The organism is Caballeronia sp. GAWG2-1 (assembly GCF_023631405.1).
GTDB lineage: Bacteria > Pseudomonadota > Gammaproteobacteria > Burkholderiales > Burkholderiaceae > Caballeronia.
The window spans coordinates 1-55,445 of the sequence record NZ_JALQDD010000034.1 but is presented as its reverse complement, the minus strand read 5'-3'; the positions used below and the strand labels follow the sequence as shown (position 1 = coordinate 55,445).

Annotated in this window: 58 protein-coding genes and 1 pseudogene (1 of these 59 running past the window's edge); 33 read left to right on the top strand and 26 right to left on the bottom strand. The window is 66.1% G+C overall.

What is annotated here, in order from left to right; all coding sequences use genetic code 11:
* Both NCR98_RS23800 and NCR98_RS23795 read left to right on the top strand, forming a co-directional pair.
* Positions 1-27: the final stretch of an acetate/propionate family kinase gene (locus NCR98_RS23800; protein ID WP_047748382.1), read on the top strand. Its footprint begins 1,152 nt before the window's first position; the window shows 27 of its 1,179 coding nt (coding positions 1,153-1,179); its start codon lies beyond the left edge, outside the window; its stop codon occupies positions 25-27.
* Positions 28-235: 208 nt separating this feature from the next.
* Positions 236-1,588, top strand: coding sequence for a phospholipase D family protein (locus NCR98_RS23795; protein WP_186437271.1), 1,353 nt, complete (start codon positions 236-238; stop codon positions 1,586-1,588).
* A gap of 240 nt (positions 1,589-1,828) precedes the next feature.
* Here the strand turns inward: NCR98_RS23795 and NCR98_RS23790 are convergent, their stop codons facing one another.
* On the bottom strand, positions 1,829-3,154 hold the full coding sequence (locus tag NCR98_RS23790) for an NAD(P)/FAD-dependent oxidoreductase (protein WP_250527495.1): 1,326 nt from the start codon (positions 3,152-3,154) through the stop codon (positions 1,829-1,831).
* A gap of 75 nt (positions 3,155-3,229) precedes the next feature.
* The gene (locus NCR98_RS23785; RefSeq protein ID WP_047748384.1) at positions 3,230-5,434 is read right to left on the bottom strand and encodes a putative bifunctional diguanylate cyclase/phosphodiesterase; all 2,205 of its coding nucleotides are present in this window, start codon (positions 5,432-5,434) and stop codon (positions 3,230-3,232) included.
* A gap of 67 nt (positions 5,435-5,501) precedes the next feature.
* On the opposite strand from NCR98_RS23785, the pseudogene NCR98_RS23780 reads away from it, so the two are divergent.
* Positions 5,502-6,173 (top strand): annotated as a pseudogene (locus NCR98_RS23780) (Tn3 family transposase); the annotation flags it as partial.
* Between the two features lie 1,121 nt (positions 6,174-7,294).
* Here the strand turns inward: NCR98_RS23780 and NCR98_RS23775 are convergent.
* Together NCR98_RS23775 and NCR98_RS23770 are read right to left on the bottom strand one after the other, a co-directional pair.
* Positions 7,295-7,576, bottom strand: coding sequence for a type II toxin-antitoxin system YafQ family toxin (locus tag NCR98_RS23775; protein ID WP_011114071.1), 282 nt, complete (start codon positions 7,574-7,576; stop codon positions 7,295-7,297).
* Positions 7,563-7,826 (bottom strand): type II toxin-antitoxin system RelB/DinJ family antitoxin, encoded by a 264-nt coding sequence (locus NCR98_RS23770; protein ID WP_011114070.1) that lies wholly within the window; start codon positions 7,824-7,826, stop codon positions 7,563-7,565. The genes NCR98_RS23775 and NCR98_RS23770 overlap by 14 nt, the downstream gene beginning before the upstream one ends.
* A 172-nt stretch (positions 7,827-7,998) precedes the next feature.
* On the opposite strand from NCR98_RS23770, the gene NCR98_RS23765 reads away from it, so the two are divergent.
* The 13 genes from NCR98_RS23765 to kfrC all read left to right on the top strand — a co-directional run bounded on the left by NCR98_RS23765 (position 7,999) and on the right by kfrC (position 16,076).
* A complete protein-coding gene (locus tag NCR98_RS23765) occupies positions 7,999-8,427 on the top strand; it encodes an antirestriction protein (protein ID WP_011114069.1) in 429 nt (142 codons plus the stop codon).
* A gap of 44 nt (positions 8,428-8,471) precedes the next feature.
* Positions 8,472-8,690, top strand: coding sequence for a hypothetical protein (locus tag NCR98_RS23760; RefSeq protein WP_012478187.1), 219 nt, complete (start codon positions 8,472-8,474; stop codon positions 8,688-8,690).
* A gap of 11 nt (positions 8,691-8,701) precedes the next feature.
* The gene (locus NCR98_RS23755; RefSeq protein WP_011114068.1) at positions 8,702-9,910 is read left to right on the top strand and encodes a hypothetical protein; all 1,209 of its coding nucleotides are present in this window, start codon (positions 8,702-8,704) and stop codon (positions 9,908-9,910) included.
* A 16-nt stretch (positions 9,911-9,926) separates the two neighbouring features.
* Positions 9,927-10,184 (top strand): transcriptional repressor KorC, encoded by a 258-nt coding sequence (gene korC, locus NCR98_RS23750; RefSeq protein ID WP_011114067.1) that lies wholly within the window; start codon positions 9,927-9,929, stop codon positions 10,182-10,184.
* Positions 10,185-10,341: 157 nt separating this feature from the next.
* Positions 10,342-10,578 (top strand): stable inheritance protein KleA, encoded by a 237-nt coding sequence (gene kleA / locus NCR98_RS23745; protein ID WP_011114066.1) that lies wholly within the window; start codon positions 10,342-10,344, stop codon positions 10,576-10,578.
* A 208-nt stretch (positions 10,579-10,786) separates the two neighbouring features.
* Entirely contained in the window at positions 10,787-11,113 is a 327-nt protein-coding gene (gene kleE, locus NCR98_RS23740) for a KleE stable inheritance protein (RefSeq protein WP_011114065.1), read from the top strand.
* Position 11,114: 1 nt separating this feature from the next.
* Positions 11,115-11,444: a DUF2761 domain-containing protein gene (locus tag NCR98_RS23735; protein ID WP_011114064.1), complete on the top strand. Its 330-nt coding sequence runs from the start codon at positions 11,115-11,117 to the stop codon at positions 11,442-11,444.
* 106 nt (positions 11,445-11,550) lie between these two features.
* On the top strand, positions 11,551-11,859 hold the full coding sequence (locus tag NCR98_RS23730) for a transcriptional regulator KorA (RefSeq protein WP_011114062.1): 309 nt from the start codon (positions 11,551-11,553) through the stop codon (positions 11,857-11,859).
* Complete coding sequence (locus tag NCR98_RS23725) at positions 11,856-12,620, top strand: ParA family protein (protein ID WP_011114061.1); 765 nt, start codon at positions 11,856-11,858, stop codon at positions 12,618-12,620. Before NCR98_RS23730 ends, NCR98_RS23725 begins: the two co-directional genes overlap by 4 nt.
* On the top strand, positions 12,617-13,666 hold the full coding sequence (locus tag NCR98_RS23720; protein ID WP_011114060.1) for a transcriptional repressor gene korB: 1,050 nt from the start codon (positions 12,617-12,619) through the stop codon (positions 13,664-13,666). The genes NCR98_RS23725 and NCR98_RS23720 overlap by 4 nt, the downstream gene beginning before the upstream one ends.
* Before the next feature lie 178 nt (positions 13,667-13,844).
* Entirely contained in the window at positions 13,845-14,876 is a 1,032-nt protein-coding gene (locus NCR98_RS23715) for a DNA-binding protein (protein WP_011114059.1), read from the top strand.
* Between the two features lie 170 nt (positions 14,877-15,046).
* Entirely contained in the window at positions 15,047-15,394 is a 348-nt protein-coding gene (gene kfrB, locus NCR98_RS23710) for an IncP plasmid survival protein KfrB (RefSeq protein WP_000664557.1), read from the top strand.
* 28 nt (positions 15,395-15,422) lie between these two features.
* A complete protein-coding gene (gene kfrC / locus NCR98_RS23705; protein WP_000826922.1) occupies positions 15,423-16,076 on the top strand; it encodes an IncP plasmid survival protein KfrC in 654 nt (217 codons plus the stop codon).
* Positions 16,077-16,278: 202 nt separating this feature from the next.
* On the opposite strand, the gene NCR98_RS23700 is transcribed toward kfrC, so the two are convergent.
* The 3 genes from NCR98_RS23700 to NCR98_RS23690 are packed head-to-tail and all read right to left on the bottom strand — an operon-like array spanning position 16,279 to position 17,842.
* Complete coding sequence (locus NCR98_RS23700) at positions 16,279-16,719, bottom strand: conjugal transfer protein TraM (protein WP_000718516.1); 441 nt, start codon at positions 16,717-16,719, stop codon at positions 16,279-16,281.
* Entirely contained in the window at positions 16,719-17,444 is a 726-nt protein-coding gene (locus NCR98_RS23695; protein WP_011114058.1) for a PRK13886 family protein, read from the bottom strand. Before NCR98_RS23695 ends, NCR98_RS23700 begins: the two co-directional genes overlap by 1 nt.
* Positions 17,444-17,842, bottom strand: a complete 399-nt coding sequence (locus NCR98_RS23690) for a TraK family protein (RefSeq protein WP_001127128.1) — start codon at positions 17,840-17,842, stop codon at positions 17,444-17,446. The genes NCR98_RS23695 and NCR98_RS23690 overlap by 1 nt, the downstream gene beginning before the upstream one ends.
* A 373-nt stretch (positions 17,843-18,215) precedes the next feature.
* Here NCR98_RS23690 and traJ point away from each other — a divergent pair, with 373 nt between their 5' ends.
* The 8 genes from traJ to NCR98_RS23650 all read left to right on the top strand — a co-directional run bounded on the left by traJ (position 18,216) and on the right by NCR98_RS23650 (position 31,484).
* The gene (gene traJ / locus NCR98_RS23685) at positions 18,216-18,590 is read left to right on the top strand and encodes a conjugal transfer transcriptional regulator TraJ (protein ID WP_000426567.1); all 375 of its coding nucleotides are present in this window, start codon (positions 18,216-18,218) and stop codon (positions 18,588-18,590) included.
* Positions 18,591-18,624: 34 nt separating this feature from the next.
* Positions 18,625-20,865, top strand: a complete 2,241-nt coding sequence (gene traI / locus NCR98_RS23680) for a TraI/MobA(P) family conjugative relaxase (protein ID WP_011114057.1) — start codon at positions 18,625-18,627, stop codon at positions 20,863-20,865.
* Positions 20,862-22,775 (top strand): type IV secretory system conjugative DNA transfer family protein, encoded by a 1,914-nt coding sequence (locus tag NCR98_RS23675; protein WP_000694765.1) that lies wholly within the window; start codon positions 20,862-20,864, stop codon positions 22,773-22,775. The genes traI and NCR98_RS23675 overlap by 4 nt, the downstream gene beginning before the upstream one ends.
* The gene (gene traF / locus NCR98_RS23670) at positions 22,772-23,308 is read left to right on the top strand and encodes a conjugative transfer signal peptidase TraF (RefSeq protein WP_006122512.1); all 537 of its coding nucleotides are present in this window, start codon (positions 22,772-22,774) and stop codon (positions 23,306-23,308) included. The genes NCR98_RS23675 and traF overlap by 4 nt, the downstream gene beginning before the upstream one ends.
* An 11-nt stretch (positions 23,309-23,319) precedes the next feature.
* Positions 23,320-25,383 carry a DNA topoisomerase III gene (locus NCR98_RS23665; protein WP_011114056.1) on the top strand — a complete coding sequence of 688 codons (2,064 nt, stop codon included), beginning with the start codon at positions 23,320-23,322 and terminating at the stop codon, positions 25,381-25,383.
* Positions 25,384-25,404: 21 nt separating this feature from the next.
* Positions 25,405-25,794, top strand: coding sequence for a protein TraD (locus tag NCR98_RS23660; protein WP_006122510.1), 390 nt, complete (start codon positions 25,405-25,407; stop codon positions 25,792-25,794).
* A gap of 3 nt (positions 25,795-25,797) precedes the next feature.
* Entirely contained in the window at positions 25,798-30,144 is a 4,347-nt protein-coding gene (locus NCR98_RS23655; protein WP_011114055.1) for a zincin-like metallopeptidase domain-containing protein, read from the top strand.
* Positions 30,145-30,632: 488 nt separating this feature from the next.
* Entirely contained in the window at positions 30,633-31,484 is an 852-nt protein-coding gene (locus NCR98_RS23650; protein ID WP_011296189.1) for a recombinase family protein, read from the top strand.
* Position 31,485: 1 nt separating this feature from the next.
* Here NCR98_RS23650 and NCR98_RS23645 read toward each other — a convergent pair whose 3' ends face one another.
* The 18 genes from NCR98_RS23645 to NCR98_RS23560 form a co-directional block, all read right to left on the bottom strand.
* Positions 31,486-32,160: a DNA adenine methylase gene (locus NCR98_RS23645; protein ID WP_011178411.1), complete on the bottom strand. Its 675-nt coding sequence runs from the start codon at positions 32,158-32,160 to the stop codon at positions 31,486-31,488.
* Positions 32,161-32,314: 154 nt separating this feature from the next.
* Complete coding sequence (locus NCR98_RS23640; protein WP_001665065.1) at positions 32,315-32,746, bottom strand: OmpA family protein; 432 nt, start codon at positions 32,744-32,746, stop codon at positions 32,315-32,317.
* A gap of 15 nt (positions 32,747-32,761) precedes the next feature.
* Entirely contained in the window at positions 32,762-33,460 is a 699-nt protein-coding gene (locus NCR98_RS23635) for a TraX family protein (protein ID WP_011114053.1), read from the bottom strand.
* Positions 33,460-33,726, bottom strand: a complete 267-nt coding sequence (locus NCR98_RS23630; protein ID WP_010890140.1) for a hypothetical protein — start codon at positions 33,724-33,726, stop codon at positions 33,460-33,462. Before NCR98_RS23630 ends, NCR98_RS23635 begins: the two co-directional genes overlap by 1 nt.
* Positions 33,727-33,754: 28 nt before the next feature.
* Positions 33,755-34,390: a transglycosylase SLT domain-containing protein gene (locus tag NCR98_RS23625; protein WP_011114052.1), complete on the bottom strand. Its 636-nt coding sequence runs from the start codon at positions 34,388-34,390 to the stop codon at positions 33,755-33,757.
* A gap of 13 nt (positions 34,391-34,403) precedes the next feature.
* The gene (locus NCR98_RS23620) at positions 34,404-34,991 is read right to left on the bottom strand and encodes a TrbM/KikA/MpfK family conjugal transfer protein (protein WP_010890138.1); all 588 of its coding nucleotides are present in this window, start codon (positions 34,989-34,991) and stop codon (positions 34,404-34,406) included.
* A gap of 17 nt (positions 34,992-35,008) precedes the next feature.
* Entirely contained in the window at positions 35,009-36,721 is a 1,713-nt protein-coding gene (gene trbL / locus NCR98_RS23615) for a P-type conjugative transfer protein TrbL (protein WP_015586029.1), read from the bottom strand.
* 16 nt (positions 36,722-36,737) lie between these two features.
* Positions 36,738-36,965 carry an entry exclusion lipoprotein TrbK gene (trbK, locus tag NCR98_RS23610; protein WP_000644148.1) on the bottom strand — a complete coding sequence of 76 codons (228 nt, stop codon included), beginning with the start codon at positions 36,963-36,965 and terminating at the stop codon, positions 36,738-36,740.
* A 9-nt stretch (positions 36,966-36,974) separates the two neighbouring features.
* Positions 36,975-37,739 (bottom strand): P-type conjugative transfer protein TrbJ, encoded by a 765-nt coding sequence (gene trbJ, locus NCR98_RS23605; RefSeq protein WP_010890135.1) that lies wholly within the window; start codon positions 37,737-37,739, stop codon positions 36,975-36,977.
* Positions 37,740-37,759: 20 nt separating this feature from the next.
* A complete protein-coding gene (locus NCR98_RS23600) occupies positions 37,760-39,181 on the bottom strand; it encodes a TrbI/VirB10 family protein (protein ID WP_011114050.1) in 1,422 nt (473 codons plus the stop codon).
* Positions 39,182-39,185: 4 nt separating this feature from the next.
* On the bottom strand, positions 39,186-39,674 hold the full coding sequence (locus NCR98_RS23595; RefSeq protein WP_006122479.1) for a conjugal transfer lipoprotein TrbH: 489 nt from the start codon (positions 39,672-39,674) through the stop codon (positions 39,186-39,188).
* A 2-nt stretch (positions 39,675-39,676) separates the two neighbouring features.
* Complete coding sequence (gene trbG, locus NCR98_RS23590; RefSeq protein WP_006122480.1) at positions 39,677-40,576, bottom strand: P-type conjugative transfer protein TrbG; 900 nt, start codon at positions 40,574-40,576, stop codon at positions 39,677-39,679.
* A gap of 17 nt (positions 40,577-40,593) precedes the next feature.
* The gene (locus NCR98_RS23585) at positions 40,594-41,376 is read right to left on the bottom strand and encodes a conjugal transfer protein TrbF (RefSeq protein WP_011114048.1); all 783 of its coding nucleotides are present in this window, start codon (positions 41,374-41,376) and stop codon (positions 40,594-40,596) included.
* Entirely contained in the window at positions 41,373-43,931 is a 2,559-nt protein-coding gene (locus tag NCR98_RS23580; protein ID WP_011114047.1) for a VirB4 family type IV secretion/conjugal transfer ATPase, read from the bottom strand. The genes NCR98_RS23585 and NCR98_RS23580 overlap by 4 nt, the downstream gene beginning before the upstream one ends.
* On the bottom strand, positions 43,928-44,239 hold the full coding sequence (locus tag NCR98_RS23575; protein WP_001207961.1) for a conjugal transfer protein TrbD: 312 nt from the start codon (positions 44,237-44,239) through the stop codon (positions 43,928-43,930). Before NCR98_RS23575 ends, NCR98_RS23580 begins: the two co-directional genes overlap by 4 nt.
* 3 nt (positions 44,240-44,242) lie before the next feature.
* A complete protein-coding gene (trbC, locus tag NCR98_RS23570) occupies positions 44,243-44,707 on the bottom strand; it encodes a conjugal transfer system pilin TrbC (protein WP_011114046.1) in 465 nt (154 codons plus the stop codon).
* Positions 44,708-44,723: 16 nt separating this feature from the next.
* Positions 44,724-45,686, bottom strand: a complete 963-nt coding sequence (trbB, locus tag NCR98_RS23565) for a P-type conjugative transfer ATPase TrbB (protein WP_000132020.1) — start codon at positions 45,684-45,686, stop codon at positions 44,724-44,726.
* Between the two features lie 309 nt (positions 45,687-45,995).
* The gene (locus NCR98_RS23560) at positions 45,996-46,358 is read right to left on the bottom strand and encodes a transcriptional regulator (protein ID WP_011114045.1); all 363 of its coding nucleotides are present in this window, start codon (positions 46,356-46,358) and stop codon (positions 45,996-45,998) included.
* A 113-nt stretch (positions 46,359-46,471) separates the two neighbouring features.
* Between NCR98_RS23560 and NCR98_RS23555 the strand changes: the two genes are divergently transcribed.
* Both NCR98_RS23555 and trfA read left to right on the top strand, forming a co-directional pair.
* On the top strand, positions 46,472-46,813 hold the full coding sequence (locus tag NCR98_RS23555) for a single-stranded DNA-binding protein (RefSeq protein ID WP_000019167.1): 342 nt from the start codon (positions 46,472-46,474) through the stop codon (positions 46,811-46,813).
* A 46-nt stretch (positions 46,814-46,859) separates the two neighbouring features.
* Positions 46,860-48,080 (top strand): plasmid replication initiator TrfA, encoded by a 1,221-nt coding sequence (gene trfA / locus NCR98_RS23550; RefSeq protein ID WP_011114072.1) that lies wholly within the window; start codon positions 46,860-46,862, stop codon positions 48,078-48,080.
* A 112-nt stretch (positions 48,081-48,192) separates the two neighbouring features.
* On the opposite strand, the gene merR is transcribed toward trfA, so the two are convergent.
* Complete coding sequence (gene merR / locus NCR98_RS23545; protein ID WP_003131969.1) at positions 48,193-48,627, bottom strand: mercury resistance transcriptional regulator MerR; 435 nt, start codon at positions 48,625-48,627, stop codon at positions 48,193-48,195.
* Positions 48,628-48,698: 71 nt separating this feature from the next.
* Here merR and merT point away from each other — a divergent pair, with 71 nt between their 5' ends.
* The 7 genes from merT (at position 48,699) to NCR98_RS23510 (ending at position 55,302) form a co-directional block, all read left to right on the top strand.
* Entirely contained in the window at positions 48,699-49,049 is a 351-nt protein-coding gene (gene merT / locus NCR98_RS23540) for a mercuric ion transporter MerT (protein WP_003131974.1), read from the top strand.
* A 12-nt stretch (positions 49,050-49,061) separates the two neighbouring features.
* Positions 49,062-49,337, top strand: coding sequence for a mercury resistance system periplasmic binding protein MerP (gene merP / locus NCR98_RS23535; protein WP_003131987.1), 276 nt, complete (start codon positions 49,062-49,064; stop codon positions 49,335-49,337).
* A gap of 71 nt (positions 49,338-49,408) precedes the next feature.
* Positions 49,409-51,094, top strand: a complete 1,686-nt coding sequence (gene merA / locus NCR98_RS23530) for a mercury(II) reductase (RefSeq protein WP_003158917.1) — start codon at positions 49,409-49,411, stop codon at positions 51,092-51,094.
* Positions 51,095-51,111: 17 nt separating this feature from the next.
* Positions 51,112-51,477 (top strand): mercury resistance co-regulator MerD, encoded by a 366-nt coding sequence (merD, locus tag NCR98_RS23525; RefSeq protein WP_000995360.1) that lies wholly within the window; start codon positions 51,112-51,114, stop codon positions 51,475-51,477.
* Positions 51,474-51,710: a broad-spectrum mercury transporter MerE gene (gene merE / locus NCR98_RS23520; RefSeq protein ID WP_003132004.1), complete on the top strand. Its 237-nt coding sequence runs from the start codon at positions 51,474-51,476 to the stop codon at positions 51,708-51,710. The genes merD and merE overlap by 4 nt, the downstream gene beginning before the upstream one ends.
* Positions 51,707-52,288: an EAL domain-containing protein gene (locus tag NCR98_RS23515; RefSeq protein WP_441301351.1), complete on the top strand. Its 582-nt coding sequence runs from the start codon at positions 51,707-51,709 to the stop codon at positions 52,286-52,288. The genes merE and NCR98_RS23515 overlap by 4 nt, the downstream gene beginning before the upstream one ends.
* 98 nt (positions 52,289-52,386) lie before the next feature.
* Complete coding sequence (locus tag NCR98_RS23510; protein WP_003049965.1) at positions 52,387-55,302, top strand: Tn3-like element IS1071 family transposase; 2,916 nt, start codon at positions 52,387-52,389, stop codon at positions 55,300-55,302.
* The last annotated feature ends 143 nt before the right edge of the window (positions 55,303-55,445 follow it).

The window sequence follows — 55,445 nt, the reverse complement described above, 5'->3', positions numbered from 1 at the left end:
GCGCAGGAGGTGCTGGCCCTGGGATGAGAACCATCGGGATGTCCATGCCGCTGCGCCGTTGCTGCATCGCCTTGTTCGCCGCAGTGCTGGCGCTGCTGGCCGGCTGCGCGCAACTGCCTTCGCTGGAGGGTCGCAGCGCGAGCCGGCTCGACCCGGACACCGCGGCCACGCGGCTGGGCCGCGCCGTGCGCCAGGCCGCTGCGCTGCAGTCGCCCGGGCACTCGGGCACTCGGGCATGTTCCTGCTCGACCAGGGCCGCGACGCCTTCGCCACGCGCGTCTTGCTGGCCGAAGCGGCCGAACGCACGCTGGACGTGCAGTACTACATCTGGCGCGACGACATGTCGGGCCGGCTGCTGTTCGAGGCGCTGCGCCGCGCAGCCGACCGCGGCGTGCGCGTGCGCCTGTTGCTCGACGACCTGGGCAGCGCGGGCCTGGACGCCACCTTGGCCGACCTCGACGCCCACCCGCGCATCGAGGTGCGGCTGTTCAACCCCTTCGTCCAGCGGCGCTTCAAGCCGCTGGGCTTCGTGACCGACTTCGGGCGCGCCAACCGGCGCATGCACAACAAGTCGTTCACGGCCGACAACCAGGCCACCGTGGTCGGCGGCCGCAACGTGGGCGACGAATACTTCGGCGCCGAGGTCGACACGCTGTTCGTGGACCTGGACGTGCTGGCCATCGGGCCCGTGGTGCAGGCCGTCTCCGAGGATTTCGACCGCTACTGGGCGAGCGGCTCGTCCTATCCGCTGGCCTTGCTGCTGGACGCGGCCGACGCCACGCCGCCGCCGCCCAAGGACCTGCAGAACCTGCCCGACCGCACGCGCCAGTACCTGGACGCCGTGGCGCGCTCGTCCTTCGTGGCCGAGCTGCTGGCAGGGCGGCTGCCGCTGCACTGGGCGCCGGTCGAATTCGTCAGCGACGATCCGGCCAAGGGACTCGGACAGGCGGACGATGCCGACCTGATGTTCGCGCGCACGGCCCGGCTGGTCGACACGCCTGCGCACAGCCTGAAGCTGGTATCGCCCTACTTCGTGCCCACGGCGCGCGGCACGGCGCTGTTCGAGAAGCTGGCGGCCCGCGGCGTGGACGTGGCCATCCTCACCAATGCGCTGGAGGCCACGGACGTGGCCGTGGTGCACGCCGGCTACATGCCTTGGCGCGTGCCGCTGCTGCGCGCCGGTGTGCAGCTGTACGAGATGCGGCGCGAAGCCGACACGCAGGCGCCGGACGCCAAGCTGCGCCTGGGCAGCAGTTCGGCAGAGAGCCTGCACGCCAAGACCTTCGTGGTCGACCAGCGCCAGTTGTTCGTGGGATCGTTCAACTTCGATCCGCGCTCGGCCCGGCTCAACACCGAACTGGGCTTCGTCATCGACAGCCCGGCGCTGGCCGCGCAGCTGGACACCCAGCTGCGCGAGAAGGCCAGCGCGCGCGGCTACCAGCTGCAGTTGAGCCCGCATGGCCGACTGCAATGGCGCGACGGCCGCAGCGAGCCGCCGCAGCTGCTGGAACGCGAACCCGGCGCGCCGCTGTGGCTGCGGCTGGGCCTGCGCCTGCTGTCCTGGTTGCCGATCGACTGGCTGCTGTAACCCTAGATTCGGCAGTTGGATGCGCCCGATGGCGCCGTGATCGGCGTGCCAGGCAAGGCGCGACGACGCGGCGCACTTCTGTGCGCAAGGAGGAGCAACGCGGCATGGCGCGGCGAGCGCGGTGCCGGCGGGTGCATAGCGTCCTCACCTCGAAGGTGAGAGCCATCGAAGACGCTCGCTTCAGTGTCCATGCGGTGTTTCTGAAGGTGGCGAGCGGTCAACTGCCGAATCTAGGGCAACTCAATCCAGCCGGATCGGTGGCCGCACGCGCGCCTGGATGCGGTCGGCCAGCCACAACAGGCCGCCGCGCCAGAAGCCGTGCAGCCGTGCCTGGTGGCTGCGGTACAGCATGGCATGGCTCAGCTGCGCCAGGCGCCCGCGGATGATGCCGCCGTCGAAGAAGCCGAACTGGCCCAGCGATCCGAACGCATCGTAGTCGGCCAGCGACACCAGCGCGCCGAAGTCGCGAAAGCGGAACGGCGGTACCGTGGCCCCGGCCGCCAGCACCTGCGGCAGGTGGCGCACCAGGTGCTGGGCCTGCTGGTGGGCCACCTGGGCCGTGGGCGGCAAGGGCCGCTCGCTGCCGGGCAGCGTCAGGCTGGCGCAGTCGCCGACGGCGTAGATGGAAGCGTCGCGCGTGGTCTGCAGCGAAGGATGCACCAGCAGCTGGTGGTTGCGGTTGGTCTCCAGGCCGTCCAGGTCGGCCAGCACCGCCGGCGCCTTCACGCCGGCGGCCCAGACCTTGAGCGAGGCCCGCAGCAGGCTGCCGTCGGCCAGCTCGAAGCCCTCGGCCAGCGCCGCTTTGACCTGCGTGTCCGTGCGCACGCGCACCCCGAGCGCGCGCAGACGCCGCAGCGCGGCCTCGGAGATGTCCTGCGGGAACGAGGCCAGCAGCCGCGGCCCGGCCTCCACCAGTGTGATCGTGAGCCGCTCGCCGAGACCCGTGGCGCCATAGGCCTCGGCGGTCTCGGTCAGCTGCACGAGTTCGGCCGCCAGCTCCACGCCCGTGGCGCCACCGCCGACGATGGCGATGGACAGCGGCTGCCCCATGGCCACGCACTGCAGCATGCGCAGCCGCACTTCGCGGCTGAAGGCATCGGCCTGCAGCCGCGAATCGATGGCATGGCAGTGCTCCGCCACGCCCGGCGTGCCGAAGTCGTTGGCCTGGCTGCCCAGGGCCAGCACCAGAACGTCGTAGGGCAGCCTGCGCGCAGGCACGAGCAGGCGGCCGTCCTCGGCATGCAGCGGCGCGACCAGGACCACGCGCTGCGGCCGGTCCAGGCCACTCAGCGCACCGGGCTGGTAGACGAAGCCCGCGTCGCGCGCCTGGGCCACGAAGGTGGTCTGCTGCTGGGCGATGTCGCGCGTGCCGGCCGCGATGGTGTGCAACATCGGCTTCCAGACATGGGCGGCATCGCGGTCCAGCAGCGTGACCGTGGGCGCGCCCGGCCGGGCACGCCAGCGCCGGCCCAGCGACGTGGCGATCTCCAGGCCGGCGATGCCGCCGCCCACGACCAGAACGCGGGCGCCGGGTGTGTCGGGTGTGCCGAATGCGGTCGTGTTCATCGGACCATTACAGCACCGGCCACGGCGCCAGGGCCTGCAGGCGCGCACGCCGCAGGGGATTGCTGCGGCGCCGTCCTACGCCGCTACGGCGTGCGCCGCACCCGCTTGCGCCACGGCCTCGCGCAACAACCACGCCTGCAAAGCCTCGCGCTCCATCGGCTGCGCGATGTGGTAGCCCTGGCCCTCGTGGCAACCCATGTCCACCAGGGCCTGCAGCGTGTCCGCATCCTCGATGCCCTCGGCCAGCACCTGCAGGCCCAGCCGGCGGCCCAGCTGGGCCACCGTCTCGGCGATGCGGGCGCTGCGGGCCTGGCGCAGCTGGCGCACGAAGCCACGGTCGATCTTGATGCGGTCCAGCGGCAGCCGCTCCAGGTAGCTCAGCGAGGAGTAGCCGGTGCCGAAGTCGTCGACCGCGATGCTGATGCCCTCGGCACGCAGCGCCGTCAGCGTGGACTCCAGCAGCTGCGTGGGCAGCACGGCGGCCGACTCGGTGATCTCCAGCTCCAGGTGCCGGCCCTGCAGGCCGTGCTCGGCCAGCGCGCCGCGCACGGTCGCGAGGAAGGCCGGGTCGCGCAGCTGGGCCACGGCCACGTTGACCGCCATGCGCCGCGGCGCGCAGCCCTGGTCCAGCATGGCGCGCATGGTGGCGCAGGCCGTGGCCAGCACCCACTGGCCCAGCGGCACGATCAGGCCGGAGTGTTCGGCCACCGGGATGAAACGGTCCGGCGGCACCAGCCGTCCGTCGGCGGTGCGCCAGCGCAGCAGCGCTTCCAGGCCCACGAGCGCCTGCGTGCGCAGGTCGCGCTGCGGCTGGTAGACCAGGTACAGGCGTGCCTGGTCGATGGCCGCGCGCAGCTCGGACAGCAGCAGCGCGCGCTCGCGCGCCTCGGCCCCCATCTGCTCGGCGTAGCGCAGCTCCTGGCCACGGTGCTCGCGCTTGGCGCGCTGCAGCGCGATGGTCGCGTCCTTGAACAGGTCCACACCGGTCTGGCCCGCGTCGGCCAGCAGCACGTAGCCGCAGGTCAGCGAGACCTTGTGCGGCACGCCGTCCAGCAGCAGCGGCTGGCGCACACAGGCCAGCAGGCGCTGGGGCAGCACCTGCGCGCGGCTGCCCAGCACGCCGAAGGTGTCCGACCCCACGCGCGCCAGCAGCACGCCCGGCGGCAGGGCCTGGGCCAGTTGCTGCGCCACCGCGCGCAGCAGCCGGTCGCCGAAGCGGTGGCCCATCACGTCGTTGGTGGCGCTGAAGTCGTCGATGTCCAGCAGGGCCAGGATGTGGTCGCGCGCGCCGCGGCGCGCGCATGCGTCCACCTGCTCGGTGAAGTGCGCGCGGTTGGGCAGGGACACCAGCGCGTCGTGGTAGGCGGACTGGTGCAGGCGCTCGAGCAGGCTGCGGTTGTGCCGCAGCGTGCGCAGGTGGGCGCAGAACACCTCCAGCAGGCGCGGCTCCGGCGCCTCGCGCAGCGCGGGCGCGTGCACGTAGACCGCCATGGCCTGGCCGGCGTGCTGCCCCATGGGCAGGGCCAGACCGCCCGACGCACCACCGTGGGCGGGCAGGCCTTGCACCAGCGCGCGGTGCAGCAGCAAGGCGGCGTTGGAGGTCTGCAGGCGGCGCCGACGCGCGGCGAAGTCGCCGGTCGCGGCCAGAACACGGCAGCCGCTGGCGGCGCCCGTCTCGCGCACGCAGACCAGGCCCTGCGGCGCCACGCCCAGCAGGCCGGCCAGCTGGGTGATCACGGCCGCCGCGAAGCCGCGCAGGTCGGTCTGCTCCATCAGCGCCGCGCCCGATTGCACGATGCGCGCCAGGCTGCGCCGGTTCGCATCGATGCGGCAGTGCTGCACGTAGGCACGCACCGCGCCGGCCAGCACCGCGCGCAGACGCTGCGGCGACAGCTCCGCCTTGCGGCGGTGGTCGCCGATGTCGTGGCGGGCCAGCATCGGCAGCGCGAGCGAGCGGGCCTCGGTGCGCAGCACGATGCGCATGTTCACGCGGCCGGCCTGCTGTCGCGCGAAGCCGGCCAGGCCGCCGGACGCGGCGCCGCCCAGCAAGGCGTCCAGCAGCAGCACCGCGAGATCGTCCTCCTGCAGCAACAGGTGGCGGGCCCGTGCCGCATCCTGTGCATGCAGCACGACCACGGGCCGCCCGAACAGTACCAGTCCCTGCACGGCAGCACGGGCCGCTGCATGCACCTGCAGGTCGTGGTCGGCCACCAGCACGCGCCAGGCCGGCGACTGCTCCGTGCCGCGGTCGGCGCCCGCCCGCTCAGCCTGGCTGCACATGCAGGTCGTTGCCGGCATGTGCCACGCGGTTGCGTCCTCCGCGCTTGGCGGCGTACAGGGCTTCGTCGGCCAGCATCTTTGCCCGCGGTTGAAGGAACTCAAACAGCGCCACCTCTTTGTGCCACGCGGCACCAAAGTGCCCGCAGAAATCGCTGCGGTGTGCGAAGCCAATGTCGACGTCGCTTTGATCGAAAAGCATTGGGATAGTCTGGTGCACCTGGCAGCCTCGGTCATGAGCGGACATGCCAGTGCGGTGGCAGCTCTTGCGCGGTTCGGTTCTGCCGCCCAGGGCGATCCAATCTATGAGGCTGGCGTGCAATTGGGGCGGTTGCTGCGTACGGCGTTTTTGGCTGACTACTTTGTCAAGGACGCTTTCAGGAACGAGTTGCGCCGGGTGCTCAATCGGGGCGAGGCTGTTAACGCCCTCAAGCGCGCCATTTATACCGGCCGGATCAGCCCGGCGCAGGCCAAACGTGTCGATGAAATGCAGGCTGTGGCCGATGCGTTGAGCCTGATGGCCAACATCGTGATGGCGTGGAATACCTCACAGATGCAGGCGGTCCTGGATCGCTGGTCGAACCGCCGCCAGGTCATTCCACCGGAACTGATCGGGAAGATTGCGCCCACCAGGCTGGAGAGCATCAACTTGCGGGGTGTGTTTCGCTTCCCGGTTGACCGCTATGCTGACCAAATCCTGCCTTCGCGGCCAAATGCATCGATAACTGGCACCAATGGATGAAACCGACCACGGTTTGACGCCACGAATCGCAGATTTGAAAGTGAACAGGAAAGTCAATGAAATCAACGATCTACCAACACCACCTCCGCGCCAGTGCTAGCTTTTCGTACCGTCACTTATTGCACTGAAAACGAGGAGACCCCTCACCGGGCCGGTGGCCCTCGCCGCTGGGCTTTGCGGCCCTGACGGGCCTTCCTGGCCCGTTTCCGGGGCCTTCCCTGCCCTGCCCCACCGGCGCGGCCGTTGTGGACAGTTTCGGGACAAGTCGGCCGAGGCCGGCCGGCGCAGCCCTGACGTTGACACTTGAGGGGCAGCGGGGCCGGCGCGATGTTGACACTTGGGGGGCAGCGGCCGATTTCGGCCTGGTCGAGCCGTCCAGGCGGCCGCCGAGGCGGCCTAAGTGCCTGATCGGCATGGAGTTATCCACCGAAGTTGTGGATAACCCTGTTAGGAACCCTGCCCCGGTATTGACACTTGAGGGGCGGCCCTACTGACACTTGAGGGGCGCGGTTCTTGACACTTGAGGGGCAGCGTATTGACACATGGGGGGCTTATCCATTGACACTTGAGGGGCGGCCTCTTCGCGCTTTTCCTTGGCGTGACAACGGTTTACGCGCGTTTTTCGGTCATGCTAACCAGGTTTTTAACCGTCTTTATAACCTTTTTATATAACCAGGTAGTTTTAACCAGAGGCTGGCGAAAAAAACGGCAACACGGCCCAAGCTACCGCGCAGCATGACCGGCCGCCGAAGGGGGGAAACCCCCCTTCTCGATCCCACCCGGCCGCAAGCGGCCTCCCATCCCCCCAGGGGCTACGCCCCTCGGCCGCCTTGCGGCCTCACCCCACAATGGAGCGCCTTCGGCGCTACGGCTTAGGAGAGCCAGGCGCAAGCGCCTGGCGGAAGGCAGTAAGTTCGAGAGCTTGCGAGGGGGCAAAGCCCCCTCACACTCCCCAACCAGGTCGCCGCGGTTCGACCGGCCGCGCGATCCTCAAGCATCGCAGCAGCTCCACCGCCGCAGGTTTTACGCCAAGGAAGGGGGTCGGCCAGCTCGGCCGGTGGCGCGGAAAGCGCCCCTCAAGTGTCAATGAAACGTGAGACGCGGGGCCAGGCCCGCGCCGATCACAAGCCGAGTTCGGAGTGAGAGCCGAGGCGCACCAGGCGCAGCGTGTCGGCGTCGGGCTTCTGGTAGATCAGCACCAGGTCGGGCTTGACGTGGCAATCCCGGTGATCCTTCCAGTCCCCGGTCAGCGCGTGGTCGCGGTGCCGAGGTTCCAGCGGCTGGTCGTCGGCGAGCGCGACCAGGACGGGCACCAGGTCGGCGTCGAGCGTGGCCCGGTGCTGCCCTTTCGCCTCGCGCTTGTAGTCGCGCTTGAACTGGCCGGTGCGCTCAATCTGCCGCATGCAGATCGGCCATCAGATCGTTGACGGTGGCGAAGCGCGGCAGCTTGCCCTTGCGGGCTTCCTTCATCGCCTCGATGGTGGTGGCGTTCGGAATCAGCGGCTCGAAGGGCAGCGCCTTGTCCTGGGCCACCTTCGTGAGCAGCAGCCGCACCGCGTCGGACACGGTAAGGCCCATCGCGGCCAGGACGGCCGCCGCTTCTTCCTTGATCGCGCCGTCGATGCGCGTTTGTACGAGCTGGTTTGCAGCCATGATTGGTTCTCCGGTTGGGTTCGTGAATTACATTGTAATGCACGCCAAGGGAAAGGGCAAGGTTTAGCGGCTAAAACGTTTAGCTAAAGTGCTTGACGATTAGGACATTTTGCCCTAATATAGCACTTGAAGGCCGGGCATTTCGCCCAGGTCAACTACCGGAGAAAGTCCGATGAACACCCAAGAGCAACCCGTTACCGCTTCCCTGGTCGCCGAGGCCCAGCGCCTCGACTTCCTGCCCGCCTACTTCGGCCCGCGTCTGATGATGCGCGGCGAGGCCCTGGTGTATGCCTGGCTTCGCCGGCTCTGCGAACGCTACAGCGGCGCGTATTGGCACTACTACACCTTGTCGGACGGCGGTTTTTACATGGCCCCCGACCTGGCCGACCGCCTGGAGATCGAGGTGGACGGCAACGGCTTCCGAGGCGAGTTGTCGGCCGACGCCGCCGGCATTGTCGCAACCCTGTTCGCGCTGGGTCAGCTCGCGGCCGAGGCCGCCGACACGGACGCCGGCGATGCCCTGATCGACCGCTATCACTTCCTGCGCGGCTTCGCAGCCAGCCACGCCGAGGCGGCCGCGATCTACCGGGCTATTGACTGATGAGGGGCGGCCCCGGCTTCGGCCGGGGCTTCCAGGAGGCGACCATGACCAGGAACAACGCTCCCCAGGCACCGACGAACAGCTACGCGACGGACGGCAAGTGCCACAACGCCGAGCCGGGCACCTACGGCCACGAATGCGGCAAGCCGGCCGCATGGATCGGCACGAACCACAAGGGGTTCAGCTCGGGATTCTGCGACGACTGCAAGCGCCACGGCTACGAAGCCCGCGACGTGATCGCGTGGCGGCGTGCTGACACTTGAGGGGCCGGCCGATGGCGAAGAAACGCAAGACGCCGGCCCAGCCGGGCCAGGACTGGAACGCGCCGGCGGCCGAGCTGCTGGCCGAGCTGCCCACCGACCGCGACGAGCTGCTGGCCGCCGCCGTGGCGGCCGTGGTGGAGATCGACGCGGCGATCATGCGCGGTGACGGTGCGGCCGCCGAGGCGGCCAGCGACCGATACGAGGCCGTCATCTGGAAGATGAACGGCGGAACGCACGTGGGCAGCATGGCCGACCACGACGCGCCCGGCCAGGTCATCGAGCGCCATTGCGCGGCGGTGCCTGGCGACGTGCCCTTGTGGGGCCAGCGCGGCCAGTTCCTGGTCGCGGATGGCGACATGCGCGCCCTGGTGGAGTACGAGGCCGGCTACGGCGGGCCGCTGGGTGCCCACTTCCAGTTCCACGTCATCGACCTGGACAGGCCGTTTATCTCCGAAACGGGCTACCGCTCGCACTTCGACACGGCGCAGGGCTGCATGACGGTGGACGAGGTTGCGCGCGGCATCCTGGCTGCGCAGCGAGCCGAGAAGAAGCGCCCGGTGATGGTCGAGGCCAGCTACCGCGACCGCCTGGCCGATGCTCCCCTGCCCGCTTGGCTGGCCGGCTTGGAGCCGCCGGCGCGGCGCGCACCGGCGACCGTCCTGGTGCCGCCGGGGTTCGTCCTGGTCGATGTGGTGCTGCCCTCGCATCGGGCCTTCATCGCCAGGCGCTGGGCGGCCGAGGCCGCGACCAGGATCAAGGCGGCCAGGGCCGCCGGGTTGGACGCCAAGGGAAAAATCACCGGCGCAGGCCCGGAGCGAGATCCCGCATCGCCAGAAACGACGATGACCTGCAGCATCGTCAAAGCCGACGATGCCGAGCCGGGCGAGGGCGGGCCTGTATCGCCGGAAACAACGATGCCGCGAGCGAGCGCGGCAACCTGCAGCATCGCCAGGAATGGCGATGGAGGCCCGGCCGACCTGGTGGAGTTCAAGCCCGGCCAGCGGTGCGAGATCGTGAGCGTCCATCACCCGGTTTTCGACCGCTACATCGGCAAGCGCATCATCATCGTGAAGGTGCATCCCGACACCCGCCAGGTGTGGGCGCACGACGACAGGCCGGTAACGTACAAGACCAATCGCGCAGGCCGGCGCGTGGTCGATTCAGACCCGAGCTGCATCCAGTCGATCTACGGCTTCGACCAGTTGCGGCTTATCACTTGACCAGGAGAACGAACGAATGACGAACGACGCCAATATCCGGCTGGAGTGCTTGAAGCCGGCCGAACGCTGGGCGCAACCGACCGGCGAGGAAGTCCGAGAGGTGCTGCGCCTGGCCGGGTTCAGCGGCAGCAAGGCCGCGAAGGCGCTGGGGCTGGGCGCGAAGGGCGACCGCACGATCCGCCGCTGGATCGGCGAGGACACCCCGATTCCCTATGCGGCATGGGCGATCCTGTGCGACCAGGCCGGGCTGGGCGTGATCTGGAAAGAGGATTGACGCCAAGGGAAAGGTTTTAGCGGCTAAAGTTTAGCCTTCGGATTCCGGTAAAGCGAAAAAAGTTTAGCTAAAGTGCTTGACAGGTTAGGGCATTTTGCCCTAATATAGCACTTGAAGGCCGGGCACATTGCCCAGGTCAACTACCGGAGAAAGTCCGATGAGCGACAACAAGATTATGCCCTGGATTGACGAGCTGGAGGGCGCGGCAGCGACCGACTTCCCGGCCCGCCGTGACGAGATCGCGGCCATGATGGCCGAGGCGGCCGAGCTGGTGTGCAAAGCCGAGGAACTGCGCGGCAAGGCGTACTTCGCCGGATGCTCCCTGGAGGGGCAGGCCAAGGGCCATTGGTCGATGGAAGCCGTCGAGCAGGCCAAGCGCCGGGCCGGCTGGTAAGAGCACATGGCCCGGTCGGCAACGGCCGGGCCTATCGAGGACGCCAAGAAGGAGTATTGCGTGAGCCGAGGCAAGATCAAGGGCGGCCCCAGGTGGAGGAACGCCCCGGAGTGATCCGGGGCGCTTGGCCTGGTGCTGGCACACCGTAACCATGCTTCCGAGTGGGAGCACCCAGCATTCAACACGTAAGCGCGTGGAGGGTCAAGCTATGTCCAACATCATCAAGTTCCCCAAGGAGATCGAGCAGCCCGCCGCGCCCGCGCCGGTGGAGCCTGCCGCCGCGTCTGCTGCCCCCAACAAGGCCCCCGGTGCTGGCCTGCTGGCCGGCCTGGTCAAGTTCGTATGGGTGGCGACCGTGCTGGTCTGGCCGATCCTCAAGTGGGTGCTGTCGATTGCCACCTTCTTCCAGTTCGTGCGGATGCTCTACCACTGGAACACGCCTGGCGTGTATGCCGGTTGGTCGTTCCTGGCGTACTTCGCGGTGCTGACCGCGATCACCTACTTCGTTTCGATCTACAAGCCGAAGGGGCTTTGACATGAAAAAACAGACCCTACCCTACCCGCCGGGATTCGTGGAGCCGAACACCGGCCGGGTGGCCGTCCTGGTGCGCGAGTACGCGGCCAGCGACTTGAACGGCGATGCGCCGGCCTATTGGTACAGCGCGCAATCCGAGGAATGGGGCCTTGACCCCTGGCGACTGGTGGAAGGCGTCGATCCGCACACCGCCGGCGGTCAGTTCGACGTGTGCTTTGCCAACGGTTCGAGCCGCACGGTCGGCCCGCTGATGACGTTCTTCATGAGTGCCGCTGACGCGGCCAGGTTGAACGCCAAGAAAGAAGATCACGCGCCCATTTTTAGCCGCTAAAACGCTTGACGCGGGCGGCGAGTTTAGCTAAACTTCTGCACATGGTCGGCGGCTGGCACCGCCTTTTGTTCAACAACCGGGTGTGGAGTTTATATGGGTGTTCTCCATGAAGAAACGGCTAACCGAAGCCCAATTCCAGGCGGCGATCAAGGGCCTGGAGATCGGGCAACAGACCATCGACATAGCGCGCGGCGTGCTGGTCGATGGAAGGCCCCAGGCCGAGTTTGTGGCCTCGCTGGGGCTGACCAAGGGGGCGGTATCGCAAGCGGTCAGCCGCGTGTGGGCAGTGGCGGGGGAAGTGCTCCCGCAGGGCTTCGAGCGGGTGACGGCGGTACTGCCGGAGCATCAAGCGTTCATCGTCAAGCGTTGGGAAGCCGACGCCAAGGGAAAGAGGAAACAGGAACCCAACTCATGAAAACACTGGTCACGGCAATTCAGAAAGGCGGTCAAGGCAAGACGTTCGCAACCTGCCACCTGGCGTTCGACTTCCAGGAGCGCGGCCTTCGGGTTGCAGTGATCGACCTGGACACCCAGGGCAATGCGAGCTGGACGCTGGCCGGCCACGACTCGGGCTATCCCGCCAGTCGCATGTTCACCGCCGGCGGCGACGAGCTGCGCGCCTGGTTCGCTGACCGGGAGGATGACGGCCTGGCGCTGATCGCGGCAGACGCCAACCTGGCGAACCTGGACAAGATGGAGCTTTCCCAGGCGGCCGCCGCGCTGCGGGCCAGTGTGGCCGCGCTGGGCGAGTTCTTCGACGTGTGCCTGATCGACACGGCCCCCTCCCTTGGCGTCGCCATGACGGCGGCCGTGCTGACGGCCGACTACATGCTGTCGCCCATCGAAATGGAGGCGTACAGCTTGCAGGGCATGAAGAAGATGGTCGCGGTCATCAGCAACCTGCGCAAGCAGAACCCCAAGCTGCGCTTCCTCGGCATGGTGCCGAACAAGGTGGACGCGCGGAAGCCGCGCCACGTCAACAACCTGGCGACGTTGCAGCAGGCATACCCGCAGCTCATCTTGCCGTTCAGCATCGGCGCGCGTGACAGCATCGCCGAGGCGCTGGGCGAGCAGATGCCGGTGTGGAAGATCAAGAAGACCGCCGCGCGGAAGGCCACCCAGGAGGTGCGTGCGCTGGCGGATTACGTGTTCACGAAGATGGAGATCGCGCAATGAGCGCCAAGACCAACGCCAAGAAGAAGGAGCAGGACAAGCCGCAATCGTCCGGGCTGGGCCTGGACGGGCTGGGCGACCTGGCCGGCCTGCTGAACGAGCAGCCGGCGGCCAACGCCGGCGGCGCAGGCCCGCAGGAGCTGCCGCTTGACCTGATCGACGAAGACCCGCACCAGCCGCGCACGGCCGACAACCCCGGCTTCTCGCCGGAGAGCATCGCGGAGATCGGCGAGACGATCAAAGCGCGCGGCGTGAAGTCGCCCATCAGCGTGCGCGAGAACCCGGACGCACCGGGGCGCTACCTCATCAACCACGGCGCGCGGCGCTATCGCGGCTCGAAGTGGGCGCACAAGACCACGATCCCGGCCTTCATCGACAACGACTACAACGAGGCCGACCAGGTTATCGAGAACCTGCAACGCAACGAGCTGACGGCGCGTGAGATCGCCGACTTCATCGGCCGCGAGCTGGCGAAGGGCAAGAAGAAGGGCGAGATCGCCAAGGAGATCGGCAAGTCGCCGGCCTTCGTCACGCAGCACGTCACGCTGCTGGACTTGCCCGAACCCATTGCCGAGGCGTTCAATAGCGGCCGGGGCAAGGACGTGACTGTCATCAACGAGCTGGTGACGGCCTACAAGAAGAACCCCGACGAGGTGGCCGCCTGGCTGGCCGACGACAGCCAGGAGCTGACGCGCGGCTCGGTGAAGCTGCTGCGCGAGTTCCTGGAGGACAAGCGCAGTCACGAGGACGGCGACCGTGATCCCAACACCGTCGATGCGCTGACCGGCAAGACCGACGCCGAGGCCGGCGACGGCGAGCAGGGGCCGCAGGATGATGACGCCAAGGGGAAGAAGGAGCCGAAGGAGGCCGACCCCGACAAGCTCAAGAAGGCCATCATCCAGGTCAAGCACGACGACCGGCCGGCACGGCTGATCCTCAACCGCCGGCCCCCGGCCGAGGGCTGGGCCTGGCTCAAATACGAGGATGACGGCCAGGAGTTCGAGGCCGACCTTGGCACCGTGCAGCTTGTCGCGCTGCTGGAGGGCTGACACGCCCAGCGCCGGGCATCGCCGACCACCGACCCCCACCCATCGCCCCGCCATCGAGCGGGGCTTTTTTTGCCCGCGTTTTAGCCGCTAAAAAAAGTTCAGCTAAACCGCTTGCGTAGTGTTGTATGTTGTAGTATGCTTCACGCTACAACATACAACCGGCCAAAGGAGGCCCGACATGGCGATCTCGAAGGAGCAGATATTTGCGGTGGCCGACGAACTGGACGCGGCCGGCCAGAACCCCACGCTGGCGAACGTGCGCAAGCAGCTCGGCAGCGGCAGCTTCACCACCATCAGCGAGGCGATGAACGAGTGGCGCGCACGCAAGGCCAGCCAGGCCGCCCCGATCCGCGAGCCGGCACCGCAGGCGATCACTGACAAGCTGGCCGAGCTGGGCGGCGACTTGTGGGCCGTGGCGCTGGAAATGGCGAACAACCGCCTGGCCGCCGAGCGCGAGGCGCTGGAGGCCGTGCGCCAGGAGACGGAAGCAGCGCGCCAGGAAGCCGCAGAGCTGGCCGACCAGCTCACCGGCGAGCTGGACGAGGCCAAGGCCCGCATCGCGGCCCTGGAGGCCGTCGAGGCGGCCGCCAAGGGCGAGGCCGACGAGCTGCGCGGCAAGCTCGCGGCGACCAGCGAGCGCGCGGCCACGGCCGAGGCCAGGGCCGGCGAGCTGCGCACGGAGCTGGATCACGCCCATCAGGAAGCCCGCCAGGCGCGCGCAGAGCGCGACAAGGCCCAGGAGAGGGCCACGGCCAGCGCCGACCAGGTGGAGGCCCTGCGGGCCGACCTCGCGGCCGCGAACAGCCGTACCGCCGAGATCGAGCGCCGCGCCGGCGAGCTGCGTGCCGACCTGGAGCGGGCGAACCAGGCGACCGACCAGGCGCGCGCCGCTCAGGCCGAGCAGCGGAAGGCCACCGAGGCGGCCGCCGCCGAGCGCGACCAGGTGCGCGCGGAGCTGGTGAAGGTGCAGGCCAAGGCCGAGGCGGCCGAGCAGGCCCACCAGGAGCAGCGCAAGGCGATGGCGGCCGAGGCACACCGCCAGGCCGAGCGGCTGACCGCCGCCCAGGGCGAGCGCGACCAGGCGAAGCGCGACGCTGCCCAGGCCCGCGAGGAAGCGGCCGGGCTTCGCGGCCGGCTGGAGGCCCTGGAAACCGTCATGGCGCAAGGCCGGGCGGCCGATCCGACCAGCGGCGGACGCAAAAAGACCTGATAAATCGGTTGGTTTTCCTTAAAATTACCCTGGAACCCTGACAAAACGCACAACCCGGCCGCTGGGAAGAGCCGGCCTCGCTTTGCCGAGGTCGGCTTTTTTGTTGGAGCGCGGCTTGCATGGGGCCACCATCACCCTTTTGAGAACTACGGCAACCATAGGAGTGCCCGATGAAAGAACGCCTCTTGGTCATGAACGGTCAACGCATCGTTCAGGCCGAAAAGGACGGCGCTTGGACGAATCAGAAAGTAGACAAGGCGGGCGCGTTGAAGCCCGGCATCTACAACCTGTACACGGCCCAAGCGGCCGACAAGAAGCAGACCCACGCCGGCGTGATCGTTCATGCCGACGCCACCAACGTGTACCAGCAGATCGGCAAGAACTTTGTCATGCACGCTCGGTCAGATTTCGATAAAGTACCTGAAATTGGGAGCGCAAAGAGCATCAGCTACAACGCCCAGGGCAAGGCGGCAGTCGCCGCAGAGGCCCCGAAACTGACGCGGGGGCGCTCCATGTAGCTTTAGCGGCTAAAAAGGAGGCACGCCCTTGAAACGACTCACCATCCCCGGCAGCGGCACCGAGAGCCGCGCCACCAAGCCGGCCCGCGTCAGCGCGCCGGCCACCCTCGGCGGTGCCGCCTTCGGCGCTTCGCGCGAGGACACCGGAGCCGACTTGCTGGAGGCCGCCCAGGCGGCCGAGATCGAGCAGCAGGCCACCCTAGAGGCGGCCCCGGTCGAGCAGTCCTACCCCGAAACCCTGGCGCTCTACGTGCAGGCCAAGCACGACCAGGTGGAGCACATCGAGGACAGGCTAGAAAACCTGATCGACCGGCAGCAGGCCCGTTTGCAGCAGACCCAGGCGTCCGCGCCTGGCCGGCTTTCCTTGCCCGGCTCTAAGCGAGCCTGGCAGAACCAGCAGGCGCAGCAGCAGGCCCGCTTGCAGACGCTTCACGCGCGCCTGGAGGCCGTCCGCGAGATCAAGGAAGGCATGGGCCTGCACTCGCCGAAGATCGAAGAGCTGGCGACGCGCAAGATGCGCGCCGAGAACCCCGAGCTGGCTTCCGATTGGGATGCCATGCGCGAGGCCGCCCGCCGGCATGAGCTGCTGATGCGCAAGCAGGAGCAGGAGCGCAAGCAATCCCAGGCCCAGGAGCGGCCAGGGAGATCGCAGTCCTTGGGCCTGTCAGCCAGGCCCGCATAAAAACGAAGCCCGGCGGTCGCCGGGCTTTTTTCTCGAGCATCGCCATTTCTGGCGAGGGAGGCCCGCCGAGGGCCTGGTGGAATCATCCTGCAGCATCGTCACAAGCGACGATGCCGGGAGCTGGCCAGCATCGCCGAACCTGGCGATGCCGCCGGCGCGGTCGACCATCGCCAGTTCTGACGATGAGATCCCGCATCGCCATCTACAGCGAGGCCCACAGGGCCAGGCCGGCGGCCACGACCGCCATGCCGGCCGCGACCATGTTCATCATGGCGACGCGCCGCGCCTCGCGGATCGGCGCGACGAGCTGCGCCGTCACCGCCTCAACCTCACGCCGCACGGCCTCGGCGGCCGCCTTCGCGCCCTCCTGCATTCCCCGCGTCATGGCGTCCTTGCTGGCCGCCAACGCCGCGTTGAGCGTCCTTTCCGCCTTTCCCTTGGCGTCATCACCCCATCGGTGGGCGATGGACTCCAGTTCCGACTTGAAGGCGTCCAAGATTTCCTGCTGGGCCGATGCGCTGTCCTGCATCAGCTTCATGTTGATGGTCTGGAGGATCAAGATCGGATCGTCGCGGCCCACGGCGATGCCGTGCTTGGCCGCGATCTCCCGTATCAGCTCCTCGATCTTGTCGTCGGCCGCCATCAGAGCACCGCCGCGTTTTCGAGCTGGGCGAAGAGCTGGGTTTTCACGATCTTGAGCCGCTGCCGCGTCATGATCGTGAGCGCCGAATCGGCCAGGGCCTCATCGAAGGTGCGCCGATCCTGGAGCATTTCGGCGAAGTCGCGGCCGTAGGTTTCCTCTTTCAGCGCCGGAATCTGGATGATGGCGGACACACGGCCCTTGTTGGTCGTGTACGCCTTCAACTGCTCGAACCCCTTGCCCTCGTGCTCGATTGGCCCCCAATACGGGTTCAGCCAGACCACGAACAGGCATTCGGCCGGGAACTGGCTGGCGAGCTGGGCGAAGCCGCTCACCGTGTCCACCAGGGCCTGGCCGCCGGTGACGACCGTATGCACCACGAGTTCGTGGCCCATGTCCTGGAGCAGCGCCGGCACCTGGTTGCTGATGAGGTAGTGCGACAGCGGCACGAACGAGCTGGCCCCGTTGTCGATGATGACGTCGCCCTCGGCCGACGCGATCATCTCGACCAGGGCGTCGAAATTCCGGGTGTTGATCTCGTCGCCGTCCATGATGTTGAGCCGGCGCACGTTGAGGGCTTTGTAGCCCTCGAACGTCGCGTTCACCGGATCGGTGTCGATGCAAAGCGGCTTCTGTCCCTTGCCGGCTTTGTACTGCGCGATGGTGGCCGCGATCATCGACTTGCCGACGCCGCCCTTGCCTTGCAGAACCATGTGAATTTTCGCCATTACAGTAAATCCTCTTTCTTTGGAGTCGCATCAAACGTGAAGCCGCCGATCTTGGGCGGCTCACTCTTGGATTCCGAGGCCGGCGGGGCGGCCTTCGGCTCGGGCTTCGCGCCCTTGGGCTGGCTGTCCGGGGGAGTGGCGGGAGGCGGCGGGGAAGCTACCGGCGCGGCCTTGATGTACCGCTTCACGTGCTGGGTGAAGGTTTCGTACCGACAGCGCAGCCGGCCGGTTTCCTTCATGTGCTCCCAGATCGTTTTCATCGCATAGCCCGCATCGAGCGCCGCTTGAACGTCGCTCTTGACGGCCAGGAACGCGACCACGTGCTTGTCCTGGCGCGGCTTCTTGGCTTCCCGTCCCTTCACCCATTCAGCCAGCTCTTCGGGGTAGGTCTTTGGCATCGTGTTCGTCCATCTAATCCTCTCATCGCAAATGTAACGCTACTAAGCGGCGCTACGGAAACGCAAAAAGTCCGCTATCGGCGTGCATTGGCACGCTTCGATAGCGGCATTATGGGCCATTGTGGCGGTTTTCGCTATATCCGTTGCTGCTTTTGCGGCCTGATAGCGCGATAGTTGCGGATAAATCGTAATGGCTGGTGTAGACTTTCCTTGGTGTTATTAACGCCGTAAGGCGGGCAGGATGTGTGAAGTTAGCTAACCGGCGAGCCGGTTATCTATCTTCACTGTCCCTTATTCGCGCCGGGGGCGCTCAACGGGTCATCCTGCTCTGCGAGGCAGCCGGCTACCGCCGGCATGAGAGACGAGGCGAGGCATGGAGAACGACGAAAAGGAACACGGCCGCCGGCGGCGGCAGCACCTGCGGGTGCCGGTGTTCCCCGAAGAGAAAGACGAGATCGAGGCGAACGCCAAGAGGGCGGGCGTCAGCGTGGCGCGCTATCTGCGCGACGTGGGCCAGGGCTACCAGATCAAGGGCGTCATGGACTACCAGCACGTGCGCGAGCTGGTGCGCGTCAACGGCGACCTTGGCCGCCTTGGCGGCCTGCTCAAGCTCTGGCTGACCGATGACGTGCGAACGCTCCAGTTCGGCGAGGCGACCATCCTGGCCCTGCTGGGCCGGATCGAGGCCACCCAGGACGAAATGAGCCGGATCATGAAGGCCGTGGTTCAGCCGAGGGCCGAGCCTTGACTTCTTTAGCGGCTAAAAAGCCGGAGGGGCGGCCATGATCGCCAAGCACGTGCCGATGCGCTCGCTTGGCAAGAGCGACTTCGCGGGCCTGGCGAACTACATCACCGACGCCCAAAGCAAAGACCACCGGCTGGGCCACGTGCAGGCGACGAACTGCGAAGCCGGTTCCATCCAGGACGCCATCACGGAGGTGCTGGCGACCCAGCACACGAACACCCGCGCGAAGGGCGACAAGACCTACCACCTGATCGTCAGCTTCCGGGCCGGCGAGCAGCCCAGCGCCGACACCTTGCGCGCGATTGAGGAACGCATCTGCGTCGGGCTGGGTTATGGCGAGCATCAGCGAATCAGTGCCGTCCACAACGACACCGACAACCTGCACATCCACATCGCCATCAACAAGATTCACCCGACGCGGCACACGATGCACGAGCCGTACTACCCGCACCGGGCGCTGGCGGAACTCTGCACGGCCCTGGAGCGCGACTACGGCCTGGAGCGCGACAACCACGAGCCGCGCAAGCGCGGCGCGGAGGGCCGGGCCGCCGACATGGAGCGGCATGCCGGCGTTGAAAGCCTGGTCGGCTGGATCAAGCGCGAGTGCCTGGACGAGATCAAGGGCGCGCAGTCCTGGCAGGAACTGCACCAGGTCATGCGGGACAACGGAATGGAGCTGCGCGTCCGCGCCAATGGCCTCGTGTTCGAGGCCGGCGACGGAACGATGGTGAAGGCGAGCACAGTAGCCCGCGACCTTTCCAAGCCGAGCCTGGAGGCGCGGCTTGGCCCGTTCGAGGCTTCGCCCGAACGGCAGGCGCAAACCACCGCGAAGCGGCAGTACCGCAAAGACCCCATCCGCCTTCGCGTCAACACCGTGGAGCTGTACGCGAAGTACAAGGCCGAGCAGCAGAGCTTGACCACGGCGCGCGCCCAGGCCCTGGAGCGCGCCCGGCATCGCAAGGATCGGCTGATCGAGGCGGCCAAGAGGTCGAACCGCCTGCGCCGCGCCACGATTAAGGTGGTCGGCGAGGGCCGCGCGAACAAGAAGCTGCTGTACGCCCAGGCGAGCAAGGCCCTGCGCAGCGAACTCCAGGCGATCAACAAGCAGTTCCAGCAGGAGCGCACGGCCCTCTACGCCGAGCACAGCCGGCGCACGTGGGCCGACTGGCTCAAGAAGGAGGCGCAGCACGGCGGCGCCGACGCCCTGGCCGCCCTGCGCGCCCGCGAGGCGGCCCAGGGCCTCAAGGGCAACACCATCCGGGGCGAGGGCCAGGCGAAGCCCGGCCACGCGCCGGCGGTGGACAACATCACGAAGAAGGGGACGATCATCTTCCGCGCCGGCATGAGCGCCGTGCGCGATGACGGTGACCGCCTGCAAGTCTCCCGCGAGGCCACGCGCGAAGGGCTGCAAGAAGCCCTGCGCCTGGCGATGCAACGCTACGGCAACCGCATCACCGTCAACGGCACGGTGGAGTTCAAGGCGCAGATGATCCGCGCCGCCGTCGATTCCCAGCTACCCATCACCTTCACCGATCCGGCTCTTGAGAGCCGGCGGCAGGCGCTTTTGAACAAGGAGAACACCCATGAGCGAACCGAAAGACCAGAGCATCGAGGACGAACTGGACGCGGCGCTGGCGGCCCTGGACAGCGGCCCGCTGCCGACCAGCACGCTACCGGAGCCGCAGCCGTCGCCCGAGCAGGCGACGGCCGGCCAGCCGCCGGCCGAGGCGACCGCGCCGACGCCGGCCTTCACGCCGCCACCGTCCACCGGAAGCCCGACGTTGGACGCCTTGGAAGAAAACCGCCGCCCCAAAGCCAGCACCGTTTGCGAGCACTGTCCGAACTCGGTGTGGTTCGCATCGCCGGCGGAAGTGAAGTGCTATTGCCGCGTGATGTTCCTCGTCACGTGGAGCAGCAAGGAACCCAACCAGATCACGCACTGCGACGGGGAATTTCTCGGCCAGGAACAGGAGTAGGCCAGACGCCGCCGGGCGTCGCCGCCGCCGACAAGTACATCGCCGAACGCGAGGCAAAGCGCCTAAAAGGTTTCGATATACCGAAGCATTCCCGATATACTGCCGGTGATGGTGCGCTCACGTTCCAGGGCACCAGGACTATCGAGGGCCAGGCGCTGGCCCTCTTGAAACGAGGTGATGAGGTCATGGTTATGCCCATCGACCAGGCCACGGCCCGGCGCTTGACGCGCATCGCGGTCGGCGATGCCGTCTCGATCACCGCGAAAGGCTCCATCAAAACGTCGAAAGGAAGGAGTAGATGAAGATCAAGATGAACAACGCGGTAGGGCCGCAAGTCCGAACCGCCAAACCGAAGCCGAGCAAGCTGCTGCCGGTGCTGGGCGCGGCCTCGATGGTCGGCGGCCTCCAGGCCGCGACGCAGTTCTTCGCCCACACGTTCGCCTATCACGCGACCCTCGGCCCCAACGTGGGCCACGTGTACGCGCCCTGGTCGATCCTGCACTGGACGTACAAGTGGTACAGCCAGTACCCGGACGAGATCATGAAGGCCGGCAGCATGGGGATGCTGGTTTCGACCGTGGGCCTGCTGGGCGTGGCCGTGGCGAAGGTCGTCACGTCCAACAGCTCGAAGGCGAACGAGTACCTGCACGGCTCGGCCCGCTGGGCCGAGAAGAAGGACATTCAGGCGGCCGGCCTGCTGCCACGCGAGCGCAACGTCCTGGAGATCGTCACCGGCAAGGCCGCACCCACGGCTACCGGCGTGTACGTGGGCGGCTGGCAGGACAAGGACGGCAATTTCTTCTACCTGCGGCACAGCGGCCCCGAGCACGTGCTGACCTACGCGCCCACGCGCTCGGGCAAGGGCGTCGGCCTGGTGGTGCCCACGCTGCTGTCGTGGGGCGCGAGCAGCGTCATCACCGACTTGAAGGGCGAGTTGTGGGCCTTGACCGCCGGCTGGCGGCAGAAGCACGCCAAGAACAAGGTGCTGCGCTTCGAGCCGGCCAGCACCTCGGGCGGCGTCTGCTGGAATCCGCTGGACGAAATCCGCCTCGGCACCGAATACGAGGTGGGTGACGTGCAGAACCTTGCCACGCTGATCGTTGACCCGGACGGCAAGGGCCTGGACTCGCACTGGCAGAAGACCGCCTTCGCGCTCCTGGTCGGCGTGATCCTGCACGCGCTGTACAAGGCCAAGGACGATGGCGGCACCGCCACGCTGCCGTCCGTCGATGCGATGCTGGCCGACCCGAACCGGGACATTGGCGAGCTTTGGATGGAAATGGCGACCTACGGGCACGTAGACGGCCAGAACCATCACGCCATCGGCTCGGCGGCCCGCGACATGATGGATCGGCCCGAGGAAGAAGCCGGATCGGTGCTGTCCACGGCCAAGTCGTACCTGGCCCTGTACCGCGACCCCGTGGTGGCCCGCAACGTCAGCCGGTCGGACTTCCGCATCAAGCAGTTGATGCACGAGGACGACCCGGTAAGCCTCTACATTGTCACCCAGCCCAACGATAAGGCCCGCCTGCGGCCGCTGGTGCGCGTCATGGTGAACATGATCGTGCGCCTGCTGGCCGACAAGATGGACTTCGAGGGCGGCCGGCCGGTGGCGCACTACAAGCACCGGCTCTTGATGATGCTGGACGAGTTCCCGAGCCTCGGGAAGCTGGAGATCATGCAAGAGTCGCTGGCCTTCGTGGCCGGCTACGGCATCAAGTGCTACCTCATCTGCCAGGACATTAACCAGCTCAAGAGCCGCGAGACGGGCTACGGCCACGACGAAAGCATCACGTCGAACTGCCACGTGCAGAACGCCTACCCGCCCAACCGCGTCGAGACGGCCGAACACCTGTCCCGCCTCACCGGGCAGACCACCGTGGTGAAGGAGCAGATCACGACCAGCGGCCGCCGCACGGCGGCGATGCTGGGCCAGGTGTCGCGCACTTACCAGGAAGTGCAGCGGCCCTTGCTGACGCCCGACGAATGCCTGCGCATGCCGGGGCCAAAGAAGAACGCCCAGGGCGAGATCGAAGAAGCCGGCGACATGGTGATCTACGTCGCGGGCTACCCGGCGATCTACGGCAAGCAACCCCTGTACTTCAAAGACCCAGTGTTCTCGGCACGCGCCGCGATCCCTGCGCCCAAGGTCAGCGACCGCCTGCGCGCCGTCGCACAGGCCGAGACGGAAGGGGAGGGCATCACGATATGAGCCGCATCCTGAAACGCATCGCGGCAGGCGTCGTCATCGCGGGCGTGGCCGCCCTGCTGCTGGCCGCCGGCGGCTATGCCGCCGGTGCCCGCGTGAACACCACCAAGAGCATTCCGGTCGGCCTGTACTGGACGAGCAGCGCGCCGGTGGAGAAGGGGGCCTACGTCCTCTTCTGCCCGCCGCAGCTCGGCGTGTTCGATGACGCCAAGGAGAGGGGCTACATCGGGGCCGGCTTCTGCCAGGGCGGCTACGGCTACATGATGAAGCGCGTTTTAGCCGCTAAAGACGATGCCGTCGCCGTCGCCGATGACGGCGTGCGCGTCAACGGCGAGCTGCTGCCCCTCAGCGCGCCGATCAAGGCCGACAAGGCCGGTCGGCCGCTGCCGCGCTATCAGTCCAACAGCTACACGCTCGGCAATTCCGAGGTGCTGCTTATGTCGGACGTGAGCGCCACATCCTTCGACGGCCGCTACTTCGGCCCGATCAATCGTTCGCAAATCAAGACCGTGATCCGTCCGGTCATCACCTGGTAGGGAGACACACCATGCGCCTTTTCATCGCAGAAAAGCCGTCCGTCGCCAAGGCCATCGCCGGCGAGCTGGGCGCGACCGGCAAGGGCGACGGCTTCATCGAGTGCGGCACCGACAAAGTGACCTGGTGCTTCGGGCACATGCTCGAACAGGCCGACCCCGACGAGTACACGCCCGATGACGTGCCGCGCGGCCAGTCCGGCAAGAAGGTCTGGCGCGTCGATGAGCTGCCCATCATCCCCGAGAGCTGGATTCTCAAGCCCAAGGACGACGCGAAGAAGCAGCTCGCCGTGATCGGCAAGCTGCTCAAGGAGGCCAAGGAGATCGTCAACGCCGGCGACCCCGACCGCGAAGGCCAGTTGCTGGTTGACGAAGTGCTGGAGCACTTCCGCAACAGCAAGCCGGTGCGCCGCTTTTGGGTGAGCGCGCAGGACTCCGTTTCCGTCAAGCGCGGCCTGGCCGCGTTGAAGGAGAACACCACCTATGCAGGCTGGGCCGACGCTGCACGCGGGCGGCAGCGCGCCGACTGGCTGATCGGCATGAACCTCAGCCGCGCGTACACGCTGCGCGCGCAGCGCGGCGGCTCGCGCGCCCTGCTGACCGTGGGCCGCGTGCAGACGCCGACGCTGGCCCTCGTGGTCGCCCGCGACCGCGAGATCGAGGCATTCAAGGCCGTGCCGTACCACACCATCCGGGCGGTGGTGCAGCACGCCGGCGGCAGCTTCGCCGCCGCATGGAAGGCGAAGGAGGATCAAGCCGGTCTGGACAGCGAAGGCCGCCTTGTCGATACCGCCGTCGCCGACGCCCTGGTGGCCGCCGTCAAGGGCCAGCCGGGCACCATCGCCGCGTACAAACAGGAGGCCAAGAAGCAGAACCAGCCGCTGGCCTTCGCCCTGTCCGACATTACGGCACTGGCCTCGGCCAAGTTCGGCTACAGCGCCGAGGACGTGCTGAACACCTGCCAGGCGCTCTACGAGACGCACAAGCTGACCTCGTACCCGCGCACCGACTGCGCCTACCTGCCGGAGTCGCAGCACGCCGACGCGCCGCGCGTGCTGGAGGCGATCAAGCACGTCAACCCCGAACTGGCCGGCCTGGTCGATGGTGCCGATCCGCGTATCAAGTCCAAGACGTGGGACGACTCGAAGATCACCGCGCACCACGGCATCGTGCCGACCATGCAGAAGGGCAGCAAGGCCGCCCTCAGCGAGCGCGAGCGCAACATCTACGACCTGATCGTGCGCGCCTACCTGGCGCAGTTCTACCCGCTGCACGAGTACATGCAGACCACCGTGGGCGTCGAGATCGCGGGCGAGAACTTCGCCGCGAGCGGCAAGGTAGTCACGCGCAACGGCTGGCGTGACGTGTACAGCCAGGCCGACGAGGAAGGCGAGAAGGACGAGGACGACGACAGCGGCACGCAGGCCCTGCCGTCGATGGCCCAGGGCGACGCCGTGACCTGCACGGACGCCACCCGCAAGGACGCCAAGACGAAGCCGCCAGCGCGCTTTACCGAGGGCACGCTGATCCGCGCGATGGAGAACATCCACAAGTTCGTCAGCGATGCCGAGCACAAGAAGATGCTGCGCGAGGGCGACGGCATCGGCACGTCGGCCACCCGTGCGTCGATCATTTCCGAGTTGAAGCGGCGCGAGTTCCTGGCCGTCAAAGGCAAGCAGATCATCAGCACGACCCTCGGCCGCAGCGTCATCGACGCGCTGCCCGAGGTTGTGAAAAGCCCGGTGCTGACCGCGCTCTACGAGCGGATGCTGAAAGGCGTCGAGCAGGGCACGGCCGCCCTGGACGCCTTCATCACGAAGCAAGAGACGTTCATCCGCGACCAGGTGGCGAAGGCCAACAGCGGAGCCGTGACCATCGCCGGCGGCAAGGAAGCCGCGCCGGTGTCATCCCTTCACAAGTGCATGGCCTGCGGCAGCGGCTTGTCGCGCCGGCCGAGCAAGAAGAAGGGGCAATTCTGGTGGGGTTGCAGCAACTTCCCCACATGCAAGCAGACCTACCCCGACCTCAAGGGTCGGCCCGACTACAGCAAGGGCCGCAACGGCCCGGCATCCGAATGACCACAGCGAAGGAGATCGACCATGAACGAGCAAACCACCACCAACACCGCCGCCCACGACGAGCCGCTGGCCGTCCTGCCGCCGGTTGACGACGACGCCGCCGGCCGCGAGGCCGTGCGCGAGAAGATGGCCGACGCGCTGACGCCCGGCTTCCAGGTCGAGTTCGACCCCGACGAAGCCGAGCGCGTGGGCGCGTTCGTGGAGGACGCGCTGTCCGAGCAGGACGCCGCCGCGAGCGGCGACGACCTGGTGGAAGTCGATGGCGCGCTGGAGCCGGCATTCCTGGACGACGAAGGCCCGAGCGCCGACATCCCGCCGTTCATCACCACCACGAACGCCCGCGAGCTGTACGACCTGCGGCCCGGCGAGACGGTTGCCCAGGCCGCCGCGCGCAAGGCGTCGGAGGGCTGACCCATGCCGATCACGAAAGCCGAGGCGCAAGGGGTGACGCGGGCTTTCGTCCGCGACTACCCCGGCGCGCTGGAGCTGGCCTACAAGTTCCGCGAGGACGCGGCCGAGCTGTACGGGCCGCGAGCGGCCGAGGTGCCGGCCGACATGAAGGGCGGCTACGTGCCCAAGGAGACGCTGCACGCCGGCCGCGCCTACCGTGGCCGCGTGGACGTGCCCTTGCAGAACGTCGAGAGCGCCGGCGACCTACTGATGACGCTGCGGCACGAGGTGCTAGGCCACTACGGGGCCAACACCTTCGCGCCGGGCGAGAAGCGCGCCTTGCTGGACGGCCTGGCGGCCGCCCGCAACGAACCCACCCTCAAGCCGCTATGGGATGACGTGAACCGGCGCTATGCCGGCCAGTCCCTGGACGTGCGCGCCGAGGAAGTGTTTGCCCTGCACTGCGAGGGCATCGAGCCGAGCCAGCACCAGGTCGCCGACCAGGTGCAGCAGCGCGGCCAACAGTCATTCACGGAAACCTGCATCGCCCGCGTGCGGCCCATGCAGGCCGACGACCTGCACAACATCGTGTGCATGGTCGCCCAGGGCCTGCGCGACCGTTCCCGGACACAGCAGAACTTCCCTCAGTTCAACGAGCTATTCCGAAGGGACGAGAACATGGAGCCGAAGAAGCCGTTTCACGAAGTCGTGGCCGAAAAGCTGATCGAGCAGCTCAAGGCCGGCACCGCACCGTGGCAAAAGCCGTGGGAGCCGGGCGAACCCAACGCCTACCTGCCGATGAACCCGACCACCGGCAAGCGGTACAAAGGGATCAACGCCATCCACCTGATGGCCCAGGGCCGCAGCGATGCGCGCTGGATGACCTACAAGCAGGCCGCCGCCGTGGGCGCGCAGGTTCGCAAGGGCGAGAAAGGCACGCCGGTTCAATACTGGAAGTTCAGCGAAGAGCAAGACAAGCTGGACGACAGCGGCCGGCCCGTCCTCGATGCGAAGGGCCAGCCGGTCAAGGAAACCGTCATGCTGGAGCGGCCGCGCGTGTTCTTTGCGACCGTGTTCAACGGCGAGCAGATCGACGGCCTGCCGCCGCTCCAGCCGAAGAAGGAACAGACTTGGAACGCCGTCGAGCGCGCCGAGCACATCCTGAAAGCCTCGGGCGCGACGATCACCCACGCCGCCGGTGATCGGGCGTTCTACCGCCCTTCGACCGACAGCATCACCCTGCCGGAGCGCGGCCAGTTCCCCAGCTCCGACCGCTACTACGCGACCGCGCTGCACGAGCTGGGCCACTGGACGGGCCACGCTTCGCGCCTTGACCGCGACCTGGCGCACCCGTTCGGGAGCGAGGGGTACGCCAAGGAAGAGCTGCGCGCCGAAATCGCTTCCATGATCGTCGGCGACGAGCTGGGCATCGGCCACGATCCGGGCCAGCACGCCGCCTATGTGGGTTCGTGGATCAAGGCGCTGCAAGACGAGCCGCTGGAGGTGTTCCGCGCGGCCGCCGATGCCGAGAAGATTCACGACTACGTGCTGGCCTTCGAGCAGAAGCAGGTTCAGGAGCAAGACCAGCAGCAGAGCCAGGCCCAGGACGAAGCCGTGGCCCAGGCCCTGGCCGTGGACATTGCCGAAGTCCTGGACAACCCGGACGTGTCTTTCAGCCACTACCAGGCATTCCAGGGCGACACCCTGGAAGACGCCTTGCGCAGCCGTGGCCTCGAAACCGTGGGCAGCATCACCGGCACCGATCCCGAGCAGTTCTACGCGGTCGCGCATGACCGGCTGTCGCCGGTGTTCGGCATCGACCCGAGCCACACCGACACCGACAACGCCTACCTGGAGCGCAAGGGCTTGGCGCAAGAGTTCGCCAACATGGCCGAACAGCTCCACCTCGCGCAGCAGCTCCAGCAGCACGGCGAACAGATCGTGTCGAGCATCGACGCCGAAGCCAGGTGGAGCGACGGCCAGCGCATCTTTGCGTTCCACGACCAGGACGGTGAACCCCACCAGGTTCGCAGCCTGGACGAGCTGAACAACTACGCGCCCGACCAGTTGATGGCCCTGCCGGCGCTGACCCAGCAGCAAGCGGCCGTCGCAGACCAGGAGGCGAACATGACCCCACCGACCAACGACCAGGCGGCCGCCCTGCTGGCCGCCCATCCTGCCGACGCGGTGCAGGGCATCGAGCAGGCCGCCGCCGCGCGCCGGCAGCTCGCCGCCGGCGAGATCGACGGCCAGGCGTTCGCCGACGCGACCCGTCAACACCTTGGCGTTGAGCTGCCGCCCGACTGGAGCGGAGAGCTGCGCATCGTCGGCGTGGCCGAGCAGGACGGCCAGACCGTCGATGCCGCCCAGGCCGGCATCGAGCCGCAGGCGTTCCAGGTCTACGCGCGCAAGGCCGATGCGCAGTTCGGCGAGGACGCCTTTGCCTTCGTCGCCGGCACCCGCACCGAGGGCCAGGCCGAGGCTCTGACCGAGCGCCTGCACCTGGTCGATGCGCTGGGCACCGACAACCAGCACGAGCGCGCCGCCAAGCTGGCCCGCGTGCAGGAAGAGCGTGTACGGCGCGACCCCAACGCGACCGAAGAGGACATTTCAGCCGCTAAAGAGGCACGCAAGACCGCCGAGGCGTCGGCCATGCTCAACGACAGCGACGCGCAGCGCCGCGCGGCCGAGCTGGAGCGCCAGGAACGCGAGCGGCAGCAGGCGCAGCCGCAGGCCGAGAAGCCCGAACGGCAGTACATCAACGTGCCGTACAAGGAGAAGGACGAGGCCAAGAGCCTCGGGGCGCGTTGGGATCGGCAGCAACAGTCCTGGTACGTGCCGCCGGGCACCGATGCCGCTCCCTTCGCCAAATGGGCGCAGGGAGCCGCTACAGCGGCCGTAGAGCCGCGTTCGGCCCAGCCGGCACCCGAAGCCCAGGGCGAGGCGCAGAAGCCCGCGCAGCAGGCCCAGCAGGCCCGCCAGTACCTGGCCGTGCCCTACGAGCAGCGCAACGCGGCCAAGGCCGCCGGCGCGCTTTGGGACAAGGCCGCGAAGTCCTGGTATGTCGGCCCGCGCGCCGACGCGGCGAAGCTCGAACGCTGGAAGCCCGAGAACGTGCAGGCCCAGCAAGGGCCAGCGATGACGCCAAGGGAAGAGTTCGCCGAGGCCATGCGCAGCGCCGGCCTGTTCACCGGCAGCAACGCCCAGGGCGATCACCCGATCATGGATGGCAAGCGGCACCGCGTGCCGGTCGAGGGCGGCAAGAAGGGCGCGCTCGATGGCTTCTACGTGGGCCACCTGGACGGGCACCCGGCCGGGCGGATCATCAACAACAAGACCGGCACGGACATTACCTGGAAGAGCAAGGGCTACGCCTTGAGCGACCAGGAGAAGGCCAAGCTCCAGGCCGAGGCGGCCGAGAAGCTGGCACAGCGAGCCGTCGAGCAGGACAAGGCCCAGGAGGCCACCGCGCAGCGCGTCGGTCGGCAGATGGCCGACCTCGTGCCCATCGAGCAGCCGACGCCCTACCTGCAAGCCAAAGGCATCCAGGCGCAGGCCGGCGTGATGACCGACCGCGAAGGCCAGAAGACCTACATCCCGGCCTTCGACGCAGAGGGCAAGCAATGGACGATGCAATACATCCAGGAGGACGGCACTAAGCGGTTCGCCAAGGACTCGAAGAAGGAAGGATGCTTCCACCCGGTCGGCGGCATGGACGCCCTGGCGGCCGCGCCGGCGCTGGTGATCTCGGAGGGCTACGCCACGGCGGCCCAGGTGGCCGAGGCCGTGGGCCACGCCACGGTCGCCGCCTTCGACAGCGGCAACCTTGAGGCCGTGGCGAAGGCGCTGCACGCCAAGTTCCCGGACAAGCCGATCATCATCGCCGGCGACGACGACCGGCACCTGGTCATGACCCACGGCAACAACCCCGGCCGGGAGAAGGCCGAGGCGGCCGCCCAGGCCGTGGGCGGCAAGGCGATCTTCCCGATCTTCGCGCCGGCCGAGAACACCTACCCGCGCGACTTGCCCGCCATCACGCCCGACAGCTTCAAGACCCACCTGCGCGCCGAGCAGCGCCTTGCCGACGCCGCCGCCGGCAAGGTCGAGCTGGCCGGCGACGAGGCGGCCAAGCTCAAGGCGTCGATGTTGAGCGGCGCGCAGATCGCGGCGCTGTCCACGATGAAGCAGCACACCGACTTCAACGACTTGGCGCACAAGAGCGAGCTGGGCATCGAGGGCGTGAAGCGGCAGATCGGCGCGGCCATCAGCCAGGTGCAGCGCGACGAGCAGCAGCACCAGGAGCAGAAGCACGTCGAGAAAAAGCAACAGCAGATCGAGCAGCGCCCACGGCGGGCCGCTCGCATCGGATAAGTCGAAAAATCCGGCTAAAGTGGCCGAGCTGCACATCAGGCCGCGCGGTTTTCCTCCCTGATCGCCGGCGCGGTTTCTTCCTCCCTGAACCGCATGCAGACTTGCCGCCTCGGACACCCCGAGGCGGTTTTTTTTCGCCTCGCTCGAGCATCGCCGCATCCGACGATGCCGAGACGACCAGGCCGCGCACGTCGAGCTGCAGCATCGCCATTGCCGACGATGGCACCAGGTCGCCGGCGGTGGCCACCGACCTCGAGCTCGCATCGCCACATCCGACGATGCGCGCCGGCGTCGACCATCGCCAGGTCTGACGATGGCGGCCGCCCTGCCCTGGATCTCGCATCGCCATTTCTGGCGATGAGATCCACGGAGCGGCCATTTAGACCCGCCAATAACGACCCGGCCAAGATAAATCGCATGACGGCCTTTTTGGCCGGGGGTAGCATGACCGGACACTTTGCGTATACCCAAAATGACCGGAGGAACCCATGACCAGCCGCAACGGCTACTTCCCAGGCAAGACCAAGGCGAAGCGCAGCGCGATCATCACGCCGCGCACCGCCCAGGAAACACAGATTGCGGCCATGCCGCGCCAGTCACGCGCAGCGCGCCAGGCGCTCGCCAAGACGCCACCGCTGCGCGTCGGCGGCGATGGCCTGGTCGAAGGTGCCGACCGCATCATGCGGACGCCGACCGAGCACCAGGCCGCCGGCGTCGCTTTCAAGGTCGCGCGCATCTACTTGCGCGTCAGCACCGACGAGCAGGACTTGACCAGGCAGGCCGCCATCGTGGAGAGCACCAGGGCCGCCGGCTTCTACGTCGCCGGCATCTACCGCGAGAAGGCTTCGGGCGCTCGCGCCGATCGCGCCGAGCTGCTGCGCATGATCGGCGACCTGCAACCCGGTGAAGTCGTCGTTGCGGAGAAGATCGACCGCATCAGCCGCCTGCCGCTGCCCGAGGCCGAACGCCTCGTGGCCTCGATCCGCGCCCAGGGCGCGCGCCTGGCTGTCCCTGGCGTGGTCGATCTATCCGACCTGGCCGCCGAGGCGAAGGGCGTGGCAAAGGTGGTGCTGGAGTCGATCCAGGACATGCTTTTGAAGCTGGCGTTGCAGATGGCCCGCGACGACTACGAGGATCGCCGCGAGCGGCAGCGGCAGGGCGTCGAGCTGGCGAAGGACGCCGGCCGCTACACCGGCCGCAAGGCCAACACAAAGGTGCATGAACGCATCGTGGCGCTGCGCAGCGCAGGCCACAGCATTCCAGAGACGGCCAGGCTGGCCGGGTGCAGTGAAAGCCAGGTCAAGCGCGTATGGGCGCTGCACAACCAGGCGCAGGCGTGACCTACTCGGCCGCCTCCAGCTCGCGCAGGCATTCCATGATCGCCGCCCGCTCCAGCGGATCGAGCTTGGCGAGCTTCGCTTGCCAGCGGGCTTTCTTCCGCTTGATGCGCTCGCGCTCGCGGAAGTTGCTGCCGAGGTAGCGCAGATCGTGCAGCTCGGCCGGCTCGGGGTAGTTCATCCACAGCCGTTCGATAGCGATGCCGCCGCGCGTCATCGCGTTGAAGTCGATGGTTCTCCATGACGCCAAGGGAGAGCTGTCATAGATCGTTGAGCTGTAGCCCGACACCATCACCGCGCACGGCAAGCCGGCCAGCACGTCGAGCAGCCGCACGTGGTCGGCGTCGTCGTATTCGTGGCGGTATAGCTTGCCGCCGCGCCGGCTGTCCATCACGTAGGGCGGATCGGCGTAGACGAACTCGGAGCCGGTGAACTGGTGGGACTCCAGCCAGGCCACGGCGTCGCCGTGGTGCAGCTCCAGGCCGGGCACGTCGAGCTGCTGCCAGACCTCGATCACCTCGGGATCAACGTCGATGCCGACGCTGCGGGCAGCGGGCCGCTTGCGCTCCAGGATGTTGCCGCCGCCCAGGTGCGTTTCGATGTACGTGTCGTGAGGCGGGATGTTGTTGATGATCGTCTGGTAGACGCCGGCACCGCCCTTGCCGCCGGGGTATCTCATGGCCTTCTTCCTGGAGTAAATCGGGACTTGGCCAGCATCGTCAGAAATGGCGATGCTGTCAAGGGAAGCCGGCCGGGCCTGCATCGTCAGAGCCGACGATGCGAAGCTGCTGGAGCGACCTGCAGCACCGCCAGGAATGGCGATGCCGGATCGCTCAGTAGGTGGGGATGTAGACCACCTCAATGTCCACGCGCTGGTTCTCGCGCCGGCCCTCGGCCGTCGAGTTGTCTGCCACGAAATCGGCGGCCGATGCGAAGTTCACCATGATCTTGAGCGGCGAGACGCCGCGCGCCACCAAGTACGACCTGGCCGAGAGCGCACGGCGTAGTGCAAGGGCCTCATCGGCCGCGCTGGGCCGTAGTGTGCTGGTGCGCCCGCTGATGTAGATGATCGCCGCATTCCTAGCGTCGGCCAGCAGCTCCAGGGCCTCTGGCGTCGGCTGGAATGTCGCGCTGCTGTCGGGGAAGGACACCGATACGCCGGACTTGATCGGCGTGCCGAAGTTGCCGGCGTCGCCGGCGGCCAGTGCGCTTTGCGCGCTGACCAGGAACGCCAGAGAGAGGGCCAGAAGAACGGGTTTTCGCATGGGGCAGGACTCCAATCAGAAGAACAGGTAGCCGGCCTTGCTCATGGGGATGCGGATCAACCAGAGCGAGGCCAGGTGCAGCGGGTAATAGGCGTAGAAGGCCCAGCGCAGGCGCGGCACGCGCACATCCACCCGCGAGGCCAGGAAGAGCACCGGCAGGGCTGCCAAGGCCCACAGGTTGCGATTGACGAACCACAGGGCCGCGCAGGCCAGCACCGCGACCGCCGCGGCGGCCCAGCTCGGCCGGCGCGTGTACGACCACACCGCCAGGCCGAAAGCCACGGCCGGCCACCAATATTCGACCGAGCTGCCGCCGACCAGGAACACCACGCCGGCGGCCGCCAGGTGCAGCTTGCCGCCACGTTCGACCAGGTAAGCCGTGGCCGTGACGACCAGCAGCGTGAACATCACGTTGAGCGGCCACCAACCGGCGTACAGGCCGCCGAGGGCCACGAAGGGCACGGAGGCCAGCGCGCCGAACATCGCCAGGCGCGACATGGTGCGGCCGTACACGCCGCGTTCGAGCGTGCCCGGCCGGGCCAGGTTGTAGGCCAGGACGAACACGAAAAGGGGGAGCGCCACGCGGCCGGCCTCGAACAGCACCGGCAGCGTCGCGTTGAACAGGTACTTGTTGACGTGATCGCCGGTCATGAGAACCAGTGCGAGCCACTTCAACGCTTCGACGGTTCCATCAGGAATCCGCAGGGCCTTCATCAGCGCCGGCCCCCGCGAATCGCGTAGGCGCGCAGCACCAGGAAGATGATGTAGAGCGCTGGCAGTGAGAGCACGAAGGCGATGGGCTTGCCGATCCACGCCGGCAGCGCCCACAGCAGAAGGCCCAAGGCGAAGATCGGGCCGAGGCCCAGCAGAAGCAAATCGAGCTGGTTCTTGGCCTGCCCTTCCGCCCACTTGCAATAGGCTTGAAGCAACCGGCCGACGCCCAGCGTGTACCGCATCATGAAGGCGTGGAATTTGTCCATGTTTAGCCGCTAAATCGGAAGAGCCGGCCTACTCGGCCGACCCCTCGCGTGAAGTGTTGAAAGACACCGTGCGGGGCACGTAGCCGGCCACCGACACGCTGCGAGCTGCTGCGGCCGCTGGGGCGGCCTGCTGGGGTGCTGGTGCCGGCCTGGCCGCCGGCGTCGCCCGCTGGGCCACCGTCGCGGGCTGGCTGGGCGTCGAGGGCGTGGCCCCGGCCTTCGTCACGTCAAGCGTGACGAACCGAGCTTCGAGCCAATCGGCCCACTTCGACGCCTTGCGCATCAAGTCGGCCCGGTACACCGCGTTGTACTGCGGCGTGCGCGAGTGGTAGTTCGCCGCCTTCGTCCAGAGGTCGCCCTTGTCGTTGCGGATGTGCATCCGCAGCCGCCAGGCGGCCAGGTCGAACGAGTAGCAGCCGGCAGCCGCCACATCGTTCGCCGTGATGCCGTATCGGGCCAGGTCGCCCAGGTACGCGGTGTTGAACTGCATCGGGCCAACGTCATGCGTGCCATTCGAGTTGCGCACCCACTGGCCCGGCTTGCCGCCCTCTTTCTCGGCGACGGCCAACACGATGTTGACCGGCACCTCGTACTTGACGGCGGCCGAGATCGAGCAGACGACGCGCTCCTGGAGCTGCGGCGGCAGATCGGCGAAGAACGGCATGCCCTCCCCTCCCTCAGTTCAGCCAGGACTGACGGCGGCGCTCTTCGTCCTCGCGCCGGATGCGTTCGTTGTACTCGGCCAAGGCGCGGTCATAGTCGCGCGCTTCGACCCAATACCCGCCCCGCTCTGGCGTCCCGACATAGCGCGGCAGCGTGCCGCTGCTGGCGAAGTCGGTGTAGGCGTGGCCGGTGTAGGCCCCGCAGTAGTCAGGCAACTGGTTGCTGATGTACGTGCGCCCATCGTCGTAGCCGCCCGTCCACATCACCAACGTCGAGTTCAGCGACTGCGCGTCGCACCGGCCAGCGCCGCGCGAGATCGCCGACACGAGCGACTGCATTTCCGGCGTCTGGCTCGCCACCGGGCAAAGCTGGAGGAAGTTCAGGCGGGCGCGGATCGTGTCCGACAGCTTGCGCTTCGTGATGTTGAAGTACCGCGACAGCGACGGCGTGCATTCGCTCGGGCGCGTGCCCGACGACAGGCACAGGATCGCCTCGCAGGCCAGGCGCGTGTCGCCGGTCAGCACGTCTTGCGCGCTGGCCGTGCCGGCGGTCGATCCGAGGGCTGCCACGAGGGCGGCCAGGGCAAACAGTTTCTTCTTCATGGTTGGACTCTCCTTGGTTACGCAGTTGTGCCGTCGCGGCCTTGCTCGCGGTTGGCGAACGCAGCTACTTCGGACTCGGGATCGGCATCGGCAGGGCCGCCTGCCAGGCTGTTGTCGCCGAAGCTCGGCGCGGGCTGCTGGTCGGGCACGTCGATGTTCTCGGCCGTGCCGCTTCCTTGCGCCTTGATCGCGGCGGCGATCTTTCCGCCAGTGGTGTCGGCGATCCGCTCGGCTGCGGCTTCGCGCAGGCTCGCGGCTTTGGCCTTGGCAACATCGGCGGTTCCCTTCGCCAAGTTCGCGCCGGCGTCGGCGGCGATGCGGCCGGCCGTGCCGAGGGCCGATGCGGCCGATGCGAGCAAGCCGGGGCCGGTGCTGCCCGGTGCGGCCTGCTGCCCTTGCCCTGCCCCGCCGGCGGGCTTGGGTTCGTTCTTGGCGGCCTTGTCGGCACTGCTGCCGGTGCTGGCCGTCGAGCTGCTGCCCTGGCCGCCGGCGTCGGCTTTGCCGCCGCCCTTATCGCCGCCCTTCGAGCTGCCCGAGCTGCTGCCGGTCGAGGGGCTGCCGCCACCCGACGAAGAGCCACCGCCGGAGCTGCCGCTAAAGCCCGCAGCCTGAGCGAAGGGCGTGCTGCCGGTGCCGGCGTCGCCGCCGCCGCCCGCACCGCCGCCCGAGCTGCCGCCGCCCGAGAAGGCCGACATAACGTCCGTGCCTGCCGACACGTTCTCATTGGCCTTCGAGAAGGCGGCCATGACGGCAGAGGCACCACCGGCGGCCGAGGCTGCGCCGGCGGCCAGAGCGGCGCCGCCGGTCGCGGCCGCTGCTGCTGCCATGCCTGCGGCACCCAACGCAGCACCTGCACCGAACTGGCCGATGCCGGCACCGCCCACGCTCGCGCCGGTGATGATCCCGGCGATGAGCGGCGGAATCTTGTTGACCAACGCCAAGAGGATGATGACGACGATCAGCATCACGCCCATTTCCTTGAGGCTGATGCCGGCGCTCATGCGCGAGTAGTAGTCATCGAGGAAGGTCTTGCCGATGCCCACCAGGAGCACCATTGCGAAGAGCTGCGCGGCCACGCCCAGGACGACCTTGTAGTAGTTGATCGCCATGTCGGAAGTCCAGCGCGAACCACCGAAGCCGAGGAAGAACACGCCGCCGTAGGCGAGCACCCAGCCCGACGCGAGCAGCAGAAGCATATTCACACCGACCAGGGCCAGGATGACCAGGATCGCCACGGCCATGAGGATGCCGGCCATGCTGTCCACCGGCGACCACACCGAGGACTGATCCATCACCTTGTCGAAGATCGCAAAGCCCACGTCCACGATGCCCGAGGGCGACAGAGCATTGCCCAGGCCCGTCGCGTTGCCGGCGAGCTGCCGCAACGACGCATAGATGGACGAGGCGAAGTTAGGGCCGTTGGTTAGCGCCCACCAGAAGAAGCCGGTAAAGATCGTGAAGCGGACGAACTCCGCGAAGAACTCGCCAATGTCGGCCTTGCGCAAGGCCATCATGCCGAACGTCCAGACCATCGAGATCACAACCAGCGTCCAGAAGAGCCAGGTTGCGGCCGTGGTGATGACACCGGCCCAGCCGCTCGCGGCGGCCTGGTAGCGATCCAGCACGCTATCGAACACGCCGGCGTTGTCGATGGCCGCGTGGGCATCGACCGCGAAGAACGCCAGCCAGACGAACAGCGGCAGGGCGAGGGTTTTTAGATTGGCTGGCATTCTCATCGTCAGCACCTCACCATTCGCGTTTCGGGCTGGGCTTGAAATCCCCACCACGACGCAAGCACAGCGACGAAAAAGCCTGCTGGACGCCCTTGTCCTCGATCTTGGCGATGTTCTCGGGCTTGCAGTTCTCGTCGTTCACTTCCGGCATGGGGGCCGTGGCCGGCTTGTTGTCGCAGCCGGCGACCAAGGCCGCCACGAGGGCGGCCGAGGCCAAGGACAGAGCCTTGATTGCTTTCATGAATCCCCCTTACCAGGTGCGCGCCGGGCTGGCCCGGTAGCTGCCCTGGCGCAGTTGTGCGGCCGCTGCCGCCTGCTGGGCTTCCTTGTCGGCGTCGGCCTGCATCTTGGTTGCCATCGCGTTCTGCTGCGCGATCAGCAGGCCACGAATCTGCAAGAGCTGGTTGGCCTGCTGGCTGGCGAGCTGGTTGGCGTAGCCGATGGCCTGCATTTGGCCCTGCGCGCCCTGCGCTGCCGATTGAAGACGCTGCAACGTCGCTGCATCGGCCGTGAGATTCGTTTGCTGCCTATCGAGGCCCTTGAACAAGGCATCGTTGGCCTTCTTCTGCGACTCGCTCGCGAGCTGGGCCACATTCCGAAGTGCTGCGCGTTCCGCGTCGGAGCACCCTGCCGCCGTAAAGCACGGCGAGTTCTTGTAGTAGTTCACGTCCTGGAACTTGCCGATGTAGCTGTCCAGGCTGCCGAGTTGGGTCTTGTAGTAATCCAGCGTGTTGACCGCGTTCATCAACCCGTTGATGGTCGATTGCGCCTGATCCCAGATATACGCGGCCGGGGCCATCGTGTTCTGGAGTTGGTTTTGATACTGCTGGAGCTGGGTGCTGTACTGCTCAATTTGCTTGAGCGTCTGGGCCACCGATTCGATGGCCGTCATGATGTTCTGCGACAGGTTGGTGCCGTCGATGACGGGGATGCCAGCCTGCACAGGTGTGACCGCCAGCGTGCTCGAAACAGCAATGACGAGGGCCAATTTAGCGGCTAAAAACTTCGGCTTCATGGTGCTTTTCTCCTATGGCGTTAGTAATCGAAGGAACGGTACGGCTTGGAAAACGTCATGTCCTTCGTGACCACGACGTTGAAGCGATACCCCGGCCGAATTTCCAGCGTCGGCGAAATGCTCAGGTTCTTGGCGATGAGTTGCGCCGTAACCTGGCCGAGCTGCTGGCCGAGGGCTTCGCTTAGGGCACTGCTGGCGCTCGGTGCGCCATAGGTGTTTGTGGCCTGGTTCTGGCGTTGGCTGTAGGTGATGCCTGCTGTCACGCCGGACATGAGGAAGGCCGAGCCGAACAGGCGCACATAGTGGTTGTTCACCTGGTCGTGGAAGCCCGCGTATCCCGCGCTGTCCGCGCCTGGCATCGCGCCAATGTCCATCGCCTTGCCATCGGGGAACACGATGCGTTGCCACGCAACCAGCACGCGCGCTTGGCCGTAGGCCACGTCGCTCGAATACGAGCCGACGAGGCGCGATCCCTGCGGGATCAACAGGTGCTTGCCGGTCGGTGTGTCGTACACGTCCTGCGCGACCTGGGCCATGATTTGGCCCGGCAGATCGGAGTTGATGCCCGAAATGAGCGTGGCCGGCACGACGAAGCCCGCGCGCAGCTCGAACGGTGTGCGCGGCGCTTCCGGCTGCGAATCCAGCTTCCAGCGGTCGCCCTGCCCACCTTGGCCGAACTGCGCCATGCTGTTGCGCCCGCCGCCGCTGGTCGAGGTTTGCAGGAGCTGCGGCGCACCGCCCGCGCCCATGCCGCCGGCGGCCGGAGCCGCGCCGCCACCACCGACGCCCATGCCGCGAATCTGCGCCAGGCGTGCTTGATAGGCGGCGGTCGGATCGTTGCTGCGCTGCGCGTCGATTTGCTGCTGCACCGCTGCGATGCGGTTCAGCATTTCATCGCGCGTCTGCGGCGTGCCGGTGTAGGTGCTCGGGCCACCCGGCGCGGAGCCGTTGCTACGCGGGGCATCCACGCGCACGGTGGTCTTGGCCTTCACGGCTTCGCCGAACATCTGCATCTTCGCCATGCGGATGCGCTGGGCCTCGTCGTCGTTCACCGGCTGGCCCGGGTTGCCGGGGTTGGCCGGCGGGGCCGGCGGCGCGTCCGGGTTGGACGGCCGCGCGATCTCCAGCGGAGCCGACGCCGGGCCGGTCGGCATGTCGGGCACCTTGAGCGGGCTTGCCGGCTCGATCAAGCCGCCGGTCTTGTCGCCTGCGATCTCCTTGGCGAACATCGACGTGTTGCCGGCCTTCTCCTTGGGGCCGTCCGCCGGCGCGTTCTGCTTGGCCGCGCGATCCGCCGCGACCAGGGCCATGACCAGCACGAACGACAGCAGGACGCCGCCGAGGATGTACATGGGCATGTTGTTGACGCGACGGACGCCCGCCTTCTTGGACACTTCGCCAGGCGAAGCGTCAGGTGCCATCTGATCGGCGTTTTCTGTCATGGCGTCACTCCTTGCGCACCCAGTACCCGGCCGGCGCGAACGTGCCGTTTTGCGCCAGGTAAGGGCGGGTGATGGATTGATTGCCGACCATCAAGGTCAGGCGGTACAGGTTCGAGTCGCCAGCCTGGTCGAGCACGTAGCGCAACGGCAGGCCGCCCGACGCGGCCGTGGTGGCCGGTGCGCTCGCCTGCGATGCCGCCGAGGCCGGGGCCTGCGTGGAAGCGCCGGCCGGGGCGTACTCCAGGAGGGCATAGCCCTTGTCGCGCAGCGACTTGACGAGCGCCTGGCCGAACGGATCGGGCGTCGGCTGTTGCAGCTCCAGGCGCGTGCGCGCCGGCGCGTACAGCGTGGCGAGCTGCTGCACCGCGTCGGTGGCGAGCTTCTGCTGATCGAGCGCGGCCGACTGGACGAAGTTGCCGTACTGGCTGGTGGTTGCGCAGCCGCCGAGGCCCAGGGCGAGGGCGAGCAGCGCGAGAGAGACGATCTTGCGCATGGTCACTTCCTCCGGCTGATGGTCACGCGGTCTTGGCTACTGCCAACACCGGCAATCAGGATCGCGCGGTCAAACACCGTGTCCACGATGTAGCGATTGCCCTGCACGCGGTAATTGACCAGCACCGTTTCGTCGTCGGTGAACAAGCCGCCCTCTTTGCGCACGACCAGGAGCGTCGGCGCTTCGGTCTGCTGCATCGTGCCGGGCATTTCGATGATGGTCTTGCGGCCATCGTTGTAGACGCGCACAGGCTTCCAGCTCGCCGACCCGGACAGCTCATAGTCGAACGAGAGATCGCCCAGGTACTCGCCCGTCGCCGGCAGGGTGTTGTCGGTGCGTTCCTGCTTCTCGCGGCGCTGGATCGCGTCCCACTTGGCTTGCGCTTCCTCGGGGTACGTGAACGAGACTTGCGGCATGTACTCGGTGCGATGCGAGCGCAGGCGGAAGTGGTAGCTGCGGCGGTTCGTGGTCACAACCAGGCTGGTTTCGAGGCCCACGTCCATCGGCTTGATGATGAGGTGCTGAACCTCGGTCGCGCCGCTGCCGGTGATGGCCGGTTCCACCGTCCACCTGGCCGTGTCGCCCAGGTTGATCGAGTTCACTTGTTCGCCGGGCTGCAAGGCCACGTCGCACACCTGGAGCACCGCGCAAACGATGCTCGGCTGCTGCGCGCCGTACACGAACTTGATGGCACCGCCCGAGCCGGCCACCGGCTTGATGCCGGTCGCCGACCCCGCTTCCCACCGTTTGGCGATGGCGAGCGCCGCGCGCTCTTGAGCGGTCAGCGTCGGGTTGGTCTTGTTGAAATACTTGTCGGCAATGTCGTCGCCAGGGGCGGCCAGAGCCAGGGAGGGCACCGCCACAGCAGCGCCCACGATCAAAGCGGAGAGGGTTTTCTTCATGGTGGATGACCTCGAATTCATTGGATGCGGGACCAGGAGTAATCACGCACGTAGATGCTCAACGGGTTGTTCCGCAGTTGCTCATCGGTGGTGTTGGGCGTGACCTCGGCGATGTAGGTAGTCACGAGCGCGCGCCAGGTGACGGGCTGACCTTTCAGCGTGCCTTGGCGGTCGCGCGTGGTTTCCACCCACTCGACTTGCCAGGTGTCGGGCGTTTGCGGGATGACGGTCTTGATCTCGACGCTGACCATTTCCTTCTCGGCGCGCTTGAACGGGCTGGAATCGGGCGTGCCGTTCAACCACTCGTTCATCTTTGGCGTCGCCGGATCGTTGGGGGCGAGCATCGAGTACGCCTTGAACACGCACTTGCGCTGCAAGGCCACGTCAGGCGACACCATGCGCGCGCAGCTCATCCAGTCCGCAACGGCGGCGTGGATGACACGCGGATCGGCCTTCCCTGCGGCCTGCACCGGGCCGGCGGCCACCGTCTGGCCCAGCTTGTCCACCTCGACCACGTAGGGGATGAACTTCGACTGGCTGCCGATGTGGATCACGCCACCCACGCCGGCCAGCGCGATCAACAGCGACAGGATGCCTATCACCTGCCAGGTTTGGCGCTGCGAGACGACGCTGCCCACGTGATCGTTCCAGGTGCGGCGCGCGGCCAGGTAGGGGTTCTCGGCCTCGCCCGCACGGCGGCCGCCGGCGAGCGGTTCCTTCGAGCGGCGCGGATCGCGCGGCTCGGCGGAGTTGGCGGGCTTCTTGAAGATCAAGCCCTTGAGGGTGTCGGCGATGCTCATGCGGCCTCCAGGTAGTCGTTGAGATTCAGCCCACGGCCGGCCAGCCACTCATGCACCCATTCGTGGCCGAACTTGGCTTCGAGGCTCTTGATGGTGGCGACCGATTCCTTGTCGGACGCACCGACGAAGGCCAGGGCCATCGGCCCCAGGGCAAGGTCATAGAGACGGCGGCCGTTCTCCGAGACGTAGTAGTACTGACGCTTCGGAATGGCAGTCGCCAGGATTTCGATCTGACGCGCGTTGAGGCCCATACGGCGATAGAGCGCCGATGTGTCCTCATCCCTGGCGTAGACGTTAGGCAGGAAAATCTTGGTCGCGGTCGATTCCACGATCACGTCCAAGATGCCCGAGTTGGCCGCGTCGGAGAGGCTTTGCGTCGCCATCAGCACAAGGCAGTTGGCCTTGCGCAGCACCTTGAGCCATTCCCTGATCTTGGCGCGGAACGCGGGGTGGCCCAGCATCAACCAGGCTTCGTCCAGGATGATGACGGAGGGCTGGCCTTTCAGTGCGCGCTCGATGCGGCGGAACAGGTAGAGCAGCACCGGCAGCGCGAACTTCTCGCCCAGGTTCATCAGCTCTTCGATCTCGAACACCGTGAAGTCGGACAGCGACAGGCCGTCCTCTTCGGCGTCGAGCAGGTGGCCCATCGAGCCGTCCACCGTGTACTGCTTGATGGCCTCGCGGATCGCCTCGTCCTGAATCGTCACCGAGAACTCGGAGAGCGTGCGCGCGCCGCTGGCGTGCATGCTCATGATCGCGTTGCCGATCTCGTTGCGCTGCGCCGGCGTGGTGTTGACGCCGTTCAACGCCAGGATGGTGTCGATCCACTCCATCGCCCAGGCCCTATCCCCCTTCGTTTCGAGGAACTGGAGCGGGCAGAACGCCAGGCGGTCATCGTCGGCGGCCACCGTGAAATGCAGGCCGCTCTTGCCCTTCGTGGCCGCGCGGATGCCGGCCGCGAGTGGGTACATCGACATGCCCTTGTCGAAGGCGTAGATCGACATGCCGGCGTAGCGACGGAGCTGCGCGGCGATGATGCCCAGGTGCGTCGATTTGCCTGCGCCGGTCGGGCCGAACATGAAGGTGTGGCCCAGGTCGCGCACGTGCAGGTTCAGGCGGAACGGCGTAGCGCCCACCGTCACGCAGTGCATGAGCGCCGGCGACAGCGGCGGGTACATCGGGCACGGAGCCGTGGCGCTGCCCGTCCAGATCGAGCTTGTCGGCAGCAGGTCGGCCAGGTTCATCGTGTTGATGAGCGGCCGGCGCACGTTCTCGACGCCGTGGCCGGGCAAGCTGCCCAGGTACGCATCGAGCGTGTTGATCGTCTCGATACGGGCCGCGAAGGCCAGGCGGTTGACGGCCTTCTCGACCAGGAGCGCGGAGGCCGCCAGGCGCTCCCGATCCTCGTCCATCAGCACGACTACGCTGGTGTAGTAGCCGGCCGCCACCAAGCCGCTGTTGACCTCGGCGATGGCCGCCTCGGCGTCGCCGACCATCGCGGCCGCGTCCTGGTTGATCGAGCCGGTATTCGTGTTGAACACCTGATCGAAGAAGCCGCGAATCTTCTGCTTCCACTTCTTGCGGAACTTGTCCAGGTGCTTCAAGGACTCGTGCTGATCCATGAAGATGAAGCGGCTCGACCAGCGGTATTCGCTGGGCAGCTCGGCCAGGGCCGAGAGCACCCCAGGCGTTGACTCCAAGGGGAAGCCTTCGATGGCGACCACCTGGATGAACTTGCGCCCGATCTTGGGCACGACGCCGCCCCACAGCTCTTGCCCGCCGATTACCGCATCGAGGTACATCGGATTGCTGGGCAGCATGACCGGGTGATGGAGGCCCGTCACGCAGAACTGCAACCAGCTCAGGAAGTCATCGTGCGTGACTTCCCTGCCCTCTTCCGACACGACTTTTTGGCCGCGCAGGCGCGTCATCTTGACCGCCGAGGACAGGCGCGATTCCAGGCTGGTGATCTCGCGCTTGAACTGCGCAATCAGGCCCGTAGTGCGCGCCGTATGGTCGGGAGCCACCGCATCGTCATCGAACATGAGTTCGACAAACTTGCGCTGGGCCAGCACTGGCGGGAACCACGTGACGGTCAGGACAAAGTAGCCCTCGAACATCGCGCCCAGGCCCTCGAACAAGCGCCGGCGTTCCTCGTCAATGGCGAAGGAAACGGAGTCGGGGAACGATGACACGCCCCGCTCCGAGTAGTTCGGCGCAGGCCGACGCACAGCATCGACATGCACCATCCAGCCGTTCCCCAGGCCCGCCAGGGCCTGGTTGATGCGGAACGACACCATTTCCCGCTGTTCCTCGGTGCTGCTGGCGTTGTCATCACCCTTGTACAGCCAGGCGGCCATAAAGGAGCCGTTCTTGCCCACGATCACGCCGTCATCGACCACGGCGGCGTAATTGAGCAGATCGGCCAGGCCGGCATCCTTGGCGCGATGCTTCTTGAGCTTCAGCTCGGCATCGACAGCCCGGATGCGGGCAAAGAGGATGAGCAACAGAACCGCACCGAGCACAGCAATGGCAATTGCGATTGCTTCGATCATTTGTATTGCTTCCCTTGACTCGGCGTGTTGTCACGGAAGGGCGTGCTGCGAGCCGGGTAGTACGGCTTGTACCGGCGGTGCCGCAGGTACACGTGTCGCAGCTTCGGATCGGCCTTCGCCATGAGGCGCAGCGCGAAGAGCGCGCCGAACCACAAGGCGATGCCGAACACCGTTGCCCTCACTTCTTGGGCGCTGAAAATCAGCGCGCCGGCCAGCAGGCCCGAGAACATCACCAGCTCACGATCCCCGCCCATGAACAGGTTTTCTCGGTTGCCGGCCCTACGGATGGGGATCGCGCGCAGAGCCATGACTTACCCCGCGATGTGGCCGCGCTCGGCCCAGCGCATGACGGCTTCGCCGGGGAAGCCGGCCACGTCCAGCGCGGCGACCTTGACCTGGTGCAGCGCGCCATCGGTCAGGGCGGCGATTTCCGCGCCACGGCCGAAGAACGTGCTCATCATGTTCTGCGCGCCGACCAGCAGGGCCATGACCAGGACGATGAAGATCAACGTGCGGAAGAAGCCGTTGAGTTCGCCGCCGAAGATCAGGATGCCGCCGGCGACCACGATGCCGATGATCGACAGCGCGAAGGCCACCGGGCCGGTGACGGAGTTGCGGAGGTTGGTCAGCCAGCTCTCATACGGCAGAGAGCCGCCGGTGCCCTCGGAGGCGAATGCGTGCTGGGGGGCCAGCAGGAAGAACGCCAGGAGGGCGAAGAGGCCCATGTAGAACAGGGCGTTGCGGTTGAGGCGGAATGCCGGGAAGGTTGCTTGCATTGGTCGTAACTCCTAGTCAGAGGGTTTTGGTGATGTACTGGCCGTTGGCGAACCCGGAAACCTCCAAGATTTCCTGGATGCGCCGCGAGCCTTCGACGCGGGCGATATGAACAACCACGTGAACCGCCTCGCCGATAAGCGGTTCAATGGGTTTCGGGGAATCGGGGTGCATGCTGATGAGCATGGCGAGCCGATCCAATCCAGCTTTGGCGTTGTTTGCGTGCAGGGTTGCAGCACCTCCTTCGTGCCCGGTGTTCCAGGCCATCAACAGATCAAGGGCTTCGGGGCCGCGCACCTCGCCGACCAGGATTCGGTCGGGGCGCATGCGGAGGGTGGTTTTCAGCAGCGCCGTCATGTTCACGTCGATGCTGGTGTGGTACTGGACGTAGTTCTCGGCGGCGCACTGGATTTCGCCGGTGTCCTCGATGATGAAAACCCGCTCGGTCGGGTCTTGAATCACCATCTCGTTGATGATCGCGTTCACCAGCGTGGTCTTGCCCGAGCCGGTGCCGCCGATCACAAGGATGTTCCGGTGCGCGCGCACCGCTGCAATCAATGCCTCGCGCTGCGGCGCGGTCATGATTCCGCGTTCGACGTACTGATCGAGCGTGAAGATGGCGACGGCCTTCTTCCGAATGGCGAAGGTGGGTGCGGGCACAACCGGCGGGAGCTGGCCGGCGAAGCGACTGCCATCAAGGGGCAGCTCGCCTTCCAGGATCGGCTTGGAGCGCGTGACTTCCTTGCCGTGGTAGCCCGCGATGGTTTCGATGATGGCTTGCGCCTGCGCGACGCGCAGCGTGCCGATGCACTTCATCGGCTCGCCCAGGCGTTCGAGCCAGAGCTTGCCGTCCGCGTTGAGCATGATTTCAACGGTCTTGGGATCGTTGAGGGCGGCCAGCAGCTCCGGCCCCATGTCGCGTTCGAGCTTCTTCTTCGCCCGTTCCTTGATGCTGTTGTGTTCTGGTTTCTGGTCGGTCATTCCGTATGCCCTGTATGCCGTTGCGTTTCGCGCATTCTACACAGGTTCATACGATATACCGAACTAATTTCGACCGCAACACCGAAGCGCACAAGGGTGACTTCGGCCGCGACGTTGCATCGCGGATTGCAGGGGCGAAAGAGGCGACAACGCGGCGCATGCTCCGTGCGCCCTCGCGCCGAACCCGTGGCGTTTGCGTTATGGGTTGTCCGGGGGTTGAGCCACCCCGGCGGGCTTTAGCGGCTAAAACTTGGCTGGCTCTTGTGGCTCAGTTCCGCGCCGCTTCCCTTCCCTTCTCACATCCTGGCGTCAACTCCCTCTAAGTTTCTTCCTTGTCGCTTCGCCCCACTTCTTGACGATGAACGCCTGGTGTTCTGGCAGCACGGCCGCCACGCGCTCGAAGCCTGGCGGCAGGCTTCGGGGTGCCTTGCCGCCGGCCAGGGTGTCAAGGGCTTCTTTGTCCAGGTCGGTCGATTCAAGCAGGAGCGGCAGGGGAGTTTCAAGGGCCTGCGCAATGTCCTCCATCACCTTTAGGGAGGGGTTGGCTTTGCCAGTAGTGAGATCGGACAGGAAGGAGATCGAAACCCCCGACCTGTCCGATAGCTCCTTTTTCGTCATGTGCCGCTCATCGAGCAGCCGGAGCACGTTCGTGAAGAAGATGTAGTTGTACAAGGCCCGTATGCCTTCTCGGTGCGGGCGGCAGAAAATTTTAGCCGCTAAAGTTCTTGACCACGGACGCAGGTTTAGCTAAACTGACGACTCCATTAGCGAAAGGAGCATGACGAATGAGCCACAACCTGTTCCAGTTTATCGGTAATCTTACCCGCGATACCGACGTTCGCCATAGCGAAAACAGCGCCCGCGCCGTTTTCGACCTGGCTGTCAATCGCGTGTGGCGCAACGCAGCCGGTGCGAAGCAGGAGCAGACGGACTTCTTCCGCATCAAGTCGTTCGGCGGCCTGGCCGAGAACGCGGGCAAGTACCTGGGCAAAGGCTCCAAGGTGTTCGTCCAGGGCCGCATCGAGCCGACGAAGTACGAGAAGGACGGCAAGACCGAATACGGCTTCGATTTCATCGCCGAGGAAATCGAATACCTGGACACCAAAGCGCCAGGCGGCGGCCAGTAAGGCCAGGCCCGGCCACGGCCGGGCAGTATGCTAGGAGGGAGATTAGATGCAGAACGAGTTCAACGAGCAGGAATACAGGCGCAAGCTCATCGAGGGCGGGCTTAGCGAAGCCGACGCCACCGACCTTGCCGCCCGTACCGCCGCCGCTCGCAGGGACTCGGGCAGCGCCGGCGGGGCCTTCCGCCCCGCCGGTTCCCTCTTCGAGCTGCCGGCCACGGCCGGCGACAACGAGGCGGCTTTGCCGCCGAAGCTACCGACGCCGGCAAGTGCCGCCGTCGAGCGATCCGAGCGCATGGCGCAGGAATCGGCCGAGCTTGCGCGCACGATGGGCCTGCCGCCCGAACCGCGCACCGCCGTGAACAAGATGGCCGAGCAGATCGGCGCGCTGGCCCAGGACAAACGGAGTAGTGCGATGGCGACCAAGAAGCGAACGGCCGGCGGTGAGCTGGCCGAGAAGGTCAGCGAGGCCAAGCAGACGGCCTTGCTCAAGCACACGAAGCAGCAGATCAAGGACATGCAGCTCTCGCTGTTCGACCTGGCTCCCTGGCCGGATCACATGCGGGCACTGCCCAACGACTTCGGGCGGTCGGCGATCTTCACCGTCCGCAACAAGAAGGTGCCGCGCGCCGCGCTGCAAGGCCAGTCGATCTACCACGTCAACAAAGACGTGGAGATCACCTACACCGGGATCGAGCTGCGCGCCGACGACGACGAGCTGGTATTCGCCCAGGTGCTGGAGTACGCGAAGCGCACCGCGCTCGGAGAGCCGGTTTCCTTCACGTTCTACGAGCTTTGCCAGGACTTGGACTGGTCAATCAACGGTCGGTACTACACAAGGGCCGAGGAATGCCTGACGCGGCTCCAGGCGTCGGCCATGCAGTTCTCATCCCAACGCATCGGCCGGCTCGAATCGGTGTCGCTGATCCGGCGCTTCCGCGTCCTGGATCGCGGCAAGCGCACGTCGCGCTGCCAGGTCGAGATCGACGCCGAAATCGTGGTGCTGTTCGCCGGCGACCACTACACGAAATTCGTGTGGGAGAAGTACCGCAAGCTGTCGCCCACCGCGCGGCGCATGTTCGACTACTTCGCCACCCACAAGGAGCCGTACCCGCTCAAGCTGGAGACGTTCCGGCTGATGTGCGGCTCGGATTCCACCCGGCCGAAGAAGTGGCGCGAGCAGGTAGGCGAAGCGTGCGACGAGCTGCGCGAAAACGGCCTGGTCGAAAGTGCGTGGGTGAACGACGACCTGGTGCATTGCAAGCGGTGATCGCCCCCCTGCCCTCCCCTGGAGCCGCCCGAGATCGAGGCGGCTTTTTTTCTCGAGCATCGCCACTTCCGGCGAGGCAGGGGTCGTCTCAGAAAACGGAAAATAAAGCACGCTAAGGCATAGCCGAACCTGCCAAGCTTGCTCCACCCTGTAGTGACGCGATCAGCGGGCAGGAAACGTTCCCCCTTCGCGCATGGCAGGCGCACACCAACTCAGACAGCACGGCCTCCATGCGCGCCAGGTCAGCCATTTTCTCGCGCACGTCCTTGAGCTTGTGCTCGGCCAGACTGCTGGCTTCCTCGCAATGGGTGCCATCCTCCAGCCGCAGCAGCTCGGCGATCTCATCCAGGCTGAAGCCCAGCCGCTGGGCTGATTTCACGAAGCGCACCCGCGTTACATCCGCCTCGCCATAGCGGCGGATGCTGCCATAGGGCTTGTCAGGCTCCAGCAACAAGCCCTTGCGCTGATAGAAACGGATGGTCTCCACATTGACCCCGGCCGCCTTGGCGAAAACGCCAATGGTCAGGTTCTCCAAATTGTTTTCCATATCGCTTGACTCCGTACATGAGTACGGAAGTAAGGTTACGCTATCCAATTTCAATTCGAAAGGACAAGCGCATGTCTGAACCAAAAACCGGGCGCGGCGCGCTCTTCACTGGAGGGCTTGCCGCCATCCTCGCCTCGGCTTGCTGCCTCGGGCCGTTGGTTCTGATCGCCTTGGGGTTCAGCGGCGCTTGGATCGGCAACTTGGCGGTGTTGGAACCCTATCGCCCCATCTTTATCGGCGTGGCGCTGGTGGCGTTGTTCTTCGCCTGGCGGCGCATCTACCGGCAGGCAGCGGCCTGCAAACCGGGTGAGGTCTGCGCGATTCCCCAAGTGCGAGCTACTTACAAGCTCATTTTCTGGATCGTGGCCGCGCTGGTTCTGGTCGCGCTCGGATTTCCCTACGTCATGCCATTTTTCTACTGATCGGAGTTCACCATGAAGAAACTGTTTGCCTCCCTCGCCCTCGCCGCCGTTGTTGCCCCCGTCTGGGCCGCCACCCAGACCGTCACGCTGTCCGTACCGGGCATGACCTGCTCCGCCTGCCCGATCACTGTCAAGAAGGCGATTTCCAAGGTCGAAGGCGTCAGCAAAGTTGACGTGACTTTCGAGACACGCCAAGCGGTCGTCACCTTCGACGATGCCAAGACCAGCGTGCAGAAGCTGACCAAGGCAACCGCAGACGCGGGCTATCCGTCCAGCGTCAAGCAGTGAGTCACTGAAAACGGCACCGCAGCACAACGGACGTCATTGTCTGGCGCCACAAACGATAAAGGATCTGTTGCATGACCCATCTAAAAATCACCGGCATGACTTGCGACTCGTGCGCGGCGCACGTCAAGGAAGCGCTGGAAAAAGTGCCAGGCGTGCAGTCGGCGCTGGTGTCCTATCCGAAGGGCACAGCGCAACTCGCCATCGTGCCGGGCACATCGCCGGACGCGCTGACTGCCGCCGTGGCCGGACTGGGCTACAAGGCAACGCTAGCCGATGCGCCACTGGCGGACAACCGCGTCGGACTGCTCGACAAGGTGCGGGGATGGATGGCCGCCGCCGAAAAGCACAGTGGCAACGAGCCCCCGGTGCAGGTAGCGGTCATTGGCAGCGGTGGAGCCGCGATGGCGGCGGCGCTGAAAGCCGTCGAGCAAGGCGCGCAGGTCACGCTGATCGAGCGCGGCACCATCGGCGGCACCTGCGTCAATGTCGGCTGTGTGCCGTCCAAGATCATGATCCGCGCCGCCCACATCGCCCATCTGCGCCGGGAAAGCCCGTTCGATGGCGGTATTGCGGCAACTGTGCCTACGATTGACCGCAGTAAGCTGCTGGCCCAGCAGCAGGCCCGCGTCGACGAACTGCGGCACGCCAAGTACGAAGGCATCCTGGGCGGTAATCCGGCCATCACCGTTGTGCACGGTGAGGCGCGCTTCAAGGACGACCAGAGCCTTACCGTCCGTTTGAACGAGGGTGGCGAGCGCGTCGTGATGTTCGACCGCTGCCTGGTCGCCACGGGTGCCAGCCCGGCGGTCCCGCCGATTCCGGGCTTGAAAGAGTCACCCTACTGGACTTCCACCGAGGCCCTGGCGAGCGACACCATTCCCGAACGCCTTGCCGTAATCGGCTCGTCGGTGGTGGCGCTGGAGCTGGCGCAAGCCTTTGCCCGGCTGGGCAGCAAGGTCACGGTCCTGGCGCGCAATACCTTGTTCTTCCGTGAAGACCCGGCCATCGGCGAGGCGGTGACAGCCGCTTTCCGTGCCGAGGGCATCGAGGTGCTGGAGCACACGCAAGCCAGCCAGGTCGCCCATATGGACGGTGAATTCGTGCTGACCACCACGCACGGTGAATTGCGCGCCGACAAACTGCTGGTTGCCACCGGTCGGACACCGAACACGCGCAGCCTCGCGCTGGACGCAGCGGGGGTCACTGTCAATGCGCAAGGTGCCATCGCCATCGACCAAGGCATGCGCACGAGCAACCCGAACATCTACGCGGCCGGCGACTGCACCGACCAGCCGCAGTTCGTCTATGTGGCGGCAGCGGCCGGCACCCGTGCCGCGATCAACATGACCGGCGGCGATGCGGCGCTCGACCTGACCGCAATGCCGGCCGTGGTGTTCACCGATCCGCAAGTGGCGACCGTGGGCTACAGCGAGGCGGAAGCCCACCACGACGGGATCGAGACCGACAGCCGCACCTTGACCTTGGACAACGTGCCGCGTGCGCTCGCCAACTTCGACACACGCGGCTTCATCAAGTTGGTTATCGAGGAAGGCAGCCATCGGCTGATCGGCGTACAGGCGGTCGCGCCGGAAGCGGGTGAACTGATCCAGACGGCGGCTCTGGCCATTCGCAACCGCATGACGGTGCAGGAACTGGCCGACCAGTTGTTCCCCTACCTGACGATGGTCGAGGGGTTGAAGCTCGCGGCGCAGACCTTCAACAAGGATGTGAAGCAGCTTTCCTGCTGCGCCGGGTGAGAAAAAGGAGGTGTTCAATGAACGCCTACACGGTGTCCCGGCTGGCTCTTGATGCCGGGGTGAGCGTGCATATCGTGCGCGACTACCTGCTGCGCGGATTGCTGCGCCCGGTGGCGTGCACACCAGGCGGCTACGGCTTGTTCGATGACGCCGCCTTGCAACGGCTGTGCTTCGTGCGGGCGGCCTTCGAGGCGGGCATCGGCCTCGACGCGCTGGCGCGGCTGTGCCGGGCGCTGGATGCGGCGGACGGCGACGAAGCGGCCGCGCAGCTTGCCCTGCTGCGTCAGTTCGTCGAGCGTCGGCGCGAAGCGTTGGCCGATCTGGAAGTGCAGTTGGCCACCCTGCCGACCGAGCCGGCACAGCACGCGGAGAGTCTGCCATGAACAACCCCGAGCGCTTGCCGTCCGAGACGCACAAACCGATCACCGGCTACCTGTGGGGCGGACTGGCTGTGCTGACTTGCCCCTGCCACCTGCCCATCCTCGCTGTCGTGCTGGCCGGCACAACCGCCGGTGCTTTCCTCGGCGAGCATTGGGTCATCGCGGCGCTCGGTTTGACCGGCCTGTTCCTTCTGTCCCTGTCGCGGGCGTTGCGGGCATTCAGGGAAAGAGAATGAGCGCTTTCCGGCCGGATGGATGGACGACGCCGGAACTGGCCCAAGCGGTCGAGCGCGGGCAGCTTGAACTGCACTACCAGCCCGTCGTCGATCTGCGCAGTGGTGGGATTGTCGGCGCGGAAGCCCTGTTGCGCTGGCGTCATCCGACGCTCGGGCTGCTGCCGCCCGGCCAGTTCCTGCCTGTGGTCGAATCGTCCGGCCTGATGCCGGAAATCGGTGCCTGGGTGCTGGGCGCAGCCTGCCGCCAGATGCGCGAGTGGCGGAAGCTGGCGTGGCAACCGTTCCGGCTGGCCGTCAATGTTTCGGCGAGCCAAGTGAGACCGGGTTTCGACGGGTGGGTAAAGGACATGCTGGCTGATGCCGAGTTGCCCGCCGAGTCTCTTGAAATCGAGCTGACCGAATCGGTCGCATTCGGTAATCCGGCGATCTTCCCCGCCCTGGAAGCCTTGCGACAGATCGGTGTGCGCTTCGCCGCCGATGACTTCGGCACCGGCTATTCCTGCCTGCAACACCTGAAGTGCTGCCCGATTAGGGGTCTCCTCGTTTTCAGTGCAATAAGTGACGGTACGCAAAGCTAGCACTGGCGCGGGGGTGGTCTGGGTAGACCGTTGATTTCATTGACTTTCCTGTTCGCTTTGTAAACGGGTATGGTGGCCTCCCACTTTTGAGGTTCACGATGCAGGGTTGGCACACAACGTTTTTGGGGATGCGTGGGCTCCCCCGCGATATCAGCGACTTCGAGATGAAGGCATTTTTCACCTTCGATGGTGCCGAGCGCGACGCAATCAATGCACGCCGAGGTGATTCCCACAAGCTTGGTCTGGCGCTCCATATTGGTTTCCTGCGCATGAGTGGGCGTTTGCTCGGTGCCTTTCGGGTAATTCCAGTAGCCTTGTGGCGCCACCTTGGCAACGAGCTTGGCATTGCAGCACCAGAAGTCGCCTCGCTGAGAGCCATGTATGAACGCGGGCGCACGCTATTCGATCACCAACAAGTAGCCTGCACGGTCCTTGGATTCCAGTGGATGAGCGAGCACCAGCGCCGCTCACTGGTACGTGAACTGCGCGACGAAGTGGCGCGCTGCGCCGACCGCGATCAGCTACTCGTGCGGGCGCGTCAATGGCTGTACAAGAACAAGCTGGTGATCGTGCACGAGCGGGCAATTCGGACACTGATTGCGGCGGCACTTGCCCAGCTTGAAGTTGAAACAGGCACCGCCATCGCCGCCAGCGTTGATCCAGCAACACTTGATCGCTGGCGAGCCTCAGTTTCAGAGCTGCGCCCAGATGGACAAACCCAGCAGAGTTGGCTATGGGCTGCACCGGCGAAACACTCAACCCGCCAAATCAGCGAGGTACTGGAGCGCATCGACCTGCTTTACACGCTGGACGTTCATAAGCACCTGGCAGACATCCCCGATCTCATCTTGCGCCGCTACGCGCGCCGACTTGTCTCCAGGCCGCCCTCAGCCGGAGCCAAGATCAAAGAGCCAGCGCGCACCGTGGAGGTCGCATGCTTTCTTCGGTATTGCCTGTTCACCACCACAGACCAGTTGATCCTTATGGTGCAGCGCCGGATCGCCGATCTGTGGCGTCAGGCTGCCGCCGATGTCCCCGCTACCGTCAATTGGGCCGCAATGTACAAAACGCTGCTCGGCGAACTTGTTGCCTTGAGCGCGCAAGGTGCGGTGCCAGATGCTGAGTTGCGTGCCCGTCTTGAAGCCTTGATCACCGAAACCCAGAAACGCAAACCACCGAGCAGGGCCTCCCTGGTCCGCGAGGGATTGATTGATGGAATTCGCCCCGTGCGGTCGTTGCTCGTCGCCATTGCAAAGCTGCCCTGGCAGGCCACCGGCGAGCATCCTGCCATCGAGTACCTTGCCAAGCTGCAAGCTTTATATCTCAAAGGATCCAGAAAGCTGCCAGTTGAAGTGGTGGCACCAAGTCTGGGAATGATCTGGCAGGTTTCGATCTCCAGCCCAGACCGGGAACGGGCGTTTCAGGCGTTGGAGGTGGCCACCCTGTTTGCCCTGCGCCGCGCGGTGCGCAATGGCTCGGTCTGGATTGAGCACAGCCTGAGCTTTCGGGGTCGTGCGCGCTTGTTCTTCACGGACGAGCGTTGGCAGGCAGAGTCCAAGAAACACTATGCCCGTCTATCGTTACCCAGCAAGGCTGCCACTTTCTTGAAGCCTTTGCTGGCCAGAGTAACTGCCGGTGTCGATGCGGTGGCCGCTGCAGCCCGCAGTGGCGTACTGCGCGTGGATGATGAACTCCATTTGTCGCCATTGCCCGCAGAGGACGAAGACCCAGAAGTGACCAAGCTGCGCGCGGCTTTGGATCACCGCATCGGTGAGGTTCAATTGCCGGAAGTGATTCTGGCCGTTGACGCCCAGGTGCGCTTTAGCTGGATCATGCTCGGACGTGAGCCGCGCTCTACCGACGAGCTGCTGATGGTCTATGCCGGCATCATGGCCCACGGCACCAGTCTGACTGCGGTCGAATGCGCGCGCATGATTCCGCAATTGTCTGCCACCAGCATTCGCCAGGCCATGCGCTGGGCGCGGGACGAACGGCGTCTGAGCCAGGCCTGCCAGGCTGTGCTGGAATTCATGCAGCGACACCCGATTGCCGCCACCTGGGGGCGGTCCGATTTGGCATCTTCTGACATGATGAGCATGGAGACCACCAAACGGGTGTGGCAAGCCCGGCTTGATCCTCGGCGCAACACACCTTCCATTGGAATCTACTCCCATGTAAAAGACCGGTGGGGCATCTTCCATGCGCAGCCCTTTGTGCTCAATGAGCGCCAGGCGGGCGTGGCCATTGAAGGTGTCATCCGCCAAGAAAAGCTGGAGACCAGCCAGCTTGCTGTGGATACCCATGGCTACACCGACTTTGCCATGTCACATGCCCGTTTGCTTGGTTTTGATCTTTGCCCGCGGTTGAAGGAACTCAAACAGCGCCACCTCTTTGTGCCACGCGGCACCAAAGTGCCCGCAGAAATCGCTGCGGTGTGCGAAGCCAATGTCGACGTCGCTTTGATCGAAAAGCATTGGGATAGTCTGGTGCACCTGGCAGCCTCGGTCATGAGCGGACATGCCAGTGCGGTGGCAGCTCTTGCGCGGTTCGGTTCTGCCGCCCAGGGCGATCCAATCTATGAGGCTGGCGTGCAATTGGGGCGGTTGCTGCGTACGGCGTTTTTGGCTGACTACTTTGTCAAGGACGCTTTCAGGAACGAGTTGCGCCGGGTGCTCAATCGGGGCGAGGCTGTTAACGCCCTCAAGCGCGCCATTTATACCGGCCGGATCAGCCCGGCGCAGGCCAAACGTGTCGATGAAATGCAGGCTGTGGCCGATGCGTTGAGCCTGATGGCCAACATCGTGATGGCGTGGAATACCTCACAGATGCAGGCGGTCCTGGATCGCTGGTCGAACCGCCGCCAGGTCATTCCACCGGAACTGATCGGGAAGATTGCGCCCACCAGGCTGGAGAGCATCAACTTGCGGGGTGTGTTTCGCTTCCCGGTTGACCGCTATGCTGACCAAATCCTGCCTTCGCGGCCAAATGCATCGATAACTGGCACCAATGGATGAAACCGACCACGGTTTGACGCCACGAATCGCAGATTTGAAAGTGAACAGGAAAGTCAATGAAATCAACGATCTACCAACACCACCTCCGCGCCAGTGCTAGCTTTTCGTACCGTCACTTATTGCACTGAAAACGAGGAGACCCC

Coding starts and splice junctions, on each gene's coding strand:
- trfA (WP_011114072.1), top strand. CDS start 46,860: ATGCAGAACGAGTTCAACGAGCAGGAATACAGGCGCAAGCTCATCGAG.
- NCR98_RS23635 (WP_011114053.1), bottom strand. CDS start 33,460: ATGAAGGCCCTGCGGATTCCTGATGGAACCGTCGAAGCGTTGAAGTGG.
- NCR98_RS23725 (WP_011114061.1), top strand. CDS start 11,856: ATGAAAACACTGGTCACGGCAATTCAGAAAGGCGGTCAAGGCAAGACG.
- NCR98_RS23765 (WP_011114069.1), top strand. CDS start 7,999: ATGAACACCCAAGAGCAACCCGTTACCGCTTCCCTGGTCGCCGAGGCC.
- NCR98_RS23770 (WP_011114070.1), bottom strand. CDS start 7,826: ATGGCTGCAAACCAGCTCGTACAAACGCGCATCGACGGCGCGATCAAG.
- NCR98_RS23620 (WP_010890138.1), bottom strand. CDS start 34,991: ATGAAGAAGAAACTGTTTGCCCTGGCCGCCCTCGTGGCAGCCCTCGGA.
- NCR98_RS23580 (WP_011114047.1), bottom strand. CDS start 43,931: ATGATCGAAGCAATCGCAATTGCCATTGCTGTGCTCGGTGCGGTTCTG.
- traF (WP_006122512.1), top strand. CDS start 22,772: ATGAGCCGCATCCTGAAACGCATCGCGGCAGGCGTCGTCATCGCGGGC.
- NCR98_RS23510 (WP_003049965.1), top strand. CDS start 52,387: ATGCAGGGTTGGCACACAACGTTTTTGGGGATGCGTGGGCTCCCCCGC.
- merA (WP_003158917.1), top strand. CDS start 49,409: ATGACCCATCTAAAAATCACCGGCATGACTTGCGACTCGTGCGCGGCG.
- NCR98_RS23630 (WP_010890140.1), bottom strand. CDS start 33,726: ATGGACAAATTCCACGCCTTCATGATGCGGTACACGCTGGGCGTCGGC.
- NCR98_RS23675 (WP_000694765.1), top strand. CDS start 20,862: ATGAAGATCAAGATGAACAACGCGGTAGGGCCGCAAGTCCGAACCGCC.
- traI (WP_011114057.1), top strand. CDS start 18,625: ATGATCGCCAAGCACGTGCCGATGCGCTCGCTTGGCAAGAGCGACTTC.
- NCR98_RS23730 (WP_011114062.1), top strand. CDS start 11,551: ATGAAGAAACGGCTAACCGAAGCCCAATTCCAGGCGGCGATCAAGGGC.
- NCR98_RS23665 (WP_011114056.1), top strand. CDS start 23,320: ATGCGCCTTTTCATCGCAGAAAAGCCGTCCGTCGCCAAGGCCATCGCC.
- trbK (WP_000644148.1), bottom strand. CDS start 36,965: ATGAAAGCAATCAAGGCTCTGTCCTTGGCCTCGGCCGCCCTCGTGGCG.
- kleA (WP_011114066.1), top strand. CDS start 10,342: ATGAGCGACAACAAGATTATGCCCTGGATTGACGAGCTGGAGGGCGCG.
- NCR98_RS23775 (WP_011114071.1), bottom strand. CDS start 7,576: ATGCGGCAGATTGAGCGCACCGGCCAGTTCAAGCGCGACTACAAGCGC.
- trbC (WP_011114046.1), bottom strand. CDS start 44,707: ATGCAAGCAACCTTCCCGGCATTCCGCCTCAACCGCAACGCCCTGTTC.
- traJ (WP_000426567.1), top strand. CDS start 18,216: ATGGAGAACGACGAAAAGGAACACGGCCGCCGGCGGCGGCAGCACCTG.
- NCR98_RS23640 (WP_001665065.1), bottom strand. CDS start 32,746: ATGCGAAAACCCGTTCTTCTGGCCCTCTCTCTGGCGTTCCTGGTCAGC.
- NCR98_RS23790 (WP_250527495.1), bottom strand. CDS start 3,154: ATGAACACGACCGCATTCGGCACACCCGACACACCCGGCGCCCGCGTT.
- NCR98_RS23655 (WP_011114055.1), top strand. CDS start 25,798: ATGCCGATCACGAAAGCCGAGGCGCAAGGGGTGACGCGGGCTTTCGTC.
- NCR98_RS23575 (WP_001207961.1), bottom strand. CDS start 44,239: ATGGCTCTGCGCGCGATCCCCATCCGTAGGGCCGGCAACCGAGAAAAC.
- trbL (WP_015586029.1), bottom strand. CDS start 36,721: ATGCCAGCCAATCTAAAAACCCTCGCCCTGCCGCTGTTCGTCTGGCTG.
- merE (WP_003132004.1), top strand. CDS start 51,474: ATGAACAACCCCGAGCGCTTGCCGTCCGAGACGCACAAACCGATCACC.
- NCR98_RS23595 (WP_006122479.1), bottom strand. CDS start 39,674: ATGCGCAAGATCGTCTCTCTCGCGCTGCTCGCCCTCGCCCTGGGCCTC.
- NCR98_RS23715 (WP_011114059.1), top strand. CDS start 13,845: ATGGCGATCTCGAAGGAGCAGATATTTGCGGTGGCCGACGAACTGGAC.
- NCR98_RS23760 (WP_012478187.1), top strand. CDS start 8,472: ATGACCAGGAACAACGCTCCCCAGGCACCGACGAACAGCTACGCGACG.
- NCR98_RS23720 (WP_011114060.1), top strand. CDS start 12,617: ATGAGCGCCAAGACCAACGCCAAGAAGAAGGAGCAGGACAAGCCGCAA.
- NCR98_RS23695 (WP_011114058.1), bottom strand. CDS start 17,444: ATGGCGAAAATTCACATGGTTCTGCAAGGCAAGGGCGGCGTCGGCAAG.
- NCR98_RS23555 (WP_000019167.1), top strand. CDS start 46,472: ATGAGCCACAACCTGTTCCAGTTTATCGGTAATCTTACCCGCGATACC.
- merT (WP_003131974.1), top strand. CDS start 48,699: ATGTCTGAACCAAAAACCGGGCGCGGCGCGCTCTTCACTGGAGGGCTT.
- korC (WP_011114067.1), top strand. CDS start 9,927: ATGACGAACGACGCCAATATCCGGCTGGAGTGCTTGAAGCCGGCCGAA.
- kfrB (WP_000664557.1), top strand. CDS start 15,047: ATGAAAGAACGCCTCTTGGTCATGAACGGTCAACGCATCGTTCAGGCC.
- NCR98_RS23735 (WP_011114064.1), top strand. CDS start 11,115: ATGAAAAAACAGACCCTACCCTACCCGCCGGGATTCGTGGAGCCGAAC.
- NCR98_RS23650 (WP_011296189.1), top strand. CDS start 30,633: ATGACCAGCCGCAACGGCTACTTCCCAGGCAAGACCAAGGCGAAGCGC.
- NCR98_RS23600 (WP_011114050.1), bottom strand. CDS start 39,181: ATGACAGAAAACGCCGATCAGATGGCACCTGACGCTTCGCCTGGCGAA.
- NCR98_RS23515 (WP_441301351.1), top strand. CDS start 51,707: ATGAGCGCTTTCCGGCCGGATGGATGGACGACGCCGGAACTGGCCCAA.
- NCR98_RS23700 (WP_000718516.1), bottom strand. CDS start 16,719: ATGGCGGCCGACGACAAGATCGAGGAGCTGATACGGGAGATCGCGGCC.
- NCR98_RS23585 (WP_011114048.1), bottom strand. CDS start 41,376: ATGAGCATCGCCGACACCCTCAAGGGCTTGATCTTCAAGAAGCCCGCC.
- merD (WP_000995360.1), top strand. CDS start 51,112: ATGAACGCCTACACGGTGTCCCGGCTGGCTCTTGATGCCGGGGTGAGC.
- trbJ (WP_010890135.1), bottom strand. CDS start 37,739: ATGAAGCCGAAGTTTTTAGCCGCTAAATTGGCCCTCGTCATTGCTGTT.
- NCR98_RS23785 (WP_047748384.1), bottom strand. CDS start 5,434: ATGTGCAGCCAGGCTGAGCGGGCGGGCGCCGACCGCGGCACGGAGCAG.
- trbG (WP_006122480.1), bottom strand. CDS start 40,576: ATGAAGAAAACCCTCTCCGCTTTGATCGTGGGCGCTGCTGTGGCGGTG.
- NCR98_RS23690 (WP_001127128.1), bottom strand. CDS start 17,842: ATGCCAAAGACCTACCCCGAAGAGCTGGCTGAATGGGTGAAGGGACGG.
- merR (WP_003131969.1), bottom strand. CDS start 48,627: ATGGAAAACAATTTGGAGAACCTGACCATTGGCGTTTTCGCCAAGGCG.
- kleE (WP_011114065.1), top strand. CDS start 10,787: ATGTCCAACATCATCAAGTTCCCCAAGGAGATCGAGCAGCCCGCCGCG.
- trbB (WP_000132020.1), bottom strand. CDS start 45,686: ATGACCGACCAGAAACCAGAACACAACAGCATCAAGGAACGGGCGAAG.
- NCR98_RS23660 (WP_006122510.1), top strand. CDS start 25,405: ATGAACGAGCAAACCACCACCAACACCGCCGCCCACGACGAGCCGCTG.
- NCR98_RS23645 (WP_011178411.1), bottom strand. CDS start 32,160: ATGAGATACCCCGGCGGCAAGGGCGGTGCCGGCGTCTACCAGACGATC.
- NCR98_RS23755 (WP_011114068.1), top strand. CDS start 8,702: ATGGCGAAGAAACGCAAGACGCCGGCCCAGCCGGGCCAGGACTGGAAC.
- NCR98_RS23795 (WP_186437271.1), top strand. CDS start 236: ATGTTCCTGCTCGACCAGGGCCGCGACGCCTTCGCCACGCGCGTCTTG.
- merP (WP_003131987.1), top strand. CDS start 49,062: ATGAAGAAACTGTTTGCCTCCCTCGCCCTCGCCGCCGTTGTTGCCCCC.
- NCR98_RS23625 (WP_011114052.1), bottom strand. CDS start 34,390: ATGCCGTTCTTCGCCGATCTGCCGCCGCAGCTCCAGGAGCGCGTCGTC.